At 69.0% G+C, this 56537-nt stretch carries 57 protein-coding genes (2 of these 57 cut by a window edge); 24 read left to right on the top strand and 33 right to left on the bottom strand.

Annotated elements, in window-relative coordinates; translation table 11 throughout:
• A protein-coding gene (locus WYM_RS00835) for an LLM class F420-dependent oxidoreductase (protein ID WP_019178924.1) crosses the window boundary here: on the top strand, nt 1–289 show its end. 692 nt of this gene lie to the left of the window's left edge; the window shows 289 of its 981 coding nt (coding positions 693–981); the start codon falls outside the window, past its left edge; the stop codon is at nt 287–289.
• Nucleotides 290–297: 8 nt separating this feature from the next.
• Here the strand turns inward: WYM_RS00835 and WYM_RS00830 are convergent, their stop codons facing one another.
• Entirely contained in the window at nt 298–1500 is a 1203-nt protein-coding gene (locus tag WYM_RS00830) for an NAD(P)/FAD-dependent oxidoreductase (protein WP_019178923.1), read from the bottom strand.
• 195 nt (nt 1501–1695) lie between these two features.
• On the opposite strand from WYM_RS00830, the gene WYM_RS00825 reads away from it, so the two are divergent.
• The 3 genes from WYM_RS00825 (at nt 1696) to WYM_RS00815 (ending at nt 5146) form a co-directional block, all read left to right on the top strand.
• Entirely contained in the window at nt 1696–3330 is a 1635-nt protein-coding gene (locus WYM_RS00825) for an FAD-dependent oxidoreductase (protein WP_019178922.1), read from the top strand.
• Between the two features lie 49 nt (nt 3331–3379).
• Complete coding sequence (locus WYM_RS22105; protein ID WP_019178921.1) at nt 3380–3955, top strand: DUF2510 domain-containing protein; 576 nt, start codon at nt 3380–3382, stop codon at nt 3953–3955.
• A 192-nt stretch (nt 3956–4147) separates the two neighbouring features.
• The gene (locus tag WYM_RS00815; RefSeq protein ID WP_019178920.1) at nt 4148–5146 is read left to right on the top strand and encodes a lytic transglycosylase domain-containing protein; all 999 of its coding nucleotides are present in this window, start codon (nt 4148–4150) and stop codon (nt 5144–5146) included.
• Between the two features lie 129 nt (nt 5147–5275).
• Here the strand turns inward: WYM_RS00815 and WYM_RS00810 are convergent, their stop codons facing one another.
• Together WYM_RS00810 and WYM_RS00805 are read right to left on the bottom strand one after the other, a co-directional pair.
• Nucleotides 5276–6016 carry an NUDIX hydrolase gene (locus tag WYM_RS00810; protein WP_026059435.1) on the bottom strand — a complete coding sequence of 247 codons (741 nt, stop codon included), beginning with the start codon at nt 6014–6016 and terminating at the stop codon, nt 5276–5278.
• A 61-nt stretch (nt 6017–6077) separates the two neighbouring features.
• A complete protein-coding gene (locus WYM_RS00805; protein WP_019178918.1) occupies nt 6078–6632 on the bottom strand; it encodes an NYN domain-containing protein in 555 nt (184 codons plus the stop codon).
• A gap of 105 nt (nt 6633–6737) precedes the next feature.
• Between WYM_RS00805 and WYM_RS00800 the strand changes: the two genes are divergently transcribed.
• Nucleotides 6738–7094, top strand: coding sequence for a nuclear transport factor 2 family protein (locus tag WYM_RS00800; RefSeq protein ID WP_019178917.1), 357 nt, complete (start codon nt 6738–6740; stop codon nt 7092–7094).
• A 19-nt stretch (nt 7095–7113) separates the two neighbouring features.
• On the opposite strand, the gene WYM_RS00795 is transcribed toward WYM_RS00800, so the two are convergent.
• Nucleotides 7114–7458 (bottom strand): DUF2200 domain-containing protein, encoded by a 345-nt coding sequence (locus WYM_RS00795; protein WP_019178916.1) that lies wholly within the window; start codon nt 7456–7458, stop codon nt 7114–7116.
• 283 nt (nt 7459–7741) lie between these two features.
• Between WYM_RS00795 and WYM_RS21625 the strand changes: the two genes are divergently transcribed.
• Nucleotides 7742–7882, top strand: coding sequence for a hypothetical protein (locus WYM_RS21625; RefSeq protein WP_157524748.1), 141 nt, complete (start codon nt 7742–7744; stop codon nt 7880–7882).
• A gap of 125 nt (nt 7883–8007) precedes the next feature.
• On the opposite strand, the gene WYM_RS00785 is transcribed toward WYM_RS21625, so the two are convergent.
• Nucleotides 8008–10038: a sensor histidine kinase gene (locus WYM_RS00785; RefSeq protein ID WP_192813693.1), complete on the bottom strand. Its 2031-nt coding sequence runs from the start codon at nt 10036–10038 to the stop codon at nt 8008–8010.
• A 131-nt stretch (nt 10039–10169) separates the two neighbouring features.
• On the opposite strand from WYM_RS00785, the gene WYM_RS00780 reads away from it, so the two are divergent.
• From WYM_RS00780 to WYM_RS18895, 8 genes are all read left to right on the top strand, one after another.
• Nucleotides 10170–10901 carry a response regulator gene (locus tag WYM_RS00780; RefSeq protein WP_237739260.1) on the top strand — a complete coding sequence of 244 codons (732 nt, stop codon included), beginning with the start codon at nt 10170–10172 and terminating at the stop codon, nt 10899–10901.
• A 596-nt stretch (nt 10902–11497) separates the two neighbouring features.
• The gene (locus WYM_RS00770) at nt 11498–12148 is read left to right on the top strand and encodes a hypothetical protein (RefSeq protein ID WP_019178911.1); all 651 of its coding nucleotides are present in this window, start codon (nt 11498–11500) and stop codon (nt 12146–12148) included.
• 126 nt (nt 12149–12274) lie between these two features.
• Complete coding sequence (locus tag WYM_RS00765) at nt 12275–12694, top strand: YciI family protein (protein ID WP_019178910.1); 420 nt, start codon at nt 12275–12277, stop codon at nt 12692–12694.
• Between the two features lie 24 nt (nt 12695–12718).
• A complete protein-coding gene (locus WYM_RS00760) occupies nt 12719–13960 on the top strand; it encodes an RNA polymerase sigma factor (protein WP_019178909.1) in 1242 nt (413 codons plus the stop codon).
• Between the two features lie 228 nt (nt 13961–14188).
• Nucleotides 14189–14761 (top strand): alternate-type signal peptide domain-containing protein, encoded by a 573-nt coding sequence (locus WYM_RS00755; RefSeq protein WP_019178908.1) that lies wholly within the window; start codon nt 14189–14191, stop codon nt 14759–14761.
• Nucleotides 14762–14835: 74 nt separating this feature from the next.
• Nucleotides 14836–15432: a hypothetical protein gene (locus WYM_RS00750; RefSeq protein ID WP_019178907.1), complete on the top strand. Its 597-nt coding sequence runs from the start codon at nt 14836–14838 to the stop codon at nt 15430–15432.
• A complete protein-coding gene (locus WYM_RS00745; protein ID WP_020424290.1) occupies nt 15429–16349 on the top strand; it encodes a hypothetical protein in 921 nt (306 codons plus the stop codon). Before WYM_RS00750 ends, WYM_RS00745 begins: the two co-directional genes overlap by 4 nt.
• Nucleotides 16350–16363: 14 nt before the next feature.
• Nucleotides 16364–17008, top strand: coding sequence for a signal peptidase I (locus WYM_RS18895; RefSeq protein WP_019178906.1), 645 nt, complete (start codon nt 16364–16366; stop codon nt 17006–17008).
• A gap of 10 nt (nt 17009–17018) precedes the next feature.
• On the opposite strand, the gene WYM_RS00735 is transcribed toward WYM_RS18895, so the two are convergent.
• Entirely contained in the window at nt 17019–17876 is an 858-nt protein-coding gene (locus tag WYM_RS00735) for an alpha/beta fold hydrolase (RefSeq protein WP_019178905.1), read from the bottom strand.
• 79 nt (nt 17877–17955) lie between these two features.
• Between WYM_RS00735 and WYM_RS18890 the strand changes: the two genes are divergently transcribed.
• Nucleotides 17956–18927, top strand: coding sequence for a serine hydrolase domain-containing protein (locus WYM_RS18890; RefSeq protein ID WP_237739259.1), 972 nt, complete (start codon nt 17956–17958; stop codon nt 18925–18927).
• Nucleotides 18928–18990: 63 nt separating this feature from the next.
• On the top strand, nt 18991–19512 hold the full coding sequence (locus tag WYM_RS00725; protein ID WP_083866105.1) for a DUF1697 domain-containing protein: 522 nt from the start codon (nt 18991–18993) through the stop codon (nt 19510–19512).
• Nucleotides 19513–19578: 66 nt separating this feature from the next.
• On the opposite strand, the gene WYM_RS00720 is transcribed toward WYM_RS00725, so the two are convergent.
• The 5 genes from WYM_RS00720 to speB form a co-directional block, all read right to left on the bottom strand.
• Entirely contained in the window at nt 19579–20607 is a 1029-nt protein-coding gene (locus WYM_RS00720; RefSeq protein ID WP_019178903.1) for an NADPH:quinone reductase, read from the bottom strand.
• A 139-nt stretch (nt 20608–20746) separates the two neighbouring features.
• Entirely contained in the window at nt 20747–21397 is a 651-nt protein-coding gene (locus WYM_RS00715) for a cyclase family protein (protein ID WP_237739258.1), read from the bottom strand.
• Nucleotides 21394–22788 carry a purine-cytosine permease family protein gene (locus WYM_RS00710; RefSeq protein WP_019178901.1) on the bottom strand — a complete coding sequence of 465 codons (1395 nt, stop codon included), beginning with the start codon at nt 22786–22788 and terminating at the stop codon, nt 21394–21396. The genes WYM_RS00715 and WYM_RS00710 overlap by 4 nt, the downstream gene beginning before the upstream one ends.
• A 75-nt stretch (nt 22789–22863) precedes the next feature.
• Entirely contained in the window at nt 22864–23256 is a 393-nt protein-coding gene (locus tag WYM_RS00705) for a YybH family protein (RefSeq protein ID WP_019178900.1), read from the bottom strand.
• A 32-nt stretch (nt 23257–23288) separates the two neighbouring features.
• Complete coding sequence (gene speB, locus WYM_RS00700) at nt 23289–24239, bottom strand: agmatinase (protein WP_019178899.1); 951 nt, start codon at nt 24237–24239, stop codon at nt 23289–23291.
• Between the two features lie 93 nt (nt 24240–24332).
• On the opposite strand from speB, the gene WYM_RS00695 reads away from it, so the two are divergent.
• The 4 genes from WYM_RS00695 to WYM_RS00680 all read left to right on the top strand — a co-directional run bounded on the left by WYM_RS00695 (nt 24333) and on the right by WYM_RS00680 (nt 31442).
• Nucleotides 24333–24917, top strand: coding sequence for a helix-turn-helix domain-containing protein (locus tag WYM_RS00695; RefSeq protein WP_019178898.1), 585 nt, complete (start codon nt 24333–24335; stop codon nt 24915–24917).
• A gap of 152 nt (nt 24918–25069) precedes the next feature.
• Nucleotides 25070–28864 (top strand): hypothetical protein, encoded by a 3795-nt coding sequence (locus tag WYM_RS22440; RefSeq protein WP_157524746.1) that lies wholly within the window; start codon nt 25070–25072, stop codon nt 28862–28864.
• A gap of 522 nt (nt 28865–29386) precedes the next feature.
• Nucleotides 29387–30085 carry an RraA family protein gene (locus tag WYM_RS00685; protein ID WP_019178896.1) on the top strand — a complete coding sequence of 233 codons (699 nt, stop codon included), beginning with the start codon at nt 29387–29389 and terminating at the stop codon, nt 30083–30085.
• Nucleotides 30086–30119: 34 nt separating this feature from the next.
• The gene (locus tag WYM_RS00680) at nt 30120–31442 is read left to right on the top strand and encodes an extracellular solute-binding protein (RefSeq protein WP_019178895.1); all 1323 of its coding nucleotides are present in this window, start codon (nt 30120–30122) and stop codon (nt 31440–31442) included.
• A gap of 35 nt (nt 31443–31477) precedes the next feature.
• Here WYM_RS00680 and WYM_RS00675 read toward each other — a convergent pair whose 3' ends face one another.
• From WYM_RS00675 to WYM_RS18875, 12 genes are all read right to left on the bottom strand, one after another.
• A complete protein-coding gene (locus WYM_RS00675) occupies nt 31478–32524 on the bottom strand; it encodes a Gfo/Idh/MocA family protein (protein ID WP_019178894.1) in 1047 nt (348 codons plus the stop codon).
• A complete protein-coding gene (locus tag WYM_RS00670) occupies nt 32517–33575 on the bottom strand; it encodes a Gfo/Idh/MocA family protein (protein WP_157524744.1) in 1059 nt (352 codons plus the stop codon). Before WYM_RS00670 ends, WYM_RS00675 begins: the two co-directional genes overlap by 8 nt.
• Nucleotides 33572–34435 carry an amidohydrolase family protein gene (locus WYM_RS20920; RefSeq protein WP_019178892.1) on the bottom strand — a complete coding sequence of 288 codons (864 nt, stop codon included), beginning with the start codon at nt 34433–34435 and terminating at the stop codon, nt 33572–33574. The genes WYM_RS00670 and WYM_RS20920 overlap by 4 nt, the downstream gene beginning before the upstream one ends.
• Nucleotides 34435–35208 (bottom strand): enoyl-CoA hydratase-related protein, encoded by a 774-nt coding sequence (locus tag WYM_RS00660; protein ID WP_019178891.1) that lies wholly within the window; start codon nt 35206–35208, stop codon nt 34435–34437. Before WYM_RS00660 ends, WYM_RS20920 begins: the two co-directional genes overlap by 1 nt.
• A complete protein-coding gene (locus WYM_RS00655) occupies nt 35205–36356 on the bottom strand; it encodes a CaiB/BaiF CoA transferase family protein (RefSeq protein ID WP_026059434.1) in 1152 nt (383 codons plus the stop codon). Before WYM_RS00655 ends, WYM_RS00660 begins: the two co-directional genes overlap by 4 nt.
• A 74-nt stretch (nt 36357–36430) precedes the next feature.
• A complete protein-coding gene (locus WYM_RS00650) occupies nt 36431–37753 on the bottom strand; it encodes an extracellular solute-binding protein (protein WP_019178889.1) in 1323 nt (440 codons plus the stop codon).
• Nucleotides 37754–37788: 35 nt separating this feature from the next.
• A complete protein-coding gene (locus tag WYM_RS00645; protein ID WP_019178888.1) occupies nt 37789–38691 on the bottom strand; it encodes a carbohydrate ABC transporter permease in 903 nt (300 codons plus the stop codon).
• Entirely contained in the window at nt 38688–39668 is a 981-nt protein-coding gene (locus WYM_RS00640; RefSeq protein WP_019178887.1) for a carbohydrate ABC transporter permease, read from the bottom strand. The genes WYM_RS00645 and WYM_RS00640 overlap by 4 nt, the downstream gene beginning before the upstream one ends.
• On the bottom strand, nt 39668–40495 hold the full coding sequence (locus tag WYM_RS00635) for an NAD(P)-dependent oxidoreductase (RefSeq protein ID WP_019178886.1): 828 nt from the start codon (nt 40493–40495) through the stop codon (nt 39668–39670). Before WYM_RS00635 ends, WYM_RS00640 begins: the two co-directional genes overlap by 1 nt.
• Before the next feature lie 39 nt (nt 40496–40534).
• Entirely contained in the window at nt 40535–41230 is a 696-nt protein-coding gene (locus WYM_RS00630) for an RraA family protein (protein ID WP_019178885.1), read from the bottom strand.
• A gap of 42 nt (nt 41231–41272) precedes the next feature.
• A complete protein-coding gene (locus WYM_RS00625) occupies nt 41273–42700 on the bottom strand; it encodes an NAD-dependent succinate-semialdehyde dehydrogenase (RefSeq protein WP_019178884.1) in 1428 nt (475 codons plus the stop codon).
• A complete protein-coding gene (locus tag WYM_RS18875) occupies nt 42697–43962 on the bottom strand; it encodes an iron-containing alcohol dehydrogenase (protein ID WP_423793889.1) in 1266 nt (421 codons plus the stop codon). Before WYM_RS18875 ends, WYM_RS00625 begins: the two co-directional genes overlap by 4 nt.
• A 252-nt stretch (nt 43963–44214) precedes the next feature.
• Here WYM_RS18875 and WYM_RS00615 point away from each other — a divergent pair, with 252 nt between their 5' ends.
• Entirely contained in the window at nt 44215–44904 is a 690-nt protein-coding gene (locus WYM_RS00615; protein ID WP_192813691.1) for a GntR family transcriptional regulator, read from the top strand.
• A gap of 322 nt (nt 44905–45226) precedes the next feature.
• On the opposite strand, the gene WYM_RS00610 is transcribed toward WYM_RS00615, so the two are convergent.
• From WYM_RS00610 to WYM_RS18870, 4 genes are all read right to left on the bottom strand, one after another.
• Nucleotides 45227–46117, bottom strand: a complete 891-nt coding sequence (locus WYM_RS00610) for an aldo/keto reductase (protein WP_019178881.1) — start codon at nt 46115–46117, stop codon at nt 45227–45229.
• Nucleotides 46118–46170: 53 nt separating this feature from the next.
• Entirely contained in the window at nt 46171–47850 is a 1680-nt protein-coding gene (locus WYM_RS00605) for a RecQ family ATP-dependent DNA helicase (protein ID WP_019178880.1), read from the bottom strand.
• On the bottom strand, nt 47847–48023 hold the full coding sequence (locus tag WYM_RS21620) for a hypothetical protein (RefSeq protein ID WP_019178879.1): 177 nt from the start codon (nt 48021–48023) through the stop codon (nt 47847–47849). Before WYM_RS21620 ends, WYM_RS00605 begins: the two co-directional genes overlap by 4 nt.
• A gap of 84 nt (nt 48024–48107) precedes the next feature.
• Nucleotides 48108–48713 (bottom strand): M15 family metallopeptidase, encoded by a 606-nt coding sequence (locus WYM_RS18870; protein ID WP_019178878.1) that lies wholly within the window; start codon nt 48711–48713, stop codon nt 48108–48110.
• An 87-nt stretch (nt 48714–48800) separates the two neighbouring features.
• Here WYM_RS18870 and WYM_RS00590 point away from each other — a divergent pair, with 87 nt between their 5' ends.
• Complete coding sequence (locus WYM_RS00590; RefSeq protein ID WP_019178877.1) at nt 48801–49460, top strand: response regulator transcription factor; 660 nt, start codon at nt 48801–48803, stop codon at nt 49458–49460.
• Nucleotides 49457–50563, top strand: coding sequence for a sensor histidine kinase (locus WYM_RS00585; RefSeq protein WP_019178876.1), 1107 nt, complete (start codon nt 49457–49459; stop codon nt 50561–50563). The genes WYM_RS00590 and WYM_RS00585 overlap by 4 nt, the downstream gene beginning before the upstream one ends.
• Here the strand turns inward: WYM_RS00585 and WYM_RS18865 are convergent.
• The 6 genes from WYM_RS18865 to WYM_RS00555 all read right to left on the bottom strand — a co-directional run bounded on the left by WYM_RS18865 (nt 50536) and on the right by WYM_RS00555 (nt 56327).
• Nucleotides 50536–51000 (bottom strand): VanZ family protein, encoded by a 465-nt coding sequence (locus WYM_RS18865; protein ID WP_019178875.1) that lies wholly within the window; start codon nt 50998–51000, stop codon nt 50536–50538. The two genes, WYM_RS00585 and WYM_RS18865, sit on opposite strands and share 28 nt — an antisense overlap.
• A gap of 81 nt (nt 51001–51081) precedes the next feature.
• Nucleotides 51082–53100, bottom strand: a complete 2019-nt coding sequence (locus WYM_RS00575; RefSeq protein ID WP_019178874.1) for an acyltransferase family protein — start codon at nt 53098–53100, stop codon at nt 51082–51084.
• Between the two features lie 69 nt (nt 53101–53169).
• A complete protein-coding gene (locus WYM_RS00570; protein ID WP_019178873.1) occupies nt 53170–53991 on the bottom strand; it encodes an SDR family NAD(P)-dependent oxidoreductase in 822 nt (273 codons plus the stop codon).
• A 49-nt stretch (nt 53992–54040) separates the two neighbouring features.
• On the bottom strand, nt 54041–54535 hold the full coding sequence (locus tag WYM_RS00565) for a metallophosphoesterase family protein (RefSeq protein WP_019178872.1): 495 nt from the start codon (nt 54533–54535) through the stop codon (nt 54041–54043).
• Nucleotides 54536–54581: 46 nt separating this feature from the next.
• Complete coding sequence (locus tag WYM_RS00560; RefSeq protein ID WP_019178871.1) at nt 54582–55160, bottom strand: hypothetical protein; 579 nt, start codon at nt 55158–55160, stop codon at nt 54582–54584.
• Between the two features lie 21 nt (nt 55161–55181).
• Entirely contained in the window at nt 55182–56327 is a 1146-nt protein-coding gene (locus WYM_RS00555) for a zinc-dependent alcohol dehydrogenase (RefSeq protein WP_019178870.1), read from the bottom strand.
• A gap of 208 nt (nt 56328–56535) precedes the next feature.
• On the opposite strand from WYM_RS00555, the gene msrB reads away from it, so the two are divergent.
• Nucleotides 56536–56537, top strand: a 2-nt sliver of a protein-coding gene (gene msrB, locus WYM_RS00550) for a peptide-methionine (R)-S-oxide reductase MsrB (RefSeq protein ID WP_019178869.1). Its footprint extends 475 nt past the window's final position; just 2 of its 477 coding nucleotides fall inside the window; only part of the start codon is in view: it crosses the right edge, with 2 bases visible at nt 56536–56537; its stop codon lies beyond the right edge, outside the window.

Here is a 56537-nt window from a genome sequence, read left to right as displayed (position 1 = left end):
TCAGCGCGCGCACGACCAGTTCCGGTGGTTCGGCAGCGGGTGGCCGGTCAACGCAGAGCTGCCCACGCCCGCGAGCTTCGCTGCCGCCAGCCAGTTCGTGCGCCCCGAGGATGTCGCGTCGTCGATCGCCTGCGGGCCCGACATCGACGAGCTCGCCGAGAGCGTGCGCCCCTACCTCGAGGCCGGCTTCACCGACATCGCGGTCGTGCAGATCGGTGATGAGCAGCAGGAGCGCTTCCTCGCCGAGGTCGCGGAGCCGCTGCTGGAGAAGATGCGCTCGCTCGCCTGATCAGCCGCTCACACCCGGCCGGTGAGGATGAGGTTCCAGTACACCCACGGGAGAACCCGGCGGTCGAAGATCCACGACAAGCGGCTCTCGCGGTACATCGTCTTCCAGAACGGGATGGTCGGATCCAGTTCCCCTTCGGCGTCGAACTCGGCCCACACCACGGTCGAGCGCGACACCGTCATCGGGCACACCCCGTACCCGTCGTATCGCGACGTCGGCGCCTTGCCGCCAAGCACGGCGACGAGATTCTTGGCGAGCACATAGGTCTGCTTGCGCAACGCGCCGCCGCACTTCGAGTTCGAGGTCGCCGCGGCATCGCCCAGCGCCCACACGTTCGGGTAGCGGGGGTGTCGAAGGGTGGCGGTGTCGACCTCGACGAAACCGCCTTCGTCCGCAGCATCCGCCAGCGTGGACTCCGCGAGCCAGTCCGGTGCCGACTGCGGCGGCTCGACGTGCAGCACGTCGTACGAGATGCGCTCGGCGCCGCCCGGTCCGCCGATGACGACGACGCCGGCTGCCGCATCGACGTCGAGCAGCTCGCTCCGGGTATGCAGCTCGATGCCGTACTCCGCGATCTTCCGCTCGAGCTCCTGATCGATCGCCGGGATGCCGAAGACCGTGCTGGTGGGCACGACCATCACCACACGGATCCGGTCGAGCACGCCGATCGCGCGCCAATAGTCGCAGGCCTGGTACATCGGCTTCTGAGCGGCGCCCGCGCACGAGGCGTCGCCCGGCGGCTGCGTGAAGACGACGGTGCCGCCCTTCACGTCGCGCAGCAGCAGCGACGCCTTCGCGGCCAGGTCGAACCGGTAGTTCGAGGCGACCGACGGCGTCGCGAGGGCGTCGACGAGTCCGGGCACCCGGTCCCAGTCCTGCTGGATCCCAGGGCAGACGATCACGTGGTCGTAGGTGACCCGGTCGCCGCCCTGAAGAGTGAGGGCTCTCGCATCGGGATCGATCGAGGTCACGGCATCCTGAATCCACCGGACGCCCTTCGGAATGACGTCCCGCTGCGGGCGCACCGTGATGCTCGCCCGGGCGGTGCCGCCGGCGACATGCGAGAACAGCGGCTTGTAGAAGTGATCGTCGTTCGGGTCGATGAGCGCTAGGTCGGCCACACCCTCGCGCCGCAGGCGCGCAGCGACGGAGATCCCGCCGTTCCCGCCTCCGATGACGACGACCTGGTGGTGCCTGGATGTCTCGGGCATGGAACCACGCTACGACTCCATCGCGACGGCGCCGAGGGGTTGCCAGAAGGTTCCTCGGCGAGTAGACCGGCGCACGCGGTGCCGCACCAGCGGCCGCCGACGGTTGACCCGCATTCCGCCATGCCGATACGTTCGGCCGGAGCGCGTCGTGCGCTGCGACACACGTTCGCACGGACCGCCACCTGGGGAGAGCACATGATCACGGCGGATGAGCTGCGCGCGCTTCCCGTCTTCGCTTCGGTCCCGACTGAAGGTCTGATGTACCTTGCTGGGGCGGTCGAAGACATCCCGCTCGCCCCCGGAGAGTACTTCGCACACGAGGGCGACGACCGCGCCCTCTTCGTCGTCGTCGACGGGCGTGCCGAGATCACCAAGGTCGTCGGCGGAGACGAACGAGTGATCGGGACGCGCAATCCCGGCCAGTTCTTCGGCGAAGTCCCGATGACGCTGAGCACGCCGTTCCCGGCGAGCGGTCGGGCGGCCGCAGAGTCGGCGCGAGTGCTGAAGCTCGACCCCACGGTGTACTACTCGCTCGCCGCCTTCGCGCCCTCCGTGCCCGACCGCGTTGCCAGACTCGCACGCCGGTACCTCGATTCGCTCCAGACGATGGCGTCCGAGCAGCGAGAGCCGGACGTGCGACTCCTCTGTCCGCGGCGCAGCCCCCGGGCGCATCGCATCGTCGGATTCCTCACCCGCAATCAGGTCTCGTTCGAGCGGGCTCTGGTCGAGGCGCAGGCGGACGACGACCGTTTTCCGATCGTCGAACTCGCCGATGGCCGTCAGCTCGAGAACCCGTCGATGCGCGCGGTCGCCGACGCGGTCGGGCTCGACGTGGCCCCCTCCTCGTCGGTCTACGACGTCGTGATCCTCGGGGCCGGACCCGCAGGCCTGACGGCGGCCGTCAACGCTGCCGCGGAGGGCCTTCGGACCCTCGTCATCGAGACGTTCGCTCCCGGCGGCCAGGCCGGCACGTCGACGCGGATCGAGAACTACACCGGCTTCCCGTTCGGGATCTCAGGCGACGACCTCGCCAGCCGCGCGTTCAAGCAGGCCAAGCGACTCGGAGCCGAGATCGTCGTGACGCGCACCGTCGAGGCGCTCGATCCGGTCAGCCACGAGATAACCCTCGACGGCGGTCAGACGGTCCACGGCGCGGTCGTGATCGTCGCCACCGGTGTCGTCTGGCGCACGCTCGGCGTTCCGGGAGTCGAGGGCTTCCTCGGGAACGGCGTCTACTACGGCGCCGCCCGGAGTGACTCGGCGGTCGCCCAGGGCGCCGACGTGTGCATCATCGGAGCCGGCAACTCGGCCGGTCAAGCCGCGCTGTTCTTCAGCCGGCACGCGCGATCCGTGACGATGATCGTCCGAGGCCCCTCGCTCGAGACCAGCATGTCGCGCTACCTCATCGATCAGATCGCCGCGAACGCCGGCATCCGGGTAGAGACGCGAAGCGAAGTCGTGGGGCTGCACGGCGAAGACAGCCTGCGTTCCATCGAGGTGGCCGACCGGCGCGCGGGCACGGTGCAGCAGCGAGACGCGAGCGTGCTGTTCGTGATGATCGGCGCCGATGCTGAGACGGCATGGCTTCCCGCCGAGGTCGCCCGAGACGACCGCGGGTTCGTGCTGACCGGAACGGATGCCTCCGACACAGGCAGGTGGTACGAGTCACGCCGTCCGTTCAGCCTCGAGACGACGGCGCCCGGCGTGTTCGCCATCGGCGACGTGAGGTCTGGATCGGTCAAGCGCGTCGTCGCCGGGGTGGGCGAAGGCGGGATGGCCATCGCGTTCACCCACCAGTTCCTCTCACTCGAACGGGAGCGCATCGCCTGACTTCTCGCCCACCGTCCCTCATCGGGGCGCGGGCGCGTAGGCTCTCGCCATGGCGACGCACGCCGACCCCGGGTGGTACGACGACGGCACCGGCAAACAGCGCTGGTGGGACGGAGCGCGCTGGACCGAGGAGTACATCGACCTCCGCGAACCCGACGTCGCTCTCCACACCGATACCGCGCCGACAGCGGGTGCAGCGGCAGCGGGCTGGTACGACGATCAGCGTGGGCGGCTTCGGTGGTGGGACGGCCGAGCGTGGACGACGGCGGTGCGCTACAGCGGCGATGAGCAGGAGTTCGCGGGCGTCATGATCGACGGGCGATGGGTCCATTTCGGCATGCTGAGCCAGCCGGTGGCAGGGGCGGCGGCATCCGTCGAGTCCGGCGACGCACTGCTGCGCAGGCCCGCCTTCACGCGGCACGCCGTCGACCGCCGGATGTTCGGCCCCGGCGGGCAGATCACGCCGCGGACGCTCAATCGCGCGATCCTTCGAGCGGGTCTTTACCTCGTCGTCGCGGGAGCAGAGCAGGTATGGGTGACGCCGGCACCCGAGGGACAGGACGCCGCGGCCCGTCGCTTCGTCAGCTGGGTGAACACGAGCGCAGAGCACTACCGATACCGCTGAGCGACGATTCTTTGGTGGTCCGGCGAGTCCCTCTGATCAGCCATTTCGGGCCAACGCGCTCCCACCGGGCGTCCAGGAAACGCACCGGAACCGTTCAGGAACGACGGGCAGACTCGCTGACTTGTGCCCGCCGGAGCGGTCGCACGGCGCCGTACCCCGACGGTGCAGACACATACGGAACTCGGTTTTTTCATGCGCTCGATCACGCCCTCCGCCCCCGCTCGCCGCGTACGCCGCCAGGCAGAACGTCGCAGCCGCCGCCGCCCCGCGATCGTCGCCACAGGCCTCGCCTTCGCCGTGCTGGTCACCGCGGGCGTAACGGCGACCGCGCCGACATCTCAGGCAGAAGCGGCCGGATCCTTCACCAACTTCGCGCTCGCCTCTTTCACCACCGCGACCAGCCAGGACGCGACGGGCACCGGGATCGGTGCCGACGCCGTCTCGAGCGAGGCCCGTCGAGCCCTCACGGCGGCCGACACCACGATCGCCGCCGCCGCCACCGTCACCGCCGACATCACCGCATCGGGACTCGACATCGGTCAGGCCGAGACGTCGGTCGACATCGCGCCGCTCCAAGAAGCGGTGGAGCGTCTTGAGGGCGCCGATCTGCTTCCCGCTCCGCTGGTGCCCGCCTTCACCGCCGACGTGACGGAGCTCATCTCCCAGATCGACGAGCGCGTCGCAGGCCTGCGCGGCAGCCTCGATGCGGCGATCGCGCTCAAGGCCGAGCAGGAGGCCGCAGCCGAGAAGGCACGCCTCGAGGCCGAGGCAGCTGCCGCGGCGGCCGCCGAAGCCGCCGAGGCCGAAGCAGCTCAGCAGTCGTCGGGATCGTCCCGCTCCTCCGGCTCTTCCGCTCCGTCGCCCGTCTACGCAGCAGCCGGCACGAGCGCCGCCGATGCTCAGGCCATCGCCCGCGACATGATCGCCGGCTACGGCTGGGGCGACGACCAGTTCGCGTGCCTCGTGCCGCTGTGGCAGAAGGAGTCCGGCTGGAACTCGCAGGCCCACAACCGCTCGAGCGGCGCGTACGGCATCCCCCAGGCGCTGCCCGGAAGCAAGATGGCAAGCGCCGGCGCCGACTGGCAGACCAACGCCGCCACACAGATCTCGTGGGGCCTCGGCTACATCTCGGGGCGCTACGGCACGCCGTGCGGCGCCTGGTCGCACTCGCAGTCGGTCGGCTGGTACTGACCCTGTAATCACCTCGAACGAGCGGATGCTGCGCGCTGCGGCATCCGCTCGTGTCGTCTCTGCGCTACATCTTCGTCGCGCGCTCGGCCGACACCTCGGTCAGCACGTCGCGCCGCCGAAGACCCCTCATCAACGCCCGGTGTCGAACTGCGGCAGGATGAGCGGGAGTTCGACGGTGGGGTCCCACGGCTCGGTCCAGCCCAGTCGGTCGAAGAGCCCGTCGAGCACCATGCCGGTGAACCCCCACACCAGATGCTCGCCCGTCGCATGCCGCACCAGGAACCCGGGCCCGCGCCACTCGTGACCATCGCGGCGGATGACCGTGGACCCGCGGTTGGCCGGATCCAGGAGGTCGGCGACAGGCGCTCGGAATACAGCCGACGACTCGGCTTCGTCGACCACTCCGACCGGTGACGGATGCCGCCACCACGCCAGCACCGGGGTGACCAGGTGCTGCGAGAAAGCGACCGGAAGGTTCTCGAGCGTGCCGAGCACATCGACGCCTGCGGGGTCGAGGCCGGTCTCCTCCGTCGCCTCGCGGAGTGCGGCGGCGACCGGTCCATCGTCGCCGGGGTCGATCCGCCCGCCCGGAAAGGCGACCTGGCCGGCGTGCGAGCGCAATGTCGCGGCCCGCGAGAGGAGCAGAACGTCCAGGTCGCGCGAGACCGCCGGGGCGTCGGCCCGGTGCGCGCTCGGAAGCGCGTCGAGCACCCCGAACAGGATGAGGACGGCCGCCGGGCGGGCGTCAGCGGGCGTCGGCAGTCCGGCGAAGGCGTCGAAGCCCTGCGTCCCGGGGGGCGCTGCGGCCACTGCTTCTATGAGCGAGCGGAACTCCGCTCGAGCGCCGTCGGGAAGAGGATCAGCAGGCACGCCTTCAGGCTAGTACCGCGCGCCGACACGAGGCCGGCGCCAACCGGCGGCCGAGACCCCGTCACCGAAGGAAGTCGGCGGGGTCGAACTCTTCGATCGGGATGACGCGTACGCGCGGCAGAGGCGCATCGAAGGCCTCGACGTCGTACTCGAGATCGAAGAACTCGACCCCCGGAAGCCCGGAGAACTCGCTGCTGCGGAACTCGTGGAATGCGATGACACCCACGCGGCGCTCGCCCCCGGCGAGACGCGCGACGTCGTCGGCGAAGTCGCGGTCGTGGCTGACGAGCACCACATCGCCGTCGCGATGGGCCAGCTCTTGCAGCGTGCGCTGGATGGCGATGTCGACGATCTTCTCGTCGGCGGGACCCGACAGCGGGACGGGCTGATAGCCCAGGGCGAGAAGAGCCTGCACGAACGGCATCGGAAGATGCGAGGTCGCGTTGAGGAAGAACAGTCCCCGAGCGGGCTGGTTCCAGCGGTCCGCGACGAACGCCAGGATGCGGTCCCACCGGGGCCGCTCCTCCGGCTGCGGTCTGCGACCGAGGATCGAACCGCCGAGTGTCGCGTCGATGTTCTCACCGTCGACGAGCACCCAGCTGCTGCGCTCTGCCACGTTTCTCCCCCGCTCTGCCGGACCCGCGAAGGACCCGGCGATCCCGACGCTAGCAGGGGTCCGCAGCCCTGGCGCATGTCAGCCGCCCGGAGTAGACACGAGCGTATGACCAAGGCGAGCGACTGGCTGAACGGCTACATCACCGCGTGGACCTCGAAAGACCCTGCCGCCGTCCGGGCGATCTTCGCGGACGACGCGGAGTACTGGTTCCGCCCCGACGACGACGAGCCGGTGATCGGCATCGACGCGATCGTCGAGATGTGGCGCGACCCCGAACCGAGCGATCCCCGGCACGACCTGCGCGTGCTGATCGAGAACGAAGACCTTGCGATCATCACGGGCACCGTGGAGTACCCCGGCCACGAAAGCTACTCGAACATGTGGGAGGTGTGGTTCGCGCCCGACGGACGCGCGAAGAGGTTCGTCGAGTGGTTCATGACGCCGCGCTCTCGCGACGACTGACGCCCGTCAAGCTTCAGCATCATCCTGCGCGCAGGATCTTCTCCATCGGCCTTCCCTTCGCAAGCTCGTCCACGAGCTTGTCGAGGTAGCGGATTTTCTGCATGAGTGAGTCTTCGATCGTCTCGACCCGCATGCCGCAGATGGCGCCCGTGATGAGAGACGCGCGGGGGTTGAGCGTCGCGTCGGCGAAGAAGTCCTCGAACGTGGTGTGCTCATCGAGATGCCGCGAGAGCTCGGCGTCTCCGAACCCCGTGAGCCACTCGATCACCCGATCGAGCTCGGCGCTCGTTCGTCCCTTCTTCTCCACCTTCGTCACGTAGTGCGGGTAGACCGATGCGAAGCTCGTGGTGAAGATCCGGTGCACCTCGAAAGCGTAACCTCCTCCCCGCCGCACCCGCGACGGAGTTCATGGCGCCGTCGACTCCCGCCACAGCTCCCGAAGACGACGGTTCGGCTCGGGAGCAATGCGGTTGCCGGAGCGGAATTGGAAGCGCCACGCCACCTCCGGCACGACGACCTCGAGCACATCCCTCGGAACACGGCCCCTCTCGACCACGAGCTCGTCGAAGGCGACATCGACCGAAGCTCGCGGTGCGACGCGGGTCGGCGAAGTGGACGTCCTCGTAGGGATCGGTGAGCACCGTCCCGTGCCCGATGATCCCGTACGACCCGCCCTGTCGCAGCAGCCAGGCGTCGGTGCCGGGCTCGACCTGGCGCCGGGACCCGACCGACCACTGCGTGACGTATGGCTCGCCGGCAGCGACGCCGGCCACCACGCCGGCGTATGAGCCCGGCCACTCATCCCAGAGGCTCGGGTTCCAGCCCAGGATGATGCCGGCGTCGTGCCAGAAATCGGATGCCGCGGCCATCCGCCGACGATATACCGGGGTGAGCCGTCTCGGAGTGCGCTTGACTACTGGCGCCGAGAAGCACCGGAGCCGGTCGGTCCGCCGTCTCCGTCAACCGGCCGCAGACCCCTTGCCGACGACGCTCCCGCGGTCGGCAGCAGCGCCGTCACGGTGAAGGCTCGCCCCGCCGACGCGGCCCACGCGATCTCTCCACCCGCGACGCGGACACGTTCCCGGACGCCGAGAAGACCGTACCCGCTCGACAGTTCGGCAGCGTGAAGTGGCTCCGCACCGGATCCGCTGCTGACCACCCGCATGCTCACCGCATCGGCGTCCCAGTCCAGCGACACGTCGATCACCGCGTCCGGCCCGTCGTGCTTCACCGCGTTCGCCAGCGCCTCCCTCACGACGCAGAAGGCGGCCAGGTCGACGCTGGGTTCGAGAGGCCGCGCGATCCCGTTGATGTCGAGGTTGATCCGCCCGACTGCCGCCCGCGTGCGTTCCACCAACTCGCCGATGTCCGCCAGTCCCCGCGCGCGATCCGTTCGGTGTTCCGCCTCAGGCGAGTATCCGCTCAGCACCTCGACGAGGTGCCCCAGCTCCGCCGATGCCTCCGCCCCTGCCCGCTCGACAGCGGCAACCGCGGCCAGAGCCCGCTCAGGGTCGCGATCGATGATGCGCGCCGCTCCGGCAGACTGCACGACCATGATCGTGATCGAATGGCCGATCACGTCGTGCAAGTCGTACGCGAGACGAGCCCGTTCCTGCGCGATGGCGCGAGCGACGGCATCCCGCCTCGCCTGAAGCTCGGCAATCTGACGTCGCCTCACCCCGGAGTACGCGCCGGCCGCCCACACCGCGACCACGACGAGGCCGTAGGTCGCGAGATTCTGCGCGAGCACGTCAGGGTAGGCGAGACCCGGCACAGCGAGGTACGCCCATGTCACGACCATCACCGGAACCGAGATCCACCGCGATCGCTGCGCGGCGACAGCGAAGAGAGCGACCAGCAACGGCACCAAGGCTGTGAAGGTGTCCCACGCGAAGTCGCCCTCGTTGAACAGCAGCACAGCGCCGGCGTGCGCCGCGATCACCAGCGCGAGCACGGCGACGGGGAACAGGCGGCGCCACAGCAGCACGAGCATCGTGGCGGCGAAGTACGCACTCGCGAGCCAGCGTTCCTCGCCGGTCATCGACAGCATGGTGAGCGCGACAGTCGCGAGAACGGCCGCCCCTGCTCCGGTCACGTCCCCGCGCGTGACATCTCCGAGGCGACGCAGCACGGATCGCCGGCCGGCAACCTCATGCACGTTCGCCTCGTCATCGGCGAAAGAAGGGTCGTCTCGCAGCACGTGCAGAAGCCGTCGCAACTCGTTCATGGCCTCGACGCCGATCGCCTCGACCGATCGCAGCGCGTCGACCGCACGCCCTTGGTCGTTCGCTGCGTTCCGCGCCGCCGCAGCGCCTCGGCGCATCCGGTCGACCTCCACGCTGATGATTCCGTTGAGCTCGAACGCGACCCGGGCCCGCTCGTCCGCGACCGCACTCGCTGCACGATCCTGTTCCGCGCGCAGGCGCGCCAGGCGGCTGCGATTGGCGTGGGCGAGCAGCCCCAAGCTCCAGGCGAGCAGACTCATCGCTGTCGTGGACTGCAGGAGCCAGGCGGCATCAGTCCCAGGAAAGGCGAGCAGGAACGCCGTGACGGTGTACGACCACGTGAGCAGCAGACACAAGAGCCCGACCCAGAAGGGGCGACGAGCCGTGACCGTCCCCAGTGCGATGAGCGGAGCGATCACCGCGAACTCGGCGTCGGGAAGCCGGAATCCGTCGAGCACCCCGAGAACGAACGCCTGCAGCGCGATCACGAGGATCAGCACGAGGACCGGCGCCCGCGCGACCCAGAGCAGCGGGACTGCCGCCAGCATGAGCAGGGGAATCAGAAGCCACACCTCCAGCGGTAGCGTCGCTGCGGTGACCGGTCCCACGACGAGCAGACAGCCCAACCCCGCGAGGTACAGTGCGCCGAGCGGCTCGGGTGCAGGAAAGCGTCGCGACGAAGCCGGGACGCCGACCGACGGCGACTGCTTCTGAGCCATCACGCCTCCCTCTTCGCCGAGGTGACCAGCTTCGCGCTCGGATCGATCCATCGCACCCCTCCCGTGCGTCCGCGTGTGCTCGGTTCCCCGGCGAAGTGGCGCGCAGGGCGCGTGAGCGCGAGACTGAGCGAGTGGGGACAGATGCGGGCGCGCGGGGAGCGGGACCGGTGCGGGTCATCCTGGTGGACGACGAGGCGCTGATCCGAGCGGGCCTGCGCATGCTGCTCGAGGTGGAAGACGGCATAGACGTCGTCGGCGAGGCGCCCGACGGGCGCGCCGCTCTGGATCTCATCGCCGAACTCGCGCCGGATGTCGTCGTGATGGACGTCCGCATGCCCGAGCTGAACGGGGTGGAGGCGACACGGATGCTGACATCCGGCGGCCTCTCGCGCCCTGGCCAGAATCGACCCGAGATCCTGATCCTCACGACGTTCAGCGACGATGCCTCCGTACGCGAGGCGATCCGCGCAGGCGCCGCCGGGTTCATTCTCAAGAACTCCGCTCCGGCGGTGCTCGGGTCGGCCATCAGGGCTCTGGCGGCGGGAGCGGGCTGGCTCGATCCCTCCGTGACGCGCCGGCTGCTCGACGACTACGCCTCCTCGCCCGAGCTGTCTCGGGCGACGACCGCCGAAGTGGAGCAGCTGACCCCGCGTGAGCGCGAAGTGCTCACCGCCGTCGCCCGCGGTCGAACCAATCAGCAGATCGCCGCCGACCTCTTCTTGAGCGAGGCGACCGTGAAGACCCACGTTCACCGGATCTTTCTCAAATTGGGTTGCAGCGACCGGGCACAAGCCGTTTCGTTCGCGTTCCGCACGGGCATGGTGACAGCCGGGCCGACGGATCGCGGGTCGATGGGCCGATAACCCTCCGCCGAGACGACGCACGGTGAGCCGTCACTCTCGCAAGCCGGAATGGGAGTCGGATGCGGCGCCTGGGCTGTCGGCGTCCGTGCACGTGATCAGCGGGAACGGGAGCCGGCGCACGCACCGCAGCGCGTAGCCTCCGCGCGCTGCCGCCGGCCCGCACACCATAGCGGAACCGCCCGACTCCCACGAACGACTCTCCACTGCCGCGAAGGCGGGCGACGCCGAAGCCACGGCGGGCACCTGGCAGGCCCCGACGGCCGTCACGAGCGACAGCCCGGCGACGCCCAGCATTCGTCGCGACCGCGCGGCGGCTCGAAGACCGAGAGAGATGGCCGAGCGATGCGCGAAGAACATGGTGTGCTCCCGAGGAGTGACCTGGCAGATGTCTCCAGGGTGCTCCGGATGGTCGCCTGACACATCGTCCTCCGGAGGTGTTCTCGACGTACACCTGGGGGTGCACGGTCCACCCCGGCGCCGCGCTTCTGGACGAGACCCTTCCACCCACGGGTGTACCTCGGAATGACGTCTCAGGGCCGACGCGCCATCTCCCTCCCGGGCGGCACAGTGAGAGCCACTTCCACACGAAAGGTGCGATGACATGCACGAACCAGATCTCGAGCGCCAAACGAGCGCTCTTCACCTCGTCGCTGGTGCTGCAGCGCTCTTCGGGGGGCACGCTGCTGGCGCTGACGGCCGTGATCCACTCCTCGGAGCCGGTGGGGTGCATCGGTCCCGAGGAGTGCGCGATCCGGCCCATGAGAGAGATGTCGACGCTCGTTGCGATCCTGGGGACCGCTTCACTGGTCCTGATCGCCGTCGGCCTGGCAACGCTTGCCGCGCTCTCATATCGAGCGGGGGGCAACCGTGTTCTCGCTCGCGTCGGATCGATCACGCTCACGCTCGGCGTCGCGTGGTTGTTCGTCGGCGTGCTCGCTCAGGCTGTGTTCTTCGACGGCGACCTCCCCTGGATGCCGCTGTTCGTGGGTCCCGGAGTCATCGGGGTGCTTGCGGGAGTGGCGCTCATCGCAATGAGCGTGTTCAGCTCAGGACTGCTCCCCACGTGGCTGAGCATCCTCCTCGCGGCGAGTGCGGTAATAGCGCTGGCGTGCAACGAACAATCCGACGCCGTCCTCTTCATCGTTCCGCTTGCGCTTGCCGTCGCGGCAACGGGTCGATACCGGTGCGTGACGTTCCTCCGACGGTCGCACCCTCAGAGGCTCGGTGCGGGACCACTCGCCGGCTGATCCGTGCCCGATTTCAGACGAGGAACCGAGAAAGTTCTCCCGTCATGTCGATTTCCTTCCCGCCCGTTCGACGCGATAGTGAGAGGGACGAAAGGTCACTCCAGAATTCGCGACAGGGAGCGAAAAATGAAGCACATGCTGATCATGCGGGCCACGCAGCAGGCGGTCGAGGACTACGGGAACATGGACTTCGAGGCGATCATCAACGCGATGGGCGCCTACAACGAGTCGATGATCAAAGCCGGCGTGCTCGTCGCCGGTGAGGGTCTCGCACAGGAGCCGGGCTACGTCGTCGACTTCGCGGGCGAGGCGCCGATCGTGAGCGACGGCCCGTACGGCGAGGTGCATGAGCTGTTCAACGGCTTCTGGATCATCCAGACCGCCACGGCCGAAGAGGCGCTCGAGTGGGCCAAGCGGGCGCCGCTCACACCCGGCAACAAGCTCGAGGTGCGCCGGGTGACCGATGAGACCGACTTCGCCGGGTTCGAGGGCAACGAGTTCCTCGAGAAGGAGAAGGGCTGGCGGGCCGAGCTCGGCGCCGAGTGAGACGCCGCCGGGAAGCGTACGACCATGACTGACACCCGGCGAACGGTCGAGGCCGTCTGGCGCATCGAGGGCCTTCGGATCGTGGCATCCGTCGCCAAGATGACCGGCGACCTCGGCCTCGCCGAGGATGTCGCCCAGGAGGCGCTGCTCGAGGCGCTCGGTTCGTGGCCGAGGGACGGCATCCCGTCGAATCCTGGCGCTTGGCTGACTGCCGTCGCCAAGCGCCGAGTGATCGACGCCTGGCGGCGCCGCGAGAAGCTCGACGAGCGGTACGCGGCGATCGCCCACACGCTCGACGAGGCGAGCGACGACGAATGGCAGCCGATCGACGACGACGTGATGCGCCTCGTCTTCACCGCCTGCCACCCTGCACTGTCTCGAGAGTCGCAGGTGGCCCTGACGCTGCGTGTGGTCGCGGGTCTGTCGACGGAAGAGATCGCACGGATGCTGCTGACGACCGTGCCGACGGTGCAGGCGCGCATCACACGGGCGAAGAAGTCACTGGCTGCCGCGCGCGTGCCCTTCGAGACGCCCGACCCCTCGGAGTTCAGGGGACGACTGTCGGCGGTGCTCGGCGTCGTCTACCTCGTCTTCACCGAGGGCTATGCGGCCACCGCCGGAGACCGGTGGGTGCGCCCCGACCTCGCGGACGAGGCCCTGCGGCTCGGCCGCATCGTCTGCGGGCTGCTGCCGCGAGAACCAGAGCCGTTCGGACTCGTGGCACTCATGGAGTTCCAGCGATCTCGCTTCGCGGCCCGGGAGACGCGGACGGGTGAGCCGGTGCTGCTCGCCGACCAGGACCGCTCCCGCTGGGACCGCGGCCAGATCCTCCGCGGCGTCGAGACCCTGAAGAAGGCGGATGCCGCCGCCGCAGCGCGCGGCCTGAGTCGAGGCTCGTATGCCCTCCAGGCCGCGATCGCCCAATGCCATGCGGTGGCCCCCAGCGTGGCTGAGACGGACTGGAGCCGGATCGTCCTGCACTACGAGGTGCTCGGGCGCATCGCACCGAGCCCGATCGTCGAGCTCAACCGTGCCGTCGCGGTGTCGATGGCGCACGGACCCGCCGATGCGCTGCGGATCGTCGACGCGCTCGAAGCCTCGGGCGCTCTTCGGGGATCGCATCTGGTCCCGAGTGTGCGCGGCGAGCTGCTCGCCCGACTCGGTCGCCGTGACGAGGCACGGTCCGAGCTGCTGACTGCGGCCGGCCTCACCGCCAACGCCGCTCAGCAGCGGGTGCTGCGCGAGAAGGCCGACGCCCTGCGCTGACCGCCGTCGCGTCGAGCGTTGCGCTCACGTTGCGGTTGCCGCGGGACCGCTCCCACGCCCGAGGAGATCTTGTCGCGATCTTGCGGAAGCGCCAGTGGTGGCTGGTCGGGACGTTGCGGTCCCCGGTCGAGACTTTCAACGTGCTCAGGAAGGGCCGGATTCGAACCGCCCGCTCATGAAGCTCCCACTCTCCCACCACGGCGGCGAAGGCCGCAGAAGGACATCACCATGAAGAAGATCGTCAAGGCCTCGATCGCCACCACCGCCGGCGTCATCCTCCTCCTCGGCGGCGCGGGAACGTTCGCCACCTGGAACTCGTCGGCCACCGCCCAGGGCGCCTCGATCGTCGCGGGAAACTTGGTCGTCGAAGACTCGAAGACGGCCGGCTCGTGGACCGCCAACGGCGCTCCGATCTCGATCGACGGCTACAAGGTGGCGCCCGGCGACGTCCTGACCTACACCAAGACGATGAAGGTCGCCGCCGAGGGCGACAGCCTCACCGCCACTCTCGCGCTGAGCGAGGCCTCGATCACCCCGGTCGACGCGAAAAACACCGCCGACGTGGCGCTCGCCGGCTACCTCGTCGAGTCGGCCGTCCTCAATGCTTCCGGCACGGGGATCACGGGTACCGGCCCGACCTTCACCGTCGCACCGGGCGCAGGTGCCGTCAGCCAGGACGTCACGGTGAACGTCCAGATCACCTTCCCTGCAGGCGACACCGTCGGCGGCAACAACAACGCGATGAACGGAGCCGTCACTCTCGACGCGCTGACCGTCAGCCTGACGCAGAACATCCAGTGATCAAGAGGCGGGCTCCCTCCGCACAGGGAGCCCGCCGAGCCCGCCGCTCGCCCGAGACCAACCGGAGATTGAGAATGAGCCGCCACACCAGCCGTCGCACCGCCCGGCGCGAGCGACGTCGCGCTGCGCTGCTGCCGCGGCTGCTTCTCGGCGCGCTCGGCACCGCCGCTGCCATCGTGCTCGGTGTCCTCACCGGCGGCGGAACGTACGCGGCGTGGAACGTCGCGGCGACCGCTTCGGCGGCAGCCACGCTCCAGGCAGGGTCGGCCGGCCTCACTGCCTCGAACCTGCAGCTCTCCGCTGCCGGCCTCTACCCGGGCCGCACGGTCTACGCGGCCAGCACAGTGCGCAACACCGGCACCACGGCTCTTGCACTCACGATCGACCCGGTGAAGGGCCCTGCGGCTCCGACGCCGTTCACGCAGTCTCTCGTCATCTCGGCGGGAAAGGCAGCCACGGCCGCCGACTGCAGTGCGGGCAGAGCGACGGCCGGCGCAACGATCGGCATCGGTGCCGCGACCGGATCCGACCTCAAGCTCTCGCTCGCTCCGGGCGCATCGACCCTGCTCTGCATCGGTGTCGGACTGCCTCAGAACGCGCCGGCCGCGGCCGCTGGCGCAGCGGCGTCCGCCGTCACCATCACGATCTCGGGAACACAGGTGCGCTCATGAGGCGCCGTGTCCACCTCGGCGCCGTCGCCGCACTCGCCACTCTTGCGGTGCTCGGCAGCGCGGGCGGTGCCGCAGCCACGTGGGTCGCGAGCGCCTCCCTGGCGGCATCCGCTTCTTCCACGACCATCGCCACGACCGCTGAACAGACCGGCGGCCTGACGACGAGCTATCGGTTCGCAGGGACGACGTCCAGCGCCGCAGCCGGTCAGCTCACCATCCGGAACACCGGCGGTGCCCCGCTGTCGTACACACTCGCGAATCAGGCGTCAGGCAGCACGGCTCTCGCTCAGAAGACGGCCCTTCGACTCTGGACGGGGACGTGCGGCACGACCGCCCCCTCCGACGCGATCACCACCACGCTCGCCGACAAGGCGCCTGCTCTTCCGAGCGCGGCGCGGAGCCTCGCCGCCGGCGGGTCCGTCGTGGTCTGCGTGTCCACGCAGGTCGTGGGAAGCACGAATGCGACGCTGCAGGGACAGAGCGCGACAGCCACCTTCAGCGTGACGGGCGCTGTCGGAACAAGCTGGACGACCTCGGCGAGCGCCGCCGCCATCACCCAGTCCGTGTACCGACTGGCCGCCGCCGGCAACCCGACATGCGCGGCCCTCCCGTGGGATGATGTCAGGCTGACCTGGGGCGCTCCACCGAACCGGGCAGACAGCACCCCTGTGACGTACCGCGTGTTCGACGCCTCGTCGGGCACGACCATCACCACGGTGAGCAGCGCCAGTGCCACCGTCTCGGCCGACATCAGCGGACACGCCATCGGCGCGAACGGCGCCTTCAAGCTGGCGATCGAAGCCCGAGAGAGCACCGGCTCCGCCACCACGGCCCCCGCGTCTGCCCCCGTGGGCGTCACACGCTCCACCGGCTTCCTGGACCCGCTCCAGCTCTTCCCCCGCTACAACTGCTCATGACTGGTTCCACGCTGATGACTGACGCCGCCATCCCCACGTTCACCGCCTCGATTCCGACCCGTCGCATCCGGCGCGCGGACGCCCGCCGACACCACGAGGGCAAGAGCCTTCTGCACTATCTCGCCGTCTCGCTGAGCGCGTCCGTGCTCGTGCTGCTGCTCGGCGTCGCGGTGGCCGTCATCGGCCTCCCGACCGTGGTCGGGGGCAGCGCGATGACCGTGCTCACCCAGTCGATGGAGCCCGGCCTGCCGCCCGGCACTCTCGTCGTCATCCGCCCGACGCCGGTCGACGAGATCAAGATCGGCGACGTCATCACGTACCAGATCCGTTCGGGCGAGTCGGCGGTCGTGAGCCACCGCGTGACCTCGAAGACCTACACCGACGGCGAGCCCACGTTCATGACGAAGGGCGACAACAACGATGCCGTGGACCCCGAGCCGGTCCGGGCTGTGCAGATCCGCGGGACGCTGTGGTACAGCCTGCCGCTGCTCGGGTGGGTCAACAGCCTGCTCACCGGAGCCAACCGCGCCGTCGTGCTCGCGATCGTCGCCGGCGGACTCTTCCTCTATGCGGCTGTCTCCGTCGTCGACGCGGTGCGGGAGCGCCGGAAGAAGGCTGCCACGACCGCTGCTCTCGCAGACGCCGCCAGCGATCGCTGAGAGAGCCCGCTCAGCCCAGGAAGTCGACGATCGCTCGGGCGACGGCATCCGGCGCTTCTTCGGCCATGTGATGCCCGGAGTCGATGCCGTACCCGACCACCTGCGCGGCCCACTCGCGCCAGACGACACGAGGGTCGCCGACGAGCTCCTCGAGGTCGTCGCGCTGCGACCACAGGGCCAGCACCGGCATCGCGAGCCGCCGGCCGGCGGATCGGTCGGCGCGCTCGAGCTCTGCATCGACGGTGACGCCGGCGCGGTAGTCCTCGAGCATCGCCCGGACGACCTCCGGTCGCCGAACGGCCGCTCGCCACTCGGCGTGGTTCTCCGTCCCCATGATGGAGGGATCGCCGCCGTACCAGGCCTCCGGGTCGGCGCCGATGACCCGCTCAGGGATCACGGGCTGCGCGTAGAAGAACCAGTGCCACCAGTGCAGCGCGAACCGCGTTCCCCCGTGGTCGAGGTGATGAGTGAGCGGCACGCCGTCGAACACCCCGAGCGCGCGGACGCGGTCGGCATGATCCAGCGCGAGCCGGAACGCGACGTAGCTCCCGCGGTCATGCCCCATGACTGCGAAGCGGTGATGTCCGAGGCGGGTCATCACGTGCGCCATGTCGTCGGCGACCGCGCGCTTGGAGTGGGCGACGTGATCAGCGGCGGGCGGCGGACCGGTCGATCGGCCGTAGCCGCGCAGGTCGGCGCAGACGACGGTCAGACCCGCCTCGACGAGCTGCGGAGCCACCCGATGCCACGTCGCCGACGTACGGGGGTGCCCGTGCAGCAGCAACACAGGCTCGCCCGGGCCCGCGTGCCGGACGAGGATGCGCGCCCCGCCGGTGTCGACGAACTCCTCCGTGAACCCTTCGAACATGGGGGACAGTCTGCCCGAGGAGGCTCGCCCGGCGCCGCATACTCCGGCGGCGGACACAGCCTCGGCGTAGTGTCGGGGTGTGAACCTCGATCGAGCCATCCTCGACGCGGCCGCCGCCAAGAATTCGTTCTCGGGAGTCGTCACGATCGACGAAGCCGACGAGCGCACGTTCTCGAGCACCTATGGCTTCGCCCATCGTGGCTACGGGGTCGAGAACAGCGCCGACACCCAGTTCGCCATTGCCAGCGGCAGCAAGGCGTTCACGGCGCTGACCGTCATGAGACTCGTGGAGGACGGCGTCTTGCGGCTCGACCAAAGGGCGCGAGGCATCCTCGGTGCGGACCTGCCGCTGATCGATGACGGCGTCACCGTCGAGCATCTGCTCACCCACTCGTCCGGCATCGGCGACTACCTCGACGAGGAGGGCGAGTGGGAGCCCTCCGATTTCGTGCTGAGTGTTCCGGTGCACACGCTGACCTCGGCGGAGGCCTTTCTCCCGCTGGTGGACGGCTTTCCGCAGAAATTCGCGCCCGGCGATCGATTCTCCTACTGCAACGGCGGATACATGGTTCTCGCCATCCTGCTGGAGCGGGTGACGGGCAGGGTGTTCCACGACATCGTGCGAGAGCAGGTGTTCTCGCGGGCGGCGCTGGAGGACACGGATTTCCTTCGCTCGAACGAATTGCCTGGGACCGCCGCGACCGGGTACATCTTCGATGAGGGAGACACGACGAACACGCTTCACCTTCCCGTCCTCGGCAACGGCGATGGGGGCGCGTTCACGACAGCGGCCGATCTCCATCGGTTCTGGCGGGCGTTCTACGCCGGCGACATCGTCTCATCCGACTCGGTCATCGCGATGACGCAGCCCCGGTTCGACGTTCCGCACGAGCGCAAGCGCTACGGCATGGGGTTCTGGCTGCACCGAACCACGCCGGCCGCGTCATCGAAGGGTACGACGCAGGCGTGTCTTTCCGCTCGACGCACCTCCCCGCGTCGGAGACGACCTGGAGCGTCCTCGGCAACAGCTCGGAGGGCGCATGGCCGGTGATCGGCGCGGTCGAAGACGCGATTGACAGTGCCCTGGCCTCCTGACGGCAGCGAGGCGGTCGGTATGAGGTGTATCGCATTGCTGCGGAACGTCAACCAGGGTCAGCGCGGTCATCCGTCGACCGCCGACATCCTGGCGGCTTTCGCCGATGCCGGATGCTCTGACGCCGTGCCGTTTCAGAGCAACGGCACCGTCCGCTTCGACTCGGACGAACCCGCAGAGGTGACAGCGACCGTCACTGCGTCGATCGAGGCTCGAACCGGGTTGGAGCGTGACTGCTTCTGGATCCCGTTCACGGTTCTCGTAGAGGTGGTCGACGCCCATGGCGCGACGTCGGAACCGCGCCGATACGAGTTCACGCTTCATCGAGGAGCCACGATCGACCCCGCCGACCCGCGGGTGATGCAGCAGGCGGCGGCGCGTCGGTGCCGCATCGTCGACGCCGGCCCGGGTTGGACGCTCACCCGAAACGACCGCGAAGGGGAGGGCAACGCGACGCCGGTCATCGAAGGCCTGACCGCCGGTCGCGCAACATCCCGCGGCTTGCCGACGCTCGTGCGCCTGGTCGACCGTTTCTCCGACTAGGGGACGCGTGCTCGGTTCGACTCCGAACGCGCGTCGCCCCGCTGTGGCCGGAGCCACAGGTGGCACTCAGCGGTTGTCGCCGGAGACGTCGATGAGCACTTTGCCCACGGCGCCGTGCTCCACGGAGTCGTGGGCCGCAGCGGTCTCTTCCAGCGGGAACCAGATCAGCGGGAGCCCGGCCTTCTCGCCGACCGGAAGCGCACCGTCGCCCAGGGCGGCGGTGATGTCTTCGACGGCGGCTGACAACGCCGCTTCACCGACCGTATAGAGCAGAAGCCCCTGGATGCGCACGTTCTTCGCGAAGGTCGGACGCAGCGGGATGGTGGCCTCCTCGCCACCGTTGTCGGCGTAGTACGCGATCGAGCCGTGGTTGGCGATGACCTCTCCGTCGAGTGCGGCGTTCTGCGCGATCGACACCTCGACGATGTGGTCGACGCCGTCCGGCGAGATCTCGGCGATGCGCTTCGCGGCATCTTCCGTGCGGTAGTTCACGATGTGGTGGGCACCCGCAGCTCGCGCGAGCGCGGCCTTCTCGTCACTCGAGATCGTCGCGATGACGTTCGCGCCGGCCCACGCGGCGAGCTGGATGGCGGCGTGCCCGACGGCACCCGCTCCCCCGGCGATCAGCACCGCACGCCCGTCGAGCGACCCCCGCGACAGTCGCGCCGGCCCGAACTCGTGCACGGTGAGCGCCCGGTGCGCCGTCATCGCCGGAACGCCCAGACTGGCGGCGATGTCGAAGCCGATCCCTTCAGGGAGCTTCACCGCCCGCTCGGCCGGGATCACGGTGTACTCCTGCGCGGTGCCGGTCGGACGCTGGTGCTGGGTGAGGTAGAGCCACACGCGGTCGCCGACCGCGAGGCCGGTCACCCCCTCGCCGACGGCGTCGATCACACCCGCGCCGTCCTGATTCGGCACCACCTCGTCGAACGCCGACTTCGCACCGCTGCCGGCCCGCGCCTTCCAATCCGTCGGGTTGACGCCCGAGACGGTGACCTTCACTCGGACCTCGCCCGGCCCGGGGTTGCCGGGCTCACGCTCCTCCAGGGAGAGAACGGACGAGCTGCCGGTGCGGGAATAGACGATCGATCGCATGCGAAAGGGAACGCGTTGGTCGCGGGGAACATTTCCGGGACGCGCGCCGGTCCGTGGCCAGTTCGAGGCGAGGCTGGCCACGAGGCGACGGCGGCGAACCCTGACGGCCGGTTGCGCGCTCGGCGATTCGAGCGAGGGGTCAGCGCCTGGTCTCGTCGAACGCCACTCCTCGGACGGGCGCGCCATCACCCTCGAGACGCAACGGGAAGAAGCCCACCCGTACGCGTGTCGGCAGACCCTCCAGCCCACACACGTTCTCGACGATCAGCCCGTCGCCGCCCAGCACCACCTCGTGCACGGGAAAGGCGCCGTTCGAGCGATCCGTCGGATCCGGACTCAGCGTGTCGACCGCGAGCACTCGCATGCCTCGCCGCAACAGCTCGCGCGCCGCATCGGCATCCAGTGAGGGATGCCGAAGCGCACGCTCGTCGCCGAACCACTGCGCCCAGCCGGTGTCGATGATCACGATCGCCGGCAGCGACTCGGGAATTCCGCCGTCGACGTCGAAGTCGCCCCACTCGTACCGCGCGTTCACGGCGGCACCCGGCACGCGCAGCACGATCGCGTCGCCCACCAGTTCGTCCAGAGACACGTCGGACATCGTGCGGCCGCCGGGCACCGTGTGGGCCGGAGCATCGACGTGGGTACCCGTGTGCGAACCCATATCAAGTCGCGCCACGGCGACGCCGTCCGACTGCAGGGAAAGAGCTGATCCGATGGACACCCCGGGATCCCCGGGATAGACCATCATGCCGTCGCGGATCGGGTGACTCAGGTCGCGCAGCATCATGCCTTCACGGTTGCCGAGGCATCCGTCTCGTCGGAGAGATTGCCGACCCGCGTGACCGTGCCCTGAGACCGCGATGGCCATGACACCAGCAGGTACACCACGAACGTCACGACGAAGGCCGGAGCAGTCGAGCCGAACGGCAGCGGCCACACGTACGCCCACACATACGCGAGCACCGCACCGATCACCCACGCACCGATCGCGAGCCAATTGATGCCGGCGATGTACCAGTAACGGCCGCCGGTCGGTCGCAGGATGTCGCGGTCGTATGCGCTGCGCTTGATCACGTAGTAGTCGACGATCATGATCGCGAAGATAGGCGCGAACAGCGCCCCGATCGTCACGAGAAATGTCGTGAATTGCGCGAGCAGCCCGAAGAACGTGGCGCCGATGATCGAGATGAGTCCCACCACGATCGCTGTCGGCAGGAACCGGATGCGCCTGCCCGGCAGGGCGTTGACCACCGTCGTAACCATGCCGTAGACGACCATCGTGTTGGTCGCCATGACCGACAGAAAGATCGCTACGCCGAACACCCAGCCGAACGGCGCGATGATCGTCACCGGGTCGAACGGGATCGCGTCGCCGCCGCTCAGGATGACGTACCCCATCGCGGTGGCGCCCAGCGACATCGAGATGACGGTCGACAGCGTGTAGCCGACGCCCGAGCCGATGACGCTCGCGCGCGTGCTGCCGGCGAAGCGGTTGAAGTCGGCGGAGAGCACGGTCCACGAGATGGCGGTCGCGAGCACGACGTCGAACACCAGACCCGGCGAGTAGAACGGCTCGGCAGGCGCGGCGATCCCTGCGTACTCGGCGGGACTGAACGAGATGAACGCCACGACGAAGATGTACGCGGCGATCGCGAGGATGACCACAGCGAACCACGGCTCGACACGCGCGACGCCGGCGTGACCGAAGATCGCCAGGATCACCACGATGGTCTGGCACAGCACCGCGAAGATCACCGGATTCGAGAACCCGGTGAAGGTCATCACGATGTAATCCAGCGCGATGCCGGCGAGCATCGCCTGCACCCAGCTCCACCCCATGAGAATGATGACGTTCGCCGCGACGGGCAGCAGGCTTCCTCTCGTGCCGAACGGGCCGCGTGTCAGCGCCATCGTCGGCAAGCCGGTGCGGCGGCCGATGGTGCCGACCGCGACCAGCACGGCAGCGCCCGCGACGGTGCCGCCCACGATCAGCAGCAGCACGAGGCCGTATGGCACGTCGGGGATGAACAGCGTTCCGGTCAGCAGCGTCGTGACGACGAGGTTTGCCGCCAGCCAGATCATGAAGAGGCGGCCGGTGGAGTACGTGCCGCGCACCGGGCCGGCGTCGTCGGACTGAGCCTCGAGCCGTTGCTCGAGGCGGGTGTAGAGCGACATCATCGGGCTCCTCAGAGGTTCGGGTGTTCGGGTCGGGCTGCTGCAGTTCGGGGCGCTTCCGGGGCCTGCTCGGTGAGATCAGCCGGCAAAGGGCGAAAGGTGCTCGTGGACGGCGACCAGGCGATCGCCGTCGGCTGCGAACACGATGCTTTCGCGCTCGCGGTACGACTCGGGGCCGTCGGCCGTCTGCACCGACGTGTCGACGGTGTGCGTGAACACCGCGCCGCCATCGAAGACCTGCACGTGGGAATCGCTCGATGCGCAGGACGTCACCCGCCAGCCGCTCGCGACCCACTCAGCCCACAGGTGCTCGTACTCCGCACGATCGTCGAGGCGGTGCGGTTCAGGGTGGAACACGAACGTCGCATCGGGCGCAAACGCCGCGAAATAGCGCTCGGCGTCGGTGGCGGCGAACGCGTCGACGATGGCGGACGCCGCCGCCTCGACGGCTGCCGGGTCGGGGGTTGTCATGCTTCTCCTTCGGAGTCGATAACGGACGTTGCCTACCGCGGCACCATCGCGCTCAGCAGCTCGTACACGACGTGGCTCGCGGCCACGGCGGTGAGCTGCGCGTGGTCGTACGCGGGCGCCACCTCGACCACGTCTGCACCGACGATGCGCAGATCGGCCAGGGAGCGCAGCATCCGGAGCAGCTCACGGCTTGTGAGACCGCCGGCCTCGGGAGTCCCGGTGCCGGGAGCGTGCGCCGGGTCGAGCACGTCGATGTCGATCGAGATGTACAGCGGCTTGTCGCCGATGCGGGAGCGGATGCGCTCGACCGCGGCAGGCACACCGTACTCTTCGACGAACTCGCTCGTGACGATCGCGAAGCCCAGGAGGGCGTCATCCTCGAGGTCGCTCTTGGCGTAGAGCGGGCCACGGATGCCGACGTGCATGCTCGCCGTGAGGTCGATGAGTCCCTCCTCCGACGCGCGTCTGAACGGCGTTCCGTGGGTCGTCGGGGCTCCGAAGTAGGTGTCCCAGGTGTCGAGATGAGCGTCGAAGTGCAGCACCGCAACCGGTCCGTGCTGCGCAGCCACCTCGCGCAGCAGCGGCAGCGCGATCGTGTGGTCGCCGCCGACCACGACGAGTCGGTCGGCGCTCTTGCGAAGCTCGCGGGCGCCGGCCTCGATCTCCGCCACAGCGGCGGAGATGTCGAACGGGTTCGCGACGAGGTCGCCGGCGTCGGCGACCTGCTGTGCGCCGAAGGGGAACACGTCCTGCGCTGGGTTGTACGGACGCAGCAGCCGCGATGCCTCGCGCACGTGCGACGGGCCGAATCGGGCCCCCGGCCGGTAGCTCACGCCGCTGTCGAAGGGCACGCCGGCGACCGCGACGTCTGCCCGTCCTACCTCGTCGAGACGCGGCAGGCGCGCGAAGGTCGCGATCCCCGCGAAGCGCGGCACCACGCTCGCGTCGACGGGCCCCTGCGGTTCTGTCGGACTCTGTTGCATAAGAGACAACCCTCGATCCTCTATAGGAAACCGTGGCCACAAGCTACGCTCAGGACCACACGCCGTCAAGTAGGACGCCAGCCAGGAGCCGCCTTGCGCGCCATTCATCCGGACGCCGACGCGAACGCCACGCCGATCGGCGCGAAGCTGCGCGCCGCACGCACCAGCCAGGGAATGTCGCTCGGACAGCTCGCCGAGACGACCGGCCTGTCGAAGGGGTTCCTCAGCCGCGTCGAGCGCGATGAGACCTCTCCCAGCGTGTCGACGCTCGTGCAGCTGTGTCAGGTGCTCTCACTGCCCGTCGGCGCCCTCTTCACCGAGCCCGAGGTGCAGAAGGTGTCGTACGCCGACGCCCCGCGTATCAATCTCGGCGGAGTGCACGCCGACGAACGCCTCATGTCACCACGCGGCGAGCACCGTGTGCAGCTTCTGCGCTCGGAGCTCGAGCCCGACGCGCACGGTGGATCGGACCTGTACACGATCAACTGCGAAGTCGAGGTGCTGCACGTGATCGACGGACGAATGACCGTGCGCTTCGCGGACCGTTCGATCTCGCTCAGCGCCGGCGATGCGCTCACCTTTCCCGGCCGCGAACCGCATACCTGGCGCGTGGACGGTGACAAGCCGGCGACAGTCGTGTGGATCATCGTGCCCGCGCCCTGGAGCGGGTCCGCCTGACTCGGCCGGACGTCCTTCAGGACGCACCCGAGTCGCCATCGGAATCTTGACGTGGGAGCGCGGATCAAGGAGGCTAGAAAACGTTTCATCGGGAAACGCTTTCCGGCATGACCACGGCGGTCGTGCCGGATCATACGATCAAGGGAGATTCCGTGCGATCCACTCGTCGTCCCCAGCGACTGAGAACGCTCATCACCGCAACCACCGCCTGCGCGCTCGTCGCGTCGAGCGCCTTCCTCGCCGCGACGCCGGCAGCCGCGGCCGACGAGGTCGACTTCTCGTTCGATTTCGGCGGGCCCTCCACGCCGGTCGCCGAGGGCTGGCTCGGCGTGCATCCCGGCACGGCCTACTCGGCCTCGCAAGGATATGGCTTCACCACGGCGCCGGCGGCGAACGGCTTCCGCGATCGCGGCGGCGACGACCACATGGCACGCGACTTCACCATCGGCAACACGGCGGCCTTCGCGGTCGACGTGCCGAACGGCACGTACGAAGTCACCACGTGGGCGGGCGACCTCATCGCCGGCAACGCGACGAGCTTCGACGTCGAGGGCACCGCCTTCTCGGGACCGCGCACCTCGTCCGGCGCGATCCATGAGGAGTTCTTTCCCGCGGTCGCCGTGACCGACGGGCAGCTCAACATCCGCGTCAGCGGCGGCGACGGACGCATCAACGGCATTCGCGTGCAGACACCGCTCGCTGCTCCGGCCGGGCTCGCGGCGACCGTCGACGCGTCGGCCGAGGCGGTCTCTCTCACGTGGCAGCCGGTCGCGGGCGCCACCGGCTACGCGGTCTTCCGCTCGGAGCCCGACGGCGAGCTCGCCGAAATCGGCCGGGTCGACGCGTCCAGTGATCCGGCCGACGCTCCGACCTTCACCGACACCGACGTCGAGCTCAGCGAGTCGTACGACTACGCCGTGGCCACGGTCGTCGGCGAGCGCGTGTCGCGGCCGGGCGACCGGGTCGAGGCATCCGTCATCGACGAATCCGTCGTCAAGCCAGCCGCGCCGACCGGCCTCGCCACGACGGCGATCGAGCGCAACAGCGTGACGATCGGGTGGGATGCCGCAGCCGAGGTGGTGCAGTACAAGGTGTTCCGCTCGACCCGGGCCGACATCCCGTTCGAGCAGGTCGCGACCGTCTCCGAGCCGAGCTTCACCGACACCGATGTGCTGACCACGCGGCCCTACCTCTACCAGGTCGTCGCGCAGAACGCCGGCGGATCGAGCGAGGCGAGCGAGGCGTTCGCCACCGAGATCGCGACGACGCTCGTGCGGCAGGCCGAGTACCTCGACCGCTCCCCCGTCGCCGTCAGCACCGATGACGGCATCTACCTGGGCTGGCGCCTGCTCGGTCTCGACGCGCGCGACCTCGCCTTCGACATCTACCGCGACGGAGCGAAGATCACCGACTCGCCGGTCACCGACACGACGAATCACCTCGATGCCGAGGGCACGAGCGAGTCGACCTACCTCATCACCGCCCACATCGGCGACCGCGAGGTCTCGGTGACGGACGAGTTCGGCGTGTGGGATCAGAACTACCGCGACATTCCGCTCGACAAGCCGGCGGATGCCACGCTCCCCGACGGCAACACGGTGACCTACGCGCCCGGCGACGGCACCGTCGGCGACGTGGACGGCGACGGCGAGTACGAGCTGATCTTCCTGTGGAACCCGTCGATCGCGAAGGACAACTCGCAGTCCGGCTACACCGGCAAGGTGTACGCCGAGGCTGTGAAGTTCGACGGCACGAGCCTGTGGCGGATCGACCTCGGCGTGAACATCCGTGCCGGGGCCCACTACACGCAGCTCGAAGTGTTCGACTTCGACGGCGACGGTGCGGCCGAGGTCGCGTTCAAGACCGCCGACGGCACGGTCGACGGCGCAGGGACCGTGATCGGCGACGCGAGCGCGGATCACCGCAATTCGAGCGGCTACATCCTCAGCGGGCCCGAGTACCTCACTGTCTTCGACGGCCCGACCGGCGCGGCCATCGACACCGTCGAGTACCTTCCGGGGCGCGGCAGCGTCGGCTCGTGGGGTGACAGCTACGGCAACCGCGTCGACCGCTTCCTTGCAGGCGTCGCCTACCTCGACGGGGAGCATCCGTCGCTGATCACAAGCCGCGGGTACTACACCCGCTCGGTGATCGTGGCGTGGGACCTCGTCGACGGTCAGCTCGTTCAGCGCTGGACGTTCGACTCGAACGAGGCCGGCGCGCAGTACGAGGGGCAGGGCAATCACCAGTTCGTCTCCGCCGACGTCGACCGCGACGGGCTCGACGAGATCGTCTTCGGCTCGATGACCATCGACAACGACGGCACGCCGCTGTACAACACGCGCCTGCACCACGGCGATGCGCTGCACGTCAGCGACTTCGTCACCGACCGTCCGGGCCTCGAGACGTATGCGGTGCACGAGAGTCCGAGCGGCAACGGCGGCATCGTCGCATCGATGCGGGATGCCGAGACCGGCGAGATCATCTGGTCGAACTCCGGCAACCGCGACACCGGTCGTGGCGCGGCCGCCGACATCGACCCGGGCTCTCCCGGCGCCGAGGCATGGAACATCGGCGGCGACTACGCGTGGAACTCGCGCGTCGGCACCCTCAACGCGGCGGACGGCGCGGTGCTGTCGACCGACATCCCCGCGGCGAACTTCCTCACCTGGTGGGACGGTGACCTCACCCGCGAGATCACCGACCACGACTACGACGCGACGACGAGCTCCGGCGTGCCCACGATCTCGAAGTGGGACCCGGCCGCGCAGGAACAGGTGCTCCTCGAGCGCTTCGACGGGACCCTCACGAACAACACCACGAAGGGCAACCCGGTGATCCAGGCCGACCTGTTCGGCGACTGGCGGGAGGAGCTCGCCGTGCGCCTCGACAGTGGCAGCGGCATCCGCATCTACACGACGACGGATGCGACGGACGTGCGCATCCCGACGCTGATGCACGATTCGCAGTACCGGCTCGCCGTCGCCAGCCAGAACTCGGCCTACAACCAGCCGCCGCACCCGTCGTTCTTCATCGGCGCAGGCATGGACGAGGCGCCGGCGCCGTCGATCAGCTACGTCGGCGCTCCTGTCGCCGACGAGACCGCGCCGGTCATCGACGGCCTGCCGACGGGCACGATCGTGGCCGACGAGCCGCTGCAGCTGGCGGTATCGGCGGAGGACCCCGAGAGCGGCATCCGTTCGCTCGTCGTGGCCATCGGCGACGAGCAGGTCGCCCCGGACGCGGCGATCGACTTCGCCGAGCTCGGCCTCTTCGGCGATGTGCGAATCACGGCGACCGCGACCAACCACGCCGGGCTCGTCAGCGAATCGTCGTCGAGTGTGCTGGTCGTTCGGTCGGATGCCGCGACCACCGCGCCGGGGCGCGGCACGCTGTCGAACACCAGCGGGCGGGCATACGGCCTGCACGACGGCACCTACGACGTCGTGATGAACCTGTGGTGGGGCGCGCCGGGAAGCATCTTCCGGCTGTACGAGAACGGCGAGCTGATCGAGACGCGCGCCCTTCCCGAAACGGCCGGCATGTCGCAGACCACCGGCGTCAGCTTCGAGGGCAAGCCGAACGGCACCTACGTCTACACCGGCGAGCTCATCAACGCGCGCGGCACGACGGCGACGACCTCCACAACGGTCAAGGTGGTGCACGCGGCCCCCGCGGTGCCCGTCGTCTCGCACGACAACTGGGACAAGGACGGCTCGTTCACCGCCACCGCCAACCTGTGGTGGGGCACGAACGCGACCTCGTACCGGTTCGAGCTCGACGGCGTCGTCGTCGGGTCGGGAGACCTCGTCGCCCGCACGCCCGACGCGCAGCGCGCGACCGTCGACCTCACGGGGATCGCGCCCGGCACGCACACGCTCCTCGCGGTGTTCACCAACGCCCGAGGCGAGACGGCATCGAAGCCGGTGACGGTGGCGGTGCGCTAGCCGTACGACCGCGCCGGAAGGGCCGGGTCGTCGCTGCGGCGGCGATCCGGCCCTTCGCCGTTCGGTCGGCTCGCCGCGAGATCAGTCGAAGATCCCGACCGACTCCGACAGACGGCTCACCTCGTCAGCGGTGAGCTCGAGGTCGGCGGCCTCGGCCGAGTCGGTGATGGATGCCGCGCAACGTCCCCTACCGAGGCCCGTGCGCCTCCTCCACCGTTTCGCCGACCAGGCGTCGCGCCCGGTTGGATTCGAAGCCGCTCAGCGGAGTACGCGCTCGAGCAGTGCCCTGCAGTAGAGATCCGATCGAATCTGGCGGCGAACGCCAACCCTTGACGCGGACCACCCTCTGATCTGAGTCGAACAAGGTGTGATGTCGGTCTGATCCGATAGGAATCGTGCATCGATACGCGGCGCAGATTGGCGAATTAACGCATCCATTCCTTGACCGACTGCGCGAACCGCAGTACCGTAACCCCGAATCCGATCGGATTTTATTTGTTCCGGTGGTCACAAAGGAGTGCAATGGTGGACTACGCAGAGATCGAGAAACTGTACGCGGGCCTCCGCGTCTCGGACGTGCGTGACGGTTTGGACTGGATCGGGCTGTTCAGCAAGGGCTCGGTGGATCAATCGATCCGGCCGCTCTTCCCCGGGGTGCGCATCGCCGGCCCCGCCCTGACCGTGCGCCTGGTCGCCTCGCACGAGCAAGCGCCGCCGATGACCGCGGACGAGTACACGGACTGGGCATACGCGCACTGGTACGGATCGCGGCACATCTCTCCGTACAAGGCGGAGATCTCGCGCGGCGACGTGGTCGTGATCGAGGCACCGGACCTCGGTGTCGGCCAGCTTGGATCCAACAACACCCTTGCGTTCCTCACGTTCGGGGCACAGGGCGTCGTCTCCAGCGGCGGAGTGCGCGACACCGACGAGTGCCGGCTGCAGGGCGTCCCGGTCTTCGCTCAGCACATCAGCCAGACGATGACGCAGGGCCGGATCGAGTACCTCGAGCACGGCGTTCCCGTCACGATCGGCGGACAGCGCGTGAACCCCGGCGACCTCGTGGTCGGTGATGGGGACGGAGTGATCATCGTTCCCGAGCAGCACCTCGAAGAGGTGGCGAAGTATGCGAGGCAGGAGGCGGACAACGACAAGCGCGGCCGCCGCAAGATGTACGAGCAGCTCGGCTGGGCGCTCGACGACACAGTGCAGATCGCCTGAGCGCCCGGCTCGGGTCGAAAAGGAAGCGAACACCATGAGAAACACGAAGACGTGGGCCGTGGGAGTGACGATGGTGGGTGCGCTCGCGCTCGGAGGTTGCGCCGGCGGTCAGGGCCAGGCGGCACCCGAGCCGACGGCGGATCTCGGCGCCGTCGAAGGCGAGATCCAGTACGCCTGGTGGGGCGGCACCGGTCGCAACGAGAAAACGCAGGCCGTCATCGACCTCTACACCGCTGCGAACCCGGAGGTGACCGTGAAGGGCACCACCTCCGAGTACAACGCCTACTGGGAGAACGCCAGCGTGCAGGCGGCGGGCGGCAACCTCGCCTGCATCCCGCAGATGCAGAACCGCGTCATGGCGGACTACGCCGACCGCGGCGCGCTGCGACCACTGGACGATCTGGTGGAGAGCGGGGTGATCGATGTGTCGGAGATCCCGGAGGGAGTGCTCGACAGCGGCCGGGGCAAGGACGGGAATCTGTACATGATCCCCTACGGCGCCGCCTTCGGCGCGCTCCTGGTGAACGAGACGCAGGTGGAGCAGTGGGGCGAATCCGTCCCCGAGGACGGGTACGACTGGGAGGAGCTGTCGGACTGGCTGTCAACGCTGGTCGACGCGTCGGGCACCCCCGCGATCGATCTCTTCGGCGGCAACGACGACCAGCTCGAGGCGTGGGTGCGCAGCCAGGGGGACAACCTCTACGGCGAGGACGGCGGCCTCGGATTCGGCAAGGACTCCCTCGTCGACTTCTGGAACTACAGTGAAGCGCTGCGCGAGGACGGCGTGACCATCAGCGCCGAGCGCGGCTCGGAACTGCTTGGCGTTCCTCTCGAGCAGCAGCCGTTCAGCCAGGGGCAGCAGCCGACGTTCTTCTGGCCCGCGAACGGTCTGTCCAGCGCCCAGGCGACGATCGAAGGGGTGACGCCGGGCACCGCGCTGACTGCCGTCGTCATGCCCAGCGGTGAGGCGGGACCGGGGAACGCCCTGTGGCTGTCGGGTCTGGCCATCTCGAAAGACTGCGACAACGTCGCCACGGCGGCGTCGTTCATCGACTTCTTCGTCAACGACGAGGAGGCCGCCCTCGTGTACGCCTCCGACAACGGAGCCAACACGAACACGGCGAATCTCGAAGCGCTGCTGGACAGCCCCGACATCCCCGACACGCGCAAGACCGAGTTGAGGCTGTACGCGTACCTCGCCGATGCCGACATCGCCCCGGTCGTCTACGGCAAGGGGTATCAGAGCGTGTTCCTGGACGCGCTGGCCCGTTACTACCAGCAGGTCTCCTTCGGTGAGCTCTCGGTCGAGGACGCCGCCGATGCGTTCATCGCGGAGGCGGAGGGCACGCTCGGCTGAAGTCGAGCACTGCCGGATCGAAGGCTCCGAGGCCTCTATAGAGGCCTCGGAGCCTTCTGGTCGTTCACCTGGACCCACGCGCCCTGCTGATCGGCGGACTGCTCCGCGGTCTCGATCAGGCGCACGACAGCGCGACCCTGGGCAGCCGTGGCGCGCAGCGGGGCGCCTGTGCGAACGGCTGCGAAGAGATCGTCGTACACCTGCTCCCCGAGAACGCCGGGGGCGGTCAGCCGGTCCACCTCGAAGGAGGCACCGCGGTGCGGGCGGACGAGGATGCGCGTGCCGTCGGTCGCCACCGCGGCGCCCTCGTCGCCCCACACCGCGAAACGCGGGACCGGTGGCCCCTGTCGCCGGAAGACCTCCACGCGACCCGAAAGCGCTCGGCCGAAGTCGATCTCGATACCGGCCCAGCTCTCGACGTCTTCACCGCCCTCGTGTGCGACGCGCGCAGAGACATACTGCGGCGGCGTCGCCGCCAACTGCAGGACGTGGTCGACGGGGTGGGGCCCGATGACGCGCATCACCCCGCCTCCATAGCGCCGGGACCGTGTCCACTCCAGCACGCTGTCGCCGGCATGCGGGCGGTCGGGCGTGGACGCGACGTACTGGTTCTGATGACCCCGCGATGCGACGACACGCCACGGCACCCCGATGTCGCCACGGTCCACGAGTTCCTTCAGGGCGACGAAGTCCTCTTCCCAGCGTCGCTGATGGTGGACTGCCAGAACGGCACCGGACGCCGTCGCGCGGCTGAGCAGATCGTCGGCCTCGGCCGTGGTGACCGTGAGCGGCTTCTCTACGAGGACGCTCACCCCGCGGTCGAGGAATGGGGCGGCGATGCCGTGGTGCAGGTGGTGCGGGGTGGCGATGACCACCAGCTCGATCCCCGGGTCTTCCAGGAGACCCTCCCAGCCCCGGTGCCAGGGCACGCCGAACGTCTCAGCCGGACCACCGGTCGCCGTGGCGACCGCCCGAAGTTCGAAGCGCGGGTCGTTCCGGATATGCGGCAGATGGTAGTGCCGCCCACTGTTGCCGAGGCCGACCAGGGCCACGGCGACGGTGCGCTGCGAGCCGTCAGCCATCTGCAGGGTGCCCGTACAGCACCTCCTCGAGGGTCACCGGTGCACCTCCGCGGGATGCCGACCGATACGCCGCCTCCATGATGCCCATCGTCCGCAGGTTGTTCCGCGCACTGTGAGCCGGCTCTCGCTGCTCCTGGATCGCTCGCGCGAACTCGACAGCGCTGGAGCCGTAGGACACGGCGGCGTGCTCGCCGTCGGCCGTCTCGGCGAAGTCGATGTGCTCCTCCTCACCGCCGAATGCGGCGATTCCTCGCGCGGTCCCCGACATCGGCAGCGATCGCTCGACGACAGCCGAGCCCGTGTCGGTGTCGATGCGGAACGTGTTCGACGGCAGCGCGCGGCTGGTCCAGGACGAGGTCACCGACCCGACGATGCCGTCGGCGAATTCGACCAGCAAGGAGCTGAACTGCTCTCCCGAGATGGCACTCCCTCGCCGGCGGCGTGTGAGCGCGCGTACGCTCGTCGGAACGCTCGGCGCCAGCCATTGCAGTCTGTCGATGAGATGGACGCTGAAGATCGCCATCTCCAGCTTCGCCTCCTCGGAGCGCCAGACGCCCGGAGCCTGCGGACGATTCTGGAAGGTGCGTGCCTCCAGGAAGTCGGTGCGACCTGTATCGGCTCGCTGCACTCGGGACGCAAGCCACGAGTATTCGGGGAACCAGCGAAAGTTCTGGCTGACCGCCATGACGACCCCCGCCGCCTCCGCAGCCTCGGTGAACCGCACCGCGTCCGGCCCCGACTGGGCGAACGGCTTCTCGACGAGGACATGGAGACCACGCTCGAGGGCCGGTGCGATCACCTCCCATCGGACGGAGGGCGGTGTCAGCAGCACCACCGCGTCTACGGTGCCGGAGGCCATCATCCCGTCGGCCGTTTCGAAGCGGTGAGGGATCCCGTGGCGATCGCAGAACTCGTCGAGGACCGCTCGGCGAGGGTCGCACGCGGCGACGATCTCGACATCGCCGGCAGCCACCCCCTGAGCGCCCGCGACGTGCTGGCCGGCGACCCAGCCGGTGCCCACGAGCCCGAGCCTGATCCTGGCCGCACTCATGCCTGGACCCCGTACCAGCGAAGCGCGGTACCGCCCAGGACATCGTCTCGTGCGGCTGGGGCGAGCGCCCCGAGCGAGGCCTGCGCACTCTGCCACGCGGCGGCGTGCGAGGCCCGGAGGAGGACCACGGGCCAGTTGCTGGCGACCATGCACCGCTGCGGGCCGAAGTGCTCCAGAGCCGCATCGACGTACGGCCGCAGCGCTTGCTCATCCCACTCCTCCCAGCGCTGGAGGACTGCCACGCCCACGGAGAGCTTGATCGCCACCTGCGGGGAGGCGGCCAGCCGGCGAAGGCGCTCGATCCAGGCATCCCGCGCTCCGTCGTCGTCGACAGGAGGGGACGCGAGGTGATCGACGACGATCCGCAGCCCGGGCAGCGCCTCGGACACGCGGCATACAGCGTCCACCTGCGCATCGGTGATCGGAACCACATCCCATACCAATGAGGCGGCCTCGGCTGAGCGCAGCGCCGCGAGTCCTCGGGCCTGCGATGCCCAGGCCATGGGATCGTCGCCGACCAGGCAGCGCAGGCCGACGAGCTTGTCACCGCCCGCCGTGGTGCGGTGCTCAGCGAGCGCGGCGACCTCGCACTCCGGGTCCGAACCGGGCAGGTCGGCGTAGCCCACCCATCCCAGGATGCGACTGCTGGACGCTGCATACGCGGCGAGGCGCTGGTTCTCGTCAGCGGCATCGACCGACTGCATCAGGATGCTGCCGTCGATGCCCGACTCGTCAAGCGCCCGTTCGAACTCGCCGAGCTCGAAGGCCCGCCGCAGCACCGCGTCGTCCGCGGGTCGCCAGGGCTGGCGGTGGATGGCATCGAGCGGCCAGAGATGGTGGTGGGAGTCGACTGTCGTCATCATCGTCCTTTGAAACGAGGGGAGCGTTTTTCGAGGAACGCCTCGACGCCCTCTGAGAAATCCGCGCTGCCATAGACCGCGCGGTAGACATCGTCATGCTCGAGAGCGCCGAGCTGCGCGTCGATGCGCCGCCACAGGAGTCGGAAAGAGCGGATCGTAAGCGGCGCGCAGGCGCGGATGGCGGTCAGGATCTCGTGCAGGCGGTCCTCGAGCGGCGCCTCCTCGAGGACCGCGGTGACGAATCCGGCGGCACGGGCCTCCTCGGCGTCGAACAGCCGCGCGGTGAAGAGCATCTCCGCGGTGTTCCGCCTGCCGAAGGTCGCTGCCAGCCGATGGATCGAGGTGGGCGAGAGGGTGTTGCCGATCGTGCGGGCGATCGGGGACCCGAAGCGGGAGCGGGGCGTGCACAGGACGAAGTCGCTGAGCGCGGCGAGGACGATCCCGCCGCCCACGCATGCACCGTCCACCACCGAGATGACCGGAACGTCGAGGTCGGTGAGGGCGCGCTGCACCTCGCGCATCCGCGCCTCGTACACGACGCCGTCCTCACCGGACGCGACATCCTCCAGCCAGCGGATGTCGGTGCCGCCCGCGAACGCGCCTCCCGCGCCACGCAGCACCACTGCCCGCATTCCGGGGTCGTCGGCGATGGCCTGCAGCTCGGATTCGAATCGCGCGTACATCTCGGCCGTGATGGCGTTGCGCCGTTCGGGGTGCGAGAGGGTGATTGTCGCGACGCCGTCATCGCGCGTCGCCGAGACTGAGCCGCTCACGACGCTTCCGCGCCGAAGATCTCATTCTGGTGCTCCCCCAGCAACGGCGGATGGCGCCGCGCGACCGCGGGAGTCCGGCTCATCTTCACCGGGAATCCGAGTGTCTGGACCGTGCCTTCGACCGGATGCGGGATCGTCTGCACCATCTCCCGGTACTGCGTGTGCGGGTCCCGCAGGACTTCGTCGTAGCCGAGAATCGGCCCGCAAGGCACACCGGCGGCGAGCAGACGGTCGACCCAGTAGCCGGTGTCGTGCTCCGCGAGGATCTGCTCGATGATCCCGGCCAGTTCCGGCTTGCGCTTCATCCGCTCGGAGTTCGTCGCGAACCTCTCGTCCGCCTCGAGCTCCGGCACGCCGAGGGCGGCGCAGAGGAATCCCCACAGTCGCTGGTTGTTGGCGCCGATCGTCATCCAGCCGTCCTGCGTGCGGAACGCCTGGTAGGGCGCCGACATCCGGTGGGACGACCCGGTGCGAGCGGGAACCTCTCCGCTGGCCCAGTACTCCGTCGCCTCCCAGACCGTCAGCCCCAGCGCCGCCTCGAACAGCGAAGTCTCGATCCGTTGCCCTTCCCCCGTCTGCAGCTTGTGCACATAGGCGGTGACGATGCCGTACGCGCAGAACAGGCCCGATCCGAGGTCGGCCACGGGGACGCCGGCCTTGGCGGGCGGTGCGTCCGGGTGCCCGGTTACGCCCATGACGCCCGACATGCCCTGTGCGATGAGGTCGTAGCCGGGACGGTCGGCGTAGGGTCCCGTCTGCCCGAAGCCCGAGATGCTGGCGTAGATGATCCCAGGGTTGAGCGCCTTGATGGACTCGTAGTCGATGCCCAGGCGCGTCGTCACGCCCGGGCGGTAGTTCTCGATCAGCACGTCCGCGTCGGCGACGAGCTCGAGGAACGAGGCGCGACCCGCGTCGCTGCGCAGGTCCAGCACGACCGAGCGCTTATTGCGATTGAGGGCGAAGAACGCCGGACCGTCATCGCCCTTCCCCGACCGCCCCCACGAGTGCCGCGTCTGGTCGCCGCCTCCGGGCGGTTCGACCTTGATCACATCAGCGCCGAAATCGGCGAGCAGCATCGTGCAGAAGGGCCCTGCCATGACCTGCGTGAGATCGACGACTTTCATTCCGTTGAGTGCGACCGGTTCCATGTTCTCTCTCTTGTAGGGATGCGGGCGGACGAGCCACCGAGGACGGAACCGGGTGGTCCCGTCCTCGGCCGTCGTCAGCCGATGGCGCCCTCGGCCTCGGCGGTGAACTGCTTCGCCGCCTCCTCGACCGTCAGCTCGCCGAAGGAGACCTGCTGGTAGTAGCGGGTCACCGCCTGCTGGAACAATGTGGCGTAGCCCTTGCCGTACACGGTGGGAGCGACGCCGGCGTCGGCCAGCGTCTCGTAGAGCGCCAACTCGGACTTCTTCGCCTCGGAGGTGGCCGAGTCGTCCATCAGCGCTTTCAGGTTCTCCGTCTGCGTGTTGGCGCCGTTGTCCGACGCGTAGACCAGAGCCGCGTCAGGGTCGTTCACGAAGAAGTCGATGAAGTCGGCAGCCGTGGCCACGTTGTCGCACTTCGCCGAGATCGCCAGACCCGAGAGCCAGAAGGCGCTGCCGTTGCCGGCCGATCCGCTCGGCAGCGGGAAGGCCTGCAGCTCGTGGCCGGGGGCTGCCTGGTCGATCGTCGCCTGCGCCGTGCCCAGGCCGTTGGCCGGCCAGAACACGGTCGCCTGCTTGCCCTGACTGAAGTCGTTCTGCTCGAGAGGGAGGCCGGTCGTCTCCGATGCCCGCTCAGCCGAGATGGACACGCCGCGCTCCTGCAGGCCGGCGGCGTAGTCCCAGAACTCGGCGACGTCGTCCTCGGTGAACCCGACCGCCCCGTCCTCGTAGAAGTCCGCTCCGTGGCTGCGCAGCCACGCCTCCAGGACGTCCTGCTGGTTGCCGACGATTCCCGTCGCCGGCGTCCCGGTCTTCTCGGTGATGTCCGAGAGCCACTCGTCGAGCCATTCCCAGTCGTAGCCCTCGGGAGGCAGCGGCAGCCCGAGTTCCTCGACATCCGTGACGTTCACCAGAAGCGAGCCGAAGGCGGCGCCGTAGGGGATCATGTACAGGTTGCCGTCGGCGGCGCGCGCGCTGTCCAGGACGCTCTCGGGGATGTTCGACACGTCGATAGTGCCGTCTTCGACGAGGTCGTCCAGCGGCAGGAGCGCACCGCGGTCCGCATAGTCCGCCATGAGTCGGTTCTGCATCTGCGGTACGCAGGGCAGGCTCCCGCCCGCCGCCTGGACGCTGGCGTTCTCGAAGTACGCCGCGAACTCCGACGTCGTGCCCTTGACCGTCGCTCCGGGGGTGGCTTCCTCGTATAGGTCGATGACGGCCTGCGTCTTGTCGTTGCGGGCCGGTCCGCCCCACCAGGCGTACTGGATCTCTCCGCCGACCTCGCCGAGCTCGCCGGTGTCTGCGGTCGGGGATTCGGCCCCACCGCCGCAGGCGGTGAGGGCGAGCGCTGCGACAGCGGCGACGGCGCCGATGCTCGCGAGACGATGCGGGAATTTCATGCTCTCTGCTTTCTCTTGGTGTGTCGGGTTTCGCGTCACTTCATGCCTGTCGTTGCGATGCCCTGAGTGAGCAGTCGCTGAGAGGCCAGGAAGAACGCGATGAGGGGGACGATGGACAGGGTCGCCATCGCGAAGAGGGCGCCGAGGGAGGATTCGCCGGTCGAATCGACGAACTGCACGAGGCCCTGGGGAACGGTGTAGCGCGACGTGTCCGACAGGTACAGCCGCGGGCCGAGGAAGTCGTTCCAGGTGGCGATGAAGGTGAACATCGCGGTCGTCGCGATGGCCGGCCCGAGCAGCGGCAGGATGATCCGCCGGAAGATCCCGAAATTGCCGCATCCGTCCAGCCGGGCCGCTTCGTCCAGGTCCCGGGGCAGCCCTCGGATGAATTGCACCGTCAAGAAGATGAAGAACGCGTCGGTCGCGAGGAACTTCGGCACGATGAGCGGCAGATACGTGTTCAGCCAGCCCAGCTCATTGAACAGGATGTACTGGGGAACAATGGTCACCTGGTATGGCAGAAGCAGGGTGACCATCAGGAGTGCGAACATGGTGCGCTTGAACGGGAAGTCCAGGCGGGCGAAGGCGTAGCCGGTGAGCGTCGCGGCGAACAGGTTCCCGAGCACAGCCAGTACGGCGATGATGAACGAGTTCATGAAGAACACGCCGAAGTTCAGCGTCGAGGATGCCGTGAAGCCGGCGATGTAGTTCTCCAGCGTGAACGTGCCGTTGAAGGGGACCAGATCGTTCCCGATCTCGGCGTTCGGGTGGAAGGACGCGTCGACCATCCAGACCACCGGATACAGCATGACCACCAGCACCGCGATGGTGACGGCGTGCCGGGCCCACCCCGCGAGCAACCGGTTCTTCGTCGGGCGCGTGGGGAAGAGCCGCACACGACGTCGATTGGCCGTCGTGATCGTATAGGTGTCGGTCATGAGTCCTCCCCATAGAAAACCCAATAGCGGGAGCTCCAGAAGATGCCGGCCGTCAGGAGGCCGAGCGCGATGAGCAGGGCCCACGCCATCGCCGACGCGTACCCCATCTGGAAGTCGACGAAGCCCTTCTGATACAGGTACACGGTGTAGAGCAGCAGCGAATCGGCGGGCTGGCCGGTTCCACCGCTGATGACGTAGGCCGGCGTGAAGGACTGGAGCGAATTGACGAGGGTGAGCAGGCCGTTGAAGAAGATCACGGGCGTCAGGTGTGGGAACGTGATCGACCAGAACTGCTGCCACCTGTTGGCGCCATCGATCTGCGCGGCCTCGTAGTACGACATCGGGATCTGACGCAGCCCGGCGAGGAAGATCACCATCGTGCTGCCGAACGTCCATACCGCCAGGGCGACCACGGTGTACAGGGCGGTGTTCGGGTTTCCGATCCAGCTCTGCCCGTCGATGCCGAACAGCCCGAGGAAGGCGTTGAAGATGCCGCCGGATCCGAAGACCTGAAGCCAGAGCACGGCGATGGCCACACTGCTGCCCAGCAGCGAAGGGATGTAGAACAGCGCCCGGTAGACGGAGAGGAACCGCATCCCCCGGTTGAGGAACAGCGCCAGCAGCAGCGAGAAGATCAGGATGCAGGGCACGCTGAGCGCCGTGTAGGTCACGGTCACCGCGACCGACTTCAGGTACCGCGGGTCGGACTCGAACATCCGGACGTAGTTGTCCATGCCCACCCACGCCGGCGAGCCGATGAGGTCGTAGCGGGTGAACGACAGGTACAGCGACGCGATCATCGGCCCGAGGGTGATGACCACCATGCCGATCATCCACGGCGAAAGGAAGCCGTACGCCGACAGGGCGTTTCGTCGGCGGTTGCGACGCATGACGCGGCGACGCTCGGGGTCGGGCGACAGTGTGTCGCCGCCGAACGTGTTCTGCGGCAGCTGATCGGTCAGCACAGCCTGGGTCATCACTCCCCCTCGGTCTGTCGGGCGTGCGACTCGACGCCTTCGGCCAGGATCTGCGAGAGGAGAGCGGCCATCGGAGCACTGGTGCCGGCATGGCGCGACGCCGCAACCATGTCGAACAGGTCCTTGCTCCACGGCCGGAATCGCACCTCCACGCCCGCGTCGTCGTAAGCGCGCGCAAGCTTGTCGAAGAAGCCCCAGTTGCGCGCCACCCAGGTGTCGCCCGTGGACGTCTCCAGCGTGTCCAGGACCAGGGAGGTGTCGACGTCGTAGGCGTCGGTGAGGCGCAGACCCTCGTACAGCGCCTGCAGCGAAGCCAGCATCGACAGCTGATTCGCGAGCTTCACCGCCGCCCCGGCGCCGGGGCGCCCGCAGCGAACGACCGTGCCGAGAGCGTCGAGCACCTCTTGAGCTGCGGCGCTCGGCTCGCCGCCGACCATGATGGTCAGCGATCCCTCTCGGGCCCGTGCGGCGCCGCCGCTGACGGGGGCGTCCAGTATCTGGACTCCCCCGTCGGCGGCGGTCGCCAGCCGGTCGACAGTATCGGGCAGAACGGTGCTGTGGATGAGCACGGATCCGGAGGAGAGTATGCCGAGAAGATCCTGCTCGAACAGGATCGACTCGACCACGGAGTCGTCCGGTACCGCGAGGCACACGACCTCGCAGTCGCCGAAATCATCTACGCCGGCCCCGGCCCTCCCGCCGGCATCGCGCAGACGGGCGAGTTTCTCCTCCGTCAGGTCCCACCCGACCACGTCGAACCCGTGGTCGACGAGGGCGAGCGCCATCGGCATGCCGATATCGCCCAGCCCGATGAATCCGACTTGCATGGCTTCTCCTTCGAATCCGCGCACACGCCAGCGTGCGCGTCAGTCGACCTGAACGGTCTCGTCGAGCGCCCAGCCGAGCTGCTCGTACATCTTGCGGCGGCCGCGCTTGTCGTTGACGGCCTCCTGACGGGCGTACTTGGCGACCTCCTCGATGTGCGCCTCGGGCACGATGATCACGCCGTCGCCGTCGCCGACGACCAGGTCCCGGGGGTTCACGCGCTGGCCGCCGATGGTGATCGGCGTGTTGTGCTCGAGGTACTCGATGCGGCCCTGCGTCATGGACTGTCCGATGAACTGCGTGAAGATGGGCACGCCCTGCAGACGGCACTCGTCGGTGTCGCGCACGCCACCGGAGCTGACGACGCCCTGGGCGCCGTTGAGGAAGAAGTTCAGCGTGTTCCACGAGCCGAGCTGGCCCACGCCGAGGTACGGCGCCTCGATGACGATGACATCACCCTTGACGATGTCGCTCACGTACGGCTCGATGTGCTTCACCTTGTACCAGTGGTTGCGAGCCCACTCGGTGTACTCGTCCGGCGAGATCGGCGGCGCCTGGTCGTGCGACGCCACGAGCCGGACCGTAAGAGCCGGGCCGCACAGGCGTGCGCCGTCGAAGAGCGGACGGATGTCGCGAGACACGCTGCCCTTGCTGAAAAGCCCGATCCAGTCCATGCCGTCGCGGACGTCCGAGACGCGCAGCCCGTCGAACAGTTTTTCGATTTCCGAGTAGTCCATGCGGCTACTGCCTTCCTTTCGTGGTGGTCTTTCGCGCGGCCTTCACCAGTTGGTCGCGACGTACTTGGTCTCGAGGTACTCGTGCAGGCCCTCCGTCGAACCCTCCCGACCCAGACCGCTCTGCTTCACCCCTCCGAACGGCGCGGCGGGGTCGGACACGAGGCCACGGTTCAGCGCGATCATCCCGGCCTGCAGACGAGCCGACAGGGCGAGCCCGCGGCGGAGGTCTTCGGTGTAGAGGTAGGCGACGAGCCCATGGATCGTGTCGTTCGCCGTCTCGATGACGGCCTCCTCGTCTGTGAAGCGCACGATGGGCGCGACCGGACCGAACACCTCCTCGTGGAGGATCCGGGCATCGGCCGGCACATCGACCAGGACGGTGGGCGGATAGAAGTATCCGGGACCCGCGGGGGCGGTTCCGCCCAGGAGGATGCGTGCACCGCGGTGCACGGCATCGTCCACCAGTTCCTGCACCTTGCGGCGGCTCTTGTCGTTCACCAGCGGGCCGACCTCGACGCCGGCGTCGGCGGCGTCGCCCATGCGCAACGCGCCCATCCGCGCCACCATCGCCTCGGCGAAGCGGTCGTGGACGCTCTCGTGGACGTAGAGGCGGTTGGCCGCAGTGCACGCCTGCCCGCCGTTGCGCATCTTCGCCAGCATCGCACCCTCTACCGCCGCGTCCAGATCCGCATCCGCGAGCACGAGGAACGGCGCATTCCCTCCGAGCTCCATGGCGGTGCGCAGTACGCGGCGGGACGCCCGCTCCAGAAGGTGCCGGCCGACCTCGGTGGATCCGGTGAACGAGAGCAGACGCACGTCCTCGTGTTCGAGGAGGCGGTCCACGAGCGGTCCGGCCGACGAGGTCGGGAGCACGGTGAGCACGCCGTCCGGCACGCCCGCCTCGGCGAGGATGTCGGCGATGGCCAGAGCGGTCAGCGGCGTCTCCGCGGCCGGCTTGAGGATCGCAGTGCATCCGACGGCCAGCGCCGGGCCGATCTTGCGCGTCGCCATGGCGGCCGGGAAGTTCCACGGCGTGACGAGGACGCAGATGCCGACGGGCTCGTGCGAGACGAGGACCTTGCTGGTGCCGGGCGGGTTGTCGAACTGCTCACCACGCACCCGGACGGCCTCCTCCGCGTACCAGCGGAAGTACTCCGCCGCGTAGGCGACTTCGGCGCGCGCGTCCGCCCGTGCCTTTCCGTTCTCCCGCGAGATGAGTGCCGCCAGGTCCTCCTGGCGCTGCATCATCAGGCCGAAGGCGCGCAGCAGGATGTCGCTGCGCTCGCGGGCGGGGCGTGCCCCCCATCCCGGAGCCGCGGCGCGTGCGCGGGCGACGGCGGCGTCCGCGTCGGCCGGCCCGGCATCGGCGACCTCGGTGATGACCGACCCGTCCGCGGGGTTGATGACGGCGAAACGCGCCGAGACGTCGGAGGCGGGGTCGGTCGTGAGCGAAGCGGTCAGGGAAGTCATCGGGTTCCTCCGATCGGAGCCAGCAGCGTCGTGAGTGAGCCGTCGTAGGCGGCTTCCAGGATCCGCAGAGCGGATTCGGCAGTGAGGGGCACCGGGTTGTTGTCGGCCAGGCGCTTCGCCTTCAGCCCTTCCTCCGCCGCCCACGCGAGCCGCTCGCGCGGGAAGTCGAGGTCGGCGAGCGAGGTGGGGATGTCCAGGTCGCTCATCAGCTCCTGCACCAGACGAGGAGCCTGCAGCGCCAGGTCGGCTTCGTCGGCCGGGGCGGCGCCGAGGGCCAGCGCGATGTGCGCGAGCTCCGCCTGGCGCGCCGGCGCGTTCACGGCCATGACGTAGGGCAGCAGCAGACCCACGCCCACACCGTGCGGGGTGTGAGTGACCGCCCCGACGGGGTACTGGAGCGCGTGGGCGCCGGCTGTCCCCGCGGTCCCGAACGCGAGTCCGGCGAGCAGGGAGCCGTAGAGGGTGAGCGAACGCGCTTCCAGGTCGTCGGGCGCGCGATAGGCGCGGACCAGCCCTGCCGCGATGCGACGGACCGCCTCGAGGCCGAGCAGGTCGGTCAGGGCGGTCGACCCCATGAAGACCCTCGCCGATGCCGTCGCCTCCGGGTCGCCCTTGGCCGCCGTGTAGGACTCGATGGCGTGGCAGAGCGCGTCCGCGCCCGACGCCGCGGTGACACCGGGCGGACAGCTCAGCGTGAGCTCCGGATCGAGCACGGCCACCGCGGGGATCAGATGAGGGCTGGACACGCCCACTTTGGACTCCCGCACCGGGTCGGTGATGACGGCCACGGGCGTGACCTCGGAGCCGGTGCCGGCGGTGGTGGGTGCGGCGATGATCGGCGGCACCGGACCGGGAACGTTGCCCTCCCCGTAGTAGTCCGACACCTCGCCGCCGTGCGCGGCCAGCACCGCCGCCATCTTCGCGGTGTCGATGCTGCTGCCGCCACCGACGGCGACGAAGACGTCCGCGCCGAAAGCGGCAGCGGCCCGAGCGGCGGTTGCGATCGCGGACACCGGCAGCTCGGGGACGACCTGATCGAACACTTCCGAGGCGACACCTGCCGCTGCCAGGCCCTCCCGCAGATCCCGGACCACCGGCGCAGCGGACAGGAACGGATCGACCACGATGAACGCCCGAGTACCGCGCTGCGCGACCAAGGCTGGTATGCGGTGCCGTTGCCCACGCCCGAAGACGATCTGCCCAGGCGATCGCAACACTGCGTACATTCGCTGATCCTCCGTTGGAAGCGTATCCGATACGATCTTGCCCGATTCACGCTAACTGCGGCCCCTCGGGCTGTCAACCACAGTCCGGGGTTTCGAAACTCCAGTGCTTGTCGCGCGCCGATCGCGCGGTCCGAACTCCCTGTAATGACGCAGGTGGCGCGGATCAGCGATGAGGAGTGGAAAGCGATGCCGAAGTGCGGCAGACTGGGGCAGAGGGCTAATACGATCCGATATGATCAAGCCTCAAAGAGGAGGACGATGTCCACGGATTCGCACGCGGAGACAAGCGTGGAGAAGAGTGACGCAGCGCGCGTGCGGGACGGGTCAGGGCGGACGCCGCTGGGCACCGAGATCTATGGTGCGATTCTGTCACGAATCCTCACGTCGGATCTGGGCCCCGGGGATCGCCTGACGATCGACACCCTTGCCCGCGACTTCGGCGTGTCCCAGACCCCGATCCGAGAGGCACTGCATCGGCTGGATGCGGAGGGCATCGTCGTCCGCAACCATCTGGCCGGCTATCGCGTCGCGCCCAAGATCGGCCGCGAGCAGTTCGAGGACATGGTCGAGATCCGACTTCTCCTGGAGCCCGCGGCAGCCCGCCGCGCCGCCGAGCGCATGACGCCGGAGGCGGTCGCGGAACTCATCAGGCTCGAAGCGGCCATGCAGTCGCTGCACGCGCAGCGTGGGTCGGACATCGCCTCGTACGCCCGCTTCTCGGAGATCGACGCGCAGCTGCACGACGGCATCGCCGCTGGAAGCCAGAACGGGTACATCCGCGACTCCCTGGCGAGGCTGCACCCGCACGTTCACCTCTTCCGGCTGCGCAGCACCTCCGCCATCACAGCGGAAGCCCTCGACGAGCACCGTCGGATCCTCGACGCCATTTCGGCACGGGACCCCGATGCCGCGGCCTACGCGATGCGCCGGCACATCGAGAAGTCGGCCGCCCGCTTCGGCGCGGGCTTCGAGAAGTGAAGTAGACATGGGCGGTCAACGGCGATCTTTTCGCCGCGCCGTCGAGACTGCCTCGACAGGGAGTGGAGCCGACGTTCGCCGTCACGCCGACGGTCTATCGAGACCGGTCGCCGCCGCCCGAGCAGTGGTCGGCGCACGCCCCTCAGTCGAAAGAGACACCCGCTGCCAGGAGTGAGCGCAGTCCTGTAGCCATCAGCTGGGCGCACAGACCGGCGCGGATGCCGCAGCTCACGCTCGTGGCACGTCGAAGGCGGAATGCGCAACCGTGACATGGATCATCGTGCCCGTGCGGGGAGCGGCTCCGCTTGAGCGGAGGCCGAGGTCAGTCGAAGATCCCGACCGACTCCGACAGACGGGTCACCTCGTCAGTGGTGAGCGCGAGGTCGGCGGCCTTGGCCGAGTCGGTGATGGATGCCGCGCGCCGCGCACCGGGGATGGGGATGACGTGCGGGTCCAGCGCGAGCTCCCACGCGAGCACGGCCTGCTGCGGGCTGACGCCGTGCGCCTCGCCGACCTCGCGGAAGACCGAGAACCGGTCGCCGACGCTGCTGGCGCCCCCGCCCGTGCCGCCGAGCGGGCTCCACGGCAGGAAAGCGATGTCGTGGTCGGCGCAGAACCGCAGTTCGTCGATGCTTCCCGGATGCTTCGGCGAGAACTCGTTCTGCACGCTGGCGAGGTTGCCCTCGCCGAGAACGTCGAGGGCGATCTGGATCTCCTCGACGCTCGCGTTCGAGATGCCGATCGCGCGGACGAGGCCGTCATCCTGCAGCGACTTCAAGCCCCTCATGACGTCGGCGTACACCCGGGTGCGGTCTGGACGGTGGTACTGGTACAGCTCGATGTGGTCGACTCCGAAGATCTCGACGGATCGCTCGACGGCGGAGCGCAGATACGCGTGCGACCCGTCGCGTCCCTTGGAGCCGTCCTCGCCGAGGGTGATGCCGCCCTTCGTCGCGACGAAGATGCTCGACGCGTCCCCGTCCCACCTGCGGAGCGCCTCGGCGACGATCCGTTCGTTGTGGCCCATCTCCTCGCCGTCCGGGGCGTAGATGTCGGCGGTGTCGATAAGGGTGACGCCGGCGTCCAGCGCCGCGTGCACGGTGGCCACGGCATCCTCGAACGAGGGGTACTTCTTATCGTTGTTCATCGACAGCGGCATGGCGCCGAGGCCGATCGCCGAGACCTGTCGTCCAGCCAGAGTGCGCTGCTTCATTGCTTATCTCCTTCTCGAGTGTTCATGACCTGCCAGGTGAGATCACGGGCGGGTCACCCTGCCCGACGTTCGAGCAGGTCGTTCTCGGCGACGGCGTGGAGCGACAGCACCTTGTAGCCCTCGCTCTCGAAGAAGACCTTGATGCGGTCGTCTTCCGCCGACACGACGGTGCCATCGCCCCATTCGACATGTCGCACGCGATCGTCGACGCCGAAACCTCTCTCGACTGCACGCGAGTCATCAGCGGCCGCTGTGGCAGCACCGTGGTCGCATGTGTCGCAGTTGCCGCACGGCTCGCCGAGCTGCTGACCGAAGTATCCGAGCAGCACCTGGCGCCGGCAGCGGCGCGTCTCGGCGTACTCGCGCAGCATGTCGATGCGCGACTCGTCGATCCGCTGCCGATCCTCGACGCGTCCGATCGCAGCGGCGACAGCGTCGGCCCTGTCGGCGTTCCGCCGCAGACGCGCTCCCGACCGCCCGATGACCACAGATCCGGTGTCGACGAAGAGAGTGAGCAGCGCGGCCACCCGTCGAGGAGAGAGCCCCGATGCCTCCGCCAACGCCGCGCGCCGCACATGGCCGTCGCGCAGGGCGTTGAAGAGGGCACCCATCTCCGAGGGATCAGAATGCCGCGCCGCGAAGTACCTGCGCAGCCCGAGATCCTCGGGGCGATAGTGCAACGTCGCCTGCGCAGACTCGCCGTCCCGGCCGGCCCGTCCGAGCTCCTGGTAGTAGCCGTCGATCGAGTCCGGGGTATCGGCGTGCACCACGAAGCGCACGTTGGCTTTGTCGATACCCATGCCGAAGGCCGCAGTCGCCACGACGACATCGACCTCGTCGGCGGCGAACGCCTCGTGGACCCGCCGGCGGTGCGAGGCGGAGAGGGCGCCGTGATAGGCGGCCGTTCGGAGGCCTCGCTCGGCCAGTTCGCCCGCGTACTCCTCAGTCGCCCGCCGGGTCGCGACATACAGCAGGCCCGGACGCGGAAGCGTCGAGACCTCCTCGAGCACGGCGGCGCGCTTGTCGCGGTCCTCGGTGTGGCGGCGCACATCGAGTCGGATCTCGGGGCGGTCGACGTCGCCGAGGAACACCGCAGGCTCGCGCAGATGCAGACGCTCGATGATCTCTTCGCCGACGGGCGTCGACGCTGTCGCCGTCAGGGCCACGATGGGCGGGCGACCGAGTCGCTCAGCAACGGCGCCGATGCCGAGGTAGTCCGGACGGAAGTCGTGACCCCACGACGCGATGCAGTGCGCTTCGTCGACGACCAGCATCGACACTTCGAGGCGGGCGAGCTCGTCCCGCACGTCTTCCTTCGCGAGCTGCTCGGGCGCGAGCAGGACGATCGCGGCCTCACCCTCACGCAGCCGCCGCCACGCGTCCGCCCTGAGGCGCGCGCCACGCAGCGAGTTGAGCGCGACGGCCCGCGGAGCGTGCGGGGTGTCGCTCAGACCGGCGAGCTGGTCCTCCTGCAAGGCGATCAGCGGCGAGACCACCACCGTGATCCCCTCCCGCAGAGCGGCGGCGACCTGGTACACGGCTGACTTGCCCCATCCCGTCGCTCGCACCACGAGCACATCCCGGCCCCTCACGGCCGCCTCGATGGCGTCGAGCTGGTCGTCGTGCAATCGCTCGAGTCCGAACGATTCCCGGGCCACCCGCCGGATCTCGTCTCGAGAGACGCCGGCTGCCTCGGATTCCGCTTCCCGGACGGATGCCGCGGCACCCGTCATGATTCGCGGGTCTCCGACTCCCCTGCCGTCGCCGCGTCATCGGTGCCGTCCGTGCTGCCGCTCTCGTCATCCGCCTCGAGCTGGCCGTCGGTGAGCTCGTCGGTGAAATCCCCGCCGGCGAGCGCGTCGTTCTCGTCGCCGCGCTCGCGACGGCCGTCTGCATCGGTGTTCATGCCACCAGACTGCCGTCGCGGACGAGGGTCGCGAGCGGGCTTGACAGAGTGCGGGGCAGTGCTACGCGGCCCCACTCCCCATCGTCAGCCCGCAGCGTCCGCTTTCATCTCGGGGCATGTCCCGCCCGGCGAGGTCGCGAGCTCGAAGTGCCACCGCTCGTTCGCGTAGATCTGGCACAGGCCGTACCGGGCCCCGTGCTCGATCAGCCACAGCTGAGCGTCGAGAGGAACGATGTCGACCGCGTCCCCGGTCACGTGGCTGGAGGCCTCGGGCGTGGCGACGAACCGCCGAGCGATCTCCTCGCTGGCGTAGTGCTCGACGGCATCGTCGAACAGCCAGCGCTGATAGCTCTCGCTCCGCCAGCCGCTCGTGATCTGGAATCCGGGAGCGCCGGCGGCGACCGCCTCCGTCTCGGCGCGACGCAGGGCGTCGAGCAATGCCGGCTCCAGCTGGGCGATCGCCGGCACATCGGCATCGGCGAGGGTGACGACGGTGCCCTCGGCGATGTGACCCTCTTTCGCGGTCGGCAGGAACGGCGCGCCGATGCCGGGCATGTGCAGTTGTACGAGCACGGTCGCGAACCCTGCCAGCAGCGCAGCCACACACAGCCCCAGGCCGACGAATGTGAGCTGGCGGATGCGTGAGGGCGGACGGACGAACACGGTGGGCTCGAGAACGGATTGCTGCATGACACCCAGTCCAGGGGCGCCCGCGTTGCCACGGCGTACGCGCAATCGCATATGTCCGCGATATGCCCTGCGACCTAGGCTGGGCGCATGCGCGTGCTGATCGTCGAGGACGAGCTCTACCTCGCCGAGGCGATCCGCGACGGGCTGCGCCTCGAGGCGATCGCCGCGGACATCGCAGGTGACGGCGATTCGGCGCTCGAACAGCTCGCCGTCAACGCATACGACGTCGTCGTGCTCGATCGCGACATCCCCGGGCCGAACGGCGACGACATCGCCCGGCAGCTCGCCGGCAGGATCGAGAGCCCGCGCATCCTGATGCTGACCGCGGCAGACCGCCTCGATGACAAGGCGTCCGGCTTCGAGAGCGGGGCCGACGACTACCTCACCAAGCCGTTCGCCCTCCGGGAGCTGGTGCTGCGGCTGCGCGCTCTCGGTCGGCGGCCCGCGACCGGCACTCCGCCGGTCATCGATGTCGCCGGTGTGCGACTGGATCGGTTCCGGCGGGAGGTCTATCGCGAGGGCCGCTACATCGCGCTCACACGCAAGCAGTTCGCGGTGCTGGATGTGCTCATGGCGGCGAGCGGCGGCGTGGTCAGCGCCGAAGACCTGCTCGAACGCGCTTGGGACGAGAACGCCGACCCGTTCACCAATGCGGTCCGGATCACGATCTCGACGCTGCGCAAGCGGCTCGGCGAGCCGTGGGTCATCGAGACGGTGCCGGGCGTCGGCTACCGGATCAGCACGTGACCGACCGCACCGGCGAGCGCCCGCCGGGGATCTCCGTCCGCGTCAAGCTCGCCCTGAGCTACGCCGGGTTCCTCGTCGTCGCGGGCATCGCGCTGTTCGTCGTGGGGTTCCTTCTCCTGCGCTTCGTGCCGACCGGGGCGATCTTCGTCGCCGACGGCGGCTGGGCCCCGAACCGCAGCGACCTCATCGAGGTCTTCGTCCGCTACGCGTCCTGGGCGATGGCGGCGCTGGTCATCTTCGGTCTCGTGGGCGGCTGGCTGCTCGCGGGGCTCGTGCTGCGCCCGTTGGGCCGGATCACGGATGCCGCGGCGCACGCCCGTGACGGCCACTTCGGCCATCGGGTCGCACTGCCGGGGCCACGCACGGAGCTGACCGATCTGGCCGACGCCCTCGACGCGATGCTCGACCGCGTCGAGCACACGATCGATGAGGAGCGTCGCTTCGCCGCGAACGCCTCGCATGAGCTGCGCACGCCGCACGCGATCATCCGCACGATGGTAGAGGTGGCGCAGGCAGACGCCGAGGGTCGCGACGTCGATGTCGTGCTGCAGCGCATCGCCACGACGAACGACCGGGCGATCGCGACGACCGAAGCCCTCCTCGCGCTGTCGCGGGCCGGACGCGACGGCGGCGCCGTCGAGAAGAGGCGGGTGGATCTGACGGCGATCGTCGCGGAGGCGATCGCCGCAGAGCGAGCGGATGCCTCGGCACGCGGCATCCGTTTCGACACCTCGTTCGCTCCCGCCGTCGTCAGCGGCGACCCGACCCTGCTCGCTCAGCTCGCCGCGAACCTCATGCGCAACGCGGTCGTCCACAACAGCTCTCGCTCGCCCGGGGATGGCGGCTGGGTGAGGGTCGCCGTGTGGAACTCGTCGCCGGTCGAGCTGATCGTCGAGAACAGCGGCCCGGTGATCGACCCTCCGGCCGTGGCGACCCTCACCGAGCCGTTCGTGCGTGGTGAGGGTCGAACCCGTGGCGCCGGCGACGGCGCGGGGCTCGGCCTCGCGATCGTCGCGTCGATCGTGCGCGTGCACGGCGGGACGCTGACGGTGAACGGCATGCCCGAGGGCGGGTTTCACGTGCGCGTCGCCCTTCCGCGCTGACGTCTGCGCCGCATGACGGCGGCGATCTGCCGCGGCGCCGCGACGACCGCCACGCCGATCACGGCGCCGACGGTGTTCCACAGCACGTCGGCGGCATCGGGAACCCGCCCGGGGATCGACGCCTGCGCGAACTCGACCGTGGCCGACAGCGCGAGACCGGAGAGGCTCGCGACCCACCACAGGCGCCGTGTCAGGAGCAGAGCGACGGTGGCGCCGAGCGGCACGAACAACAGCGTGTTGAGCACCCGCTCGGTGAGCCCGCCCGGGATCCACAGCACGAGGGGCTCGGCGAGGGTCACCATCGACTGGATGAAGACGCGGCGGGCGGGCGCGGCGATCGAGGGCGGTGCGAGGGTGAGCCCCGCTACGACGGCGAGGACGACGGTCGCTGCGAAGACACGGATGCCGCTGCGACGCGTCGTGGTGATGTCGGTCATGCCGGCCTTTCCGCCGGAACTCGGGTGGACCGGCAGCACCAGTCCACGCGACGCGATGTTGCGGGAGCGTATCCGTTCCCGTCAGGGCGCAGACCTCTCGGCGAGCAGGGGCAGCGCCGCCTCGGCCAGCACCCCGGCCAGATCAGCGCTGAACTCGGCGGTCAGGTGGTGCGAGTCACGGTAGACGAGGGTGTTGCCGATGATGGGCGGGCACCAATCCTCGTCGCACAGGTACTCGTTGAGGTCGATGAGCGGGATGCCGCGGCTCGCGGTCGCCGAGACCTGTGCGTCGCGAGCCGCTCCGTCCAGCGCGCGCTCCCGCGGCTGCCCGCACGCCCCGGCGTCGGTCAGGTGCGCTGACAGGCACGGCGCGGGATCCTCGAGCATGTCGGGCGTGTCCGCCAGCACCGCGGTGGGCACGTCGAGGGCGTCGAGGGTGCGTCCGAGCGCGGCATCCCACATCTGCGGATCGTCCTCGACGCCCGGCGCGAGCTCCGCGTCCGAGAAGCTGGCCAGCAGCACCAGCGCCGGTTGCGACTCGTTCACGAGATCGACGACGGCATCGCGCCACTTCGGGCATTGCGGGTACGGACTGCCCTGCCGCAGCGTCTTGATGTCGGCGGCCGGGCACGAGCTCTTGGTGTGCACCTCGACGGCGTATCCCGACGCGGTCGCGAATGCCTCGACCGCGGGGAACCAGTGCGCCGCGTGCGAATCGCCGAACAGCACGATGCGCGGAGCCTCGGCGTCTCCGTACAGACAGCCCTCGGCATCGGTCGCACCCGTCCCCCGATTGCACCCGTCGTCGTAGATCTCGGGCAGGCTCTCGCGAGCCTCGCGCAGCTCGGGGTCCAGATTCTCGGGCACGTAGTCGGTACCTCGCGGCGAGTCGACGATGACGGTCTGCGACGCCGCCCGCGGCGCATTGAGCGACCGGTTGTCGGCGAGCGCGTACGCACCGGTCGCCACGAGCAGGCAGGCCACCGAGCCGGCGGCGGCGCCGCCCAGCGTCAGTCGCGCGCGCGCCCGTGTGAGAACGGGCGCCGTGCGCACGGGATCTTCGACGAACCGGTACAGCAGCCACGCCGCCGGCACGCAGGCCGCGGCGATCAGCAGCGTCGCCCAGAGCGGAAGACGCCCGGGCGTCGCCGCCTCGGGCAGGACGAGCGCCGGCCAGTGGACCAGGTACAGCGAGTACGAGATGGCGCCCACGAAGACCATCGCCCGCACCGACAGCATCCGCGTCGGGCCCTTCGCCGTCTCGCCCGCAGCGATGACGGCCGCGGTGCCGAGCACCGGGAGGGCGGCGGCCGCCCCCGGAAAGAGGGTGGCGGAGGAGAACAGGAAGACCGAGGCCGCGATCGCCGCCATGCCGAGCCAGCCGAGTGGCGCGGCGAATCGCTCCGGCACGGCGCGCGCCCGGTGTTGCAGCAGCACGGCGACCAGGCCCCCGACACCCAGCTCCCAGGCACGGGTGCCGAGCGAGAAGAACGCCCAGGGCTGCGACTGGAACGTGAGCCAGACACAGAGGGCGAAGGAGGTGACGACGACCGTGGCGAGCACGACGACGAGCGCTCGACGCGTGCGGACGAGAGCCCACACCAGGGCGAGCAGCGCCGGCCACAGCAGATAGAACTGCTCCTCCACACCCAGCGACCAATAGTGCTGGAACAGCGACGGGGAAGAGGCCTCGGCGAGGTAGTCCGCGTCGGTGGCCGCGAAGAAGTAGTTGGGCACGTACAGCGCGGTCGCCACCGCCCCGGCCCAGACGTCCCGCATGAGCAGCGGCGGATACCAGACGAGCGCGGCCACGACCGAGAGGATCAGCACCACGAACGAGGCGGGGAGGATGCGGCGGGCCCGGCGTGCGTAGAACTCGCCGAACCGCAGTCGTCCGTGCCGCTGCAGCTGGTCGAGCAGGTGCGCGGTGATCAGGAACCCCGAGATCACGAAGAAGACGTCGACTCCGACGTACCCGCCGGGAAGGAACGGCACCCCTGCGTGGTAGAGCAGCACTGCGCCGACCGCGACGGCACGCAGTCCCTGGATGTCGGCCCGGAACCCCGAGCGCGCGGGCCGGGCGCGGGTTCGCTGTTCCACGCGACGGAGTCTAGGCCGCCGGGGGAAACAGCGGGGATCCCCTTGACGTCGCCCGTCCGAGCCGCCCCGTCAGAGTGCGACCATCTCGGCGCTGCGGTCCCACAGCATCTTGGCCAGCGCGGGGTCGTCGGCGAGGCGATTGGTGCGGGCGAGGCGGTTGTTCGCGTAGAACCCGCCCGGCTCCCAGTCCACACCGGGCTTGCCGAGGGCCAGCCAGGTCAGCCGGGAGCCGCCGAGATCGTTCGAGGCCAGAAGCGGCTTGGTGAGCCGGCTGGTGTAGAACCAGCGCATCACCCCGTGCGACGCGCCGGCGAAGCTGCTCGCGATGACTCCTGGGTGGAAGGCGACGGCGTGCACCCCGCCGTCCCCGTATCGACGGTGCAGCTCCTTCGTGAACAGGACGTTCGCGAGCTTGCCGTTGCCGTAGGCGGCGCCCGCGGAGTAGCGGCGCTCGCCCTGCAGGTCGTCGATGTCGAAGCGGGCGAAGCGGCGCGCGGCCTCGCTCGAGGTCTGGATGACCGAGGCGCCGCTGTCGATCAGACGGTCCAGCAGCAGGTTCGTGAGCAGGAACGGCGCCAGGTGGTTCACCTGGAACGTGGTCTCGTAGCCGTCGGCTGTCAGCTCGCGCTCGGCGAAGATCCCGCCCGCGTTGTTCGCCAGCACGTCGATGCGCTCGTACCTCTCGAGCAGGTCCGCGGCGAGGCGTCGCACGTCGGCGAGGTCGCTGAAGTCGGCGCTGAACGAGTCCGCGCCCAGAGCTCGGGCCACGGCGCTCGTCTTCGCGGGGTTGCGCCCGACGATCACCACCCGCTCCCCCGCCTCATGCAGCTGACGGGCCGAGGCCGCACCGATGCCGTCGCTCGCTCCGGTGATCACGATGGTGCGGGGCACGGGACTCCTCGGGGTCGGCGAGATCTCAGGCTAGCGGTGCGTCGCCGGGTCAGAGCTCGACGAGGCTCACCTCGGTGAGGGCGCCATCATCGACGGTCGCGGTCATCAACGTGTGCGCGGGCTGCCGCCGGCGGTCGGTGGGCGAACCGGGGTTGAGAAGCCGCAGGCCTCTGGGCGTCGCGGTGTCCCACGGGATGTGACTGTGACCGAACACGAGCACATCGGTGTCGGGGAACGCGGCATCCATCCTCATCTCGCGCCGGGGGGCGGGTCCCGTCTCGTGGACCACCGCGAATCGCACGCCTTCGATCGTCCGCCGCGCGATCTCGGGAAGTCGCGCGCGCAGGTCCGCACCGTCGTTGTTGCCGAAGACGCCCAGCACCTCGGCATGGCGTTCCAATTCGTCGAGAACGGATGCCACGACCCAGTCCCCCGCATGGATGACCAGGTCCGCGGCATCCGCCTCGCGGAGCACCGCCTCGGGAAGGCGGCGTGCCCGCCCGGGTATGTGCGTGTCCGAGATCAGGAGCAGTCGCGTCGCCATGCCTTGATTCTCGTCGGCCGGGGCCCGGGGCGGAGTCCCGACCGGTTCACGTGCGACGGGACGCCGGACGCACGATCGCGCGCCCGAGCTTGAAGATGAGGACGGCACTGAGCACCCACGGCCCGATCACGAGGATCGGATCGAGCCAGGCGTGCTTCAGATCGACGCGACCGCGACCGAAACGCGAGGCGATGGGGCGACGACCCCGCTCTCCCAGCACTCCCGACTGCGTGATCGGATCATCCGGTCGCTTCGTGAACAGCGACTTCACATGCGCGCTTGCGGAGTCGATACGGTCACCTACGACCAGAAGCAGCCAGTGCGCGGCCTGACCCTCGCTGTAGGTGTCGTAGGCGTACCGTCGCACCTTGCCCGCGACACCGCGCAGCGGCTGGGCGGTGCCGAAGACCGGCGTGAGGCGCTCGTGCTCGACAGAGCGCTCGCGCGGACCATGGGCCTTCTGCTGCTCGGGGAGCTCCCAATGGGCGCCGGTGGCGATGCCCGGCTGCTCGCGAGGGAAGGCGGGACGATCGGCGGCGTCGAGATCGGCGCCCCAGCCGGGGATGCGGGCTTGCAGCTCATCGGGGTCCGGCGTACGTCCAGGCTTGTTCGCGGTGTACGGCATGGTCTTCTCCTTCGCTGATCGTCAGGACGCCGGCGTGATGACCGGCTTGATGATGTCGTCGAGCTTCGACGAGAACACGTGGTACCCCTCGGCGATCTCGTCCAGCGGGAACCGATGGGTGATGAGGTCGCTGGGCTTCAGGTAGCCGGCGCGGATGTGTTCGAACAGCCGGGGCCACTGCCGCTTCACCGGCGCCTGGTTCATGCGCAGGGTCAGCCCCTTGTTCATCGCATCGCCGAACTTGACGGCGCTGAACAGCGGCCCGTAGGCCCCCATCACTGAGACCGTCCCGCCCTTGCGCACCGAGTCGATCGCCCAGTTCAGCGCGACCGGCGAGCCGCCCTGCATCTTGAGCTTCGCCGACGTCACGTGCTGGAGCACGTGGCCGTCCGCCTCCGCACCGACGGCGTCGATCGCGACATCCGCTCCGAGGCCGTCGGTCATCTTCTTCAGCTCGCGCACGATGTCGCCGACCTGCCCGAAGGCGACGGTCTCGGCGTAGGCGAACTCCTCCGCCTTGCGAAGCCGATAGTCGAGGTGGTCGACGACGATCACGCGCCCGGCGCCCATGAGCCAGCATGAGCGGGCTGCCGCCAGGCCGACAGGACCGGCGCCGAACACCACCGCGGTGTCGCCTTCCACGATGTCGGCGAGCTGCGCGCCGAAGTATCCCGTCGAGAACGCGTCGGTGAGCAGCAGCGCGTCTTCGGCCTGGATGTCGTCGGGGATCAGGGCCGGGCCGACATCCGCGAAGGGTACGCGCACCATCTCTGCCTGCCCGCCGTCGTATCCGCCGGTGGTGTGGGAGTAGCCGTAGATGCCGCCGACCGCGGTCGCGTTCGGATTGACGTTGTGGCAGTTCGAGAAGAGCCCACGCGCGCAGAAGAAGCACGAGCCGCAGTAGATGTTGAAGGGCACCATCACCCGATCGCCGACCTTCAGATTCTGGACCGATCCGCCGACCTCCTGGACCGTCCCGATGAACTCGTGGCCGAACGTGTGACCGATCCGGGTGTCGGGCATCATGCCGTGGTACAGGTGCAGGTCGGAGCCGCAGATCGCAGCGAGCTCCACCCGCACGACGGCGTCGTTCGGGTGCTCGATCTTGGGCTCGGGCTTGTTCTCGACGCGGAGCTTGTACGGTCCGCGGTACGTCATCGCTTTCATGCGCTCCTCCAAAAGGGTGTCTCCAACACCCTCGACGCAGTACGGAGGATTGTGGGAGGGGCTTGCGCTGGGCGAGAGGACCTGTCAGATCGGGAGTCGACGCGAACTCAAAGCTCGTTCCCAGGTTCGCGGGACCAAATGGGAGGCGGCATCCGTTCTTCTCCTATGACGACGCAGCCAGCGTCGTCGCCCGAGGAGGAATCCCGAAGT

The sequence above is a fragment of the Microbacterium yannicii PS01 genome, assembly GCF_000304335.1.
Taxonomy (GTDB): Bacteria; Actinomycetota; Actinomycetes; order Actinomycetales; family Microbacteriaceae; genus Microbacterium; species Microbacterium yannicii_A.
Note: the sequence above shows the minus strand (reverse complement) of the source record. Positions and strands in the feature narration are given on the sequence as shown.

Bases quoted from the DNA above. Each gene is read 5' to 3' on its own strand.
- WYM_RS00830 (WP_019178923.1), bottom strand. From the start codon at position 1,500: ATGCCCGAGACATCCAGGCACCACCAGGTCGTCGTCATCGGAGGCGGG.
- WYM_RS00825 (WP_019178922.1), top strand. From the start codon at position 1,696: ATGATCACGGCGGATGAGCTGCGCGCGCTTCCCGTCTTCGCTTCGGTC.
- WYM_RS22105 (WP_019178921.1), top strand. From the start codon at position 3,380: ATGGCGACGCACGCCGACCCCGGGTGGTACGACGACGGCACCGGCAAA.
- WYM_RS00815 (WP_019178920.1), top strand. From the start codon at position 4,148: ATGCGCTCGATCACGCCCTCCGCCCCCGCTCGCCGCGTACGCCGCCAG.
- WYM_RS00800 (WP_019178917.1), top strand. From the start codon at position 6,738: ATGACCAAGGCGAGCGACTGGCTGAACGGCTACATCACCGCGTGGACC.
- WYM_RS00785 (WP_192813693.1), bottom strand. From the start codon at position 10,038: ATGGCTCAGAAGCAGTCGCCGTCGGTCGGCGTCCCGGCTTCGTCGCGA.
- WYM_RS00770 (WP_019178911.1), top strand. From the start codon at position 11,498: ATGACATGCACGAACCAGATCTCGAGCGCCAAACGAGCGCTCTTCACC.
- WYM_RS00765 (WP_019178910.1), top strand. From the start codon at position 12,275: ATGAAGCACATGCTGATCATGCGGGCCACGCAGCAGGCGGTCGAGGAC.
- WYM_RS00760 (WP_019178909.1), top strand. From the start codon at position 12,719: ATGACTGACACCCGGCGAACGGTCGAGGCCGTCTGGCGCATCGAGGGC.
- WYM_RS00755 (WP_019178908.1), top strand. From the start codon at position 14,189: ATGAAGAAGATCGTCAAGGCCTCGATCGCCACCACCGCCGGCGTCATC.
- WYM_RS00750 (WP_019178907.1), top strand. From the start codon at position 14,836: ATGAGCCGCCACACCAGCCGTCGCACCGCCCGGCGCGAGCGACGTCGC.
- WYM_RS00745 (WP_020424290.1), top strand. From the start codon at position 15,429: ATGAGGCGCCGTGTCCACCTCGGCGCCGTCGCCGCACTCGCCACTCTT.
- WYM_RS18895 (WP_019178906.1), top strand. From the start codon at position 16,364: ATGACTGACGCCGCCATCCCCACGTTCACCGCCTCGATTCCGACCCGT.
- WYM_RS00735 (WP_019178905.1), bottom strand. From the start codon at position 17,876: ATGTTCGAAGGGTTCACGGAGGAGTTCGTCGACACCGGCGGGGCGCGC.
- WYM_RS00725 (WP_083866105.1), top strand. From the start codon at position 18,991: ATGAGGTGTATCGCATTGCTGCGGAACGTCAACCAGGGTCAGCGCGGT.
- WYM_RS00720 (WP_019178903.1), bottom strand. From the start codon at position 20,607: ATGCGATCGATCGTCTATTCCCGCACCGGCAGCTCGTCCGTTCTCTCC.
- WYM_RS00715 (WP_237739258.1), bottom strand. From the start codon at position 21,397: ATGATGCTGCGCGACCTGAGTCACCCGATCCGCGACGGCATGATGGTC.
- WYM_RS00710 (WP_019178901.1), bottom strand. From the start codon at position 22,788: ATGATGTCGCTCTACACCCGCCTCGAGCAACGGCTCGAGGCTCAGTCC.
- WYM_RS00705 (WP_019178900.1), bottom strand. From the start codon at position 23,256: ATGACAACCCCCGACCCGGCAGCCGTCGAGGCGGCGGCGTCCGCCATC.
- speB (WP_019178899.1), bottom strand. From the start codon at position 24,239: ATGCAACAGAGTCCGACAGAACCGCAGGGGCCCGTCGACGCGAGCGTG.
- WYM_RS00685 (WP_019178896.1), top strand. From the start codon at position 29,387: ATGGTGGACTACGCAGAGATCGAGAAACTGTACGCGGGCCTCCGCGTC.
- WYM_RS00680 (WP_019178895.1), top strand. From the start codon at position 30,120: ATGAGAAACACGAAGACGTGGGCCGTGGGAGTGACGATGGTGGGTGCG.
- WYM_RS00675 (WP_019178894.1), bottom strand. From the start codon at position 32,524: ATGGCTGACGGCTCGCAGCGCACCGTCGCCGTGGCCCTGGTCGGCCTC.
- WYM_RS00670 (WP_157524744.1), bottom strand. From the start codon at position 33,575: ATGAGTGCGGCCAGGATCAGGCTCGGGCTCGTGGGCACCGGCTGGGTC.
- WYM_RS20920 (WP_019178892.1), bottom strand. From the start codon at position 34,435: ATGACGACAGTCGACTCCCACCACCATCTCTGGCCGCTCGATGCCATC.
- WYM_RS00655 (WP_026059434.1), bottom strand. From the start codon at position 36,356: ATGGAACCGGTCGCACTCAACGGAATGAAAGTCGTCGATCTCACGCAG.
- WYM_RS00650 (WP_019178889.1), bottom strand. From the start codon at position 37,753: ATGAAATTCCCGCATCGTCTCGCGAGCATCGGCGCCGTCGCCGCTGTC.
- WYM_RS00645 (WP_019178888.1), bottom strand. From the start codon at position 38,691: ATGACCGACACCTATACGATCACGACGGCCAATCGACGTCGTGTGCGG.
- WYM_RS00640 (WP_019178887.1), bottom strand. From the start codon at position 39,668: ATGACCCAGGCTGTGCTGACCGATCAGCTGCCGCAGAACACGTTCGGC.
- WYM_RS00635 (WP_019178886.1), bottom strand. From the start codon at position 40,495: ATGCAAGTCGGATTCATCGGGCTGGGCGATATCGGCATGCCGATGGCG.
- WYM_RS00630 (WP_019178885.1), bottom strand. From the start codon at position 41,230: ATGGACTACTCGGAAATCGAAAAACTGTTCGACGGGCTGCGCGTCTCG.
- WYM_RS00625 (WP_019178884.1), bottom strand. From the start codon at position 42,700: ATGACTTCCCTGACCGCTTCGCTCACGACCGACCCCGCCTCCGACGTC.
- WYM_RS00610 (WP_019178881.1), bottom strand. From the start codon at position 46,117: ATGAAGCAGCGCACTCTGGCTGGACGACAGGTCTCGGCGATCGGCCTC.
- WYM_RS00605 (WP_019178880.1), bottom strand. From the start codon at position 47,850: ATGACGGGTGCCGCGGCATCCGTCCGGGAAGCGGAATCCGAGGCAGCC.
- WYM_RS21620 (WP_019178879.1), bottom strand. From the start codon at position 48,023: ATGAACACCGATGCAGACGGCCGTCGCGAGCGCGGCGACGAGAACGAC.
- WYM_RS18870 (WP_019178878.1), bottom strand. From the start codon at position 48,713: ATGCAGCAATCCGTTCTCGAGCCCACCGTGTTCGTCCGTCCGCCCTCA.
- WYM_RS00590 (WP_019178877.1), top strand. From the start codon at position 48,801: ATGCGCGTGCTGATCGTCGAGGACGAGCTCTACCTCGCCGAGGCGATC.
- WYM_RS18865 (WP_019178875.1), bottom strand. From the start codon at position 51,000: ATGACCGACATCACCACGACGCGTCGCAGCGGCATCCGTGTCTTCGCA.
- WYM_RS00565 (WP_019178872.1), bottom strand. From the start codon at position 54,535: ATGGCGACGCGACTGCTCCTGATCTCGGACACGCACATACCCGGGCGG.
- WYM_RS00560 (WP_019178871.1), bottom strand. From the start codon at position 55,160: ATGCCGTACACCGCGAACAAGCCTGGACGTACGCCGGACCCCGATGAG.
- WYM_RS00555 (WP_019178870.1), bottom strand. From the start codon at position 56,327: ATGAAAGCGATGACGTACCGCGGACCGTACAAGCTCCGCGTCGAGAAC.